Origin of the sequence: Allobosea caraganae, from assembly GCF_003351345.1 — a bacterium.
GTDB classification, from domain to species: domain Bacteria; phylum Pseudomonadota; class Alphaproteobacteria; order Rhizobiales; family Beijerinckiaceae; genus Allobosea; species Allobosea caraganae.
The window spans coordinates 1-55618 of record NZ_QQTO01000040.1 but is presented as its reverse complement, the minus strand read 5'-3'; the positions used below and the strand labels follow the sequence as shown (position 1 = coordinate 55618).

General features: G+C 67.6%; 55 protein-coding genes and 1 pseudogene (1 of these 56 cut by a window edge). 24 read left to right on the top strand and 32 right to left on the bottom strand.

The genetic code is table 11. From position 1 onward, the window contains the following. Positions 1-519: the 3' end of a hypothetical protein gene (locus tag DWF00_RS27850; RefSeq protein WP_147283817.1), read on the top strand. Its footprint begins 1191 nt before the window's first position; the window shows 519 of its 1710 coding nt (coding positions 1192-1710); its start codon lies beyond the left edge, outside the window; it ends in the stop codon at positions 517-519. A 163-nt stretch (positions 520-682) separates the two neighbouring features. On the opposite strand, the gene DWF00_RS27845 is transcribed toward DWF00_RS27850, so the two are convergent. Continuing rightward, complete coding sequence (locus tag DWF00_RS27845) at positions 683-1357, bottom strand: GntR family transcriptional regulator (protein WP_114853094.1); 675 nt, start codon at positions 1355-1357, stop codon at positions 683-685. A gap of 133 nt (positions 1358-1490) precedes the next feature. Between DWF00_RS27845 and DWF00_RS29615 the strand changes: the two genes are divergently transcribed. From DWF00_RS29615 to DWF00_RS27835, 3 genes are read left to right on the top strand one after another with little or no spacing between them, the layout of a single operon-like run. Then, positions 1491-1649, top strand: a complete 159-nt coding sequence (locus DWF00_RS29615) for a hypothetical protein (RefSeq protein ID WP_181832864.1) — start codon at positions 1491-1493, stop codon at positions 1647-1649. Beyond that, positions 1649-2524, top strand: a complete 876-nt coding sequence (locus DWF00_RS27840) for an SMP-30/gluconolactonase/LRE family protein (RefSeq protein WP_114832168.1) — start codon at positions 1649-1651, stop codon at positions 2522-2524. The genes DWF00_RS29615 and DWF00_RS27840 overlap by 1 nt, the downstream gene beginning before the upstream one ends. Positions 2525-2569: 45 nt before the next feature. Then, a complete protein-coding gene (locus DWF00_RS27835) occupies positions 2570-3748 on the top strand; it encodes a Gfo/Idh/MocA family protein (RefSeq protein ID WP_114832169.1) in 1179 nt (392 codons plus the stop codon). A 61-nt stretch (positions 3749-3809) separates the two neighbouring features. Here the strand turns inward: DWF00_RS27835 and DWF00_RS27830 are convergent, their stop codons facing one another. The 12 genes from DWF00_RS27830 to DWF00_RS27775 all read right to left on the bottom strand — a co-directional run bounded on the left by DWF00_RS27830 (position 3810) and on the right by DWF00_RS27775 (position 15864). Further along, a complete protein-coding gene (locus DWF00_RS27830; RefSeq protein WP_114832210.1) occupies positions 3810-4172 on the bottom strand; it encodes an SPW repeat protein in 363 nt (120 codons plus the stop codon). A 230-nt stretch (positions 4173-4402) separates the two neighbouring features. Next, positions 4403-5761, bottom strand: coding sequence for an esterase-like activity of phytase family protein (locus DWF00_RS27825; protein ID WP_114832170.1), 1359 nt, complete (start codon positions 5759-5761; stop codon positions 4403-4405). A gap of 108 nt (positions 5762-5869) precedes the next feature. Beyond that, positions 5870-6814 carry a 2-hydroxyacid dehydrogenase gene (locus DWF00_RS27820; protein WP_114832171.1) on the bottom strand — a complete coding sequence of 315 codons (945 nt, stop codon included), beginning with the start codon at positions 6812-6814 and terminating at the stop codon, positions 5870-5872. Continuing rightward, a complete protein-coding gene (gene deoA, locus DWF00_RS27815) occupies positions 6811-8139 on the bottom strand; it encodes a thymidine phosphorylase (RefSeq protein WP_114832172.1) in 1329 nt (442 codons plus the stop codon). The genes DWF00_RS27820 and deoA overlap by 4 nt, the downstream gene beginning before the upstream one ends. Further along, positions 8139-8900 (bottom strand): deoxyribose-phosphate aldolase, encoded by a 762-nt coding sequence (gene deoC / locus DWF00_RS27810; protein ID WP_114832173.1) that lies wholly within the window; start codon positions 8898-8900, stop codon positions 8139-8141. The genes deoA and deoC overlap by 1 nt, the downstream gene beginning before the upstream one ends. Positions 8901-8904: 4 nt before the next feature. Continuing rightward, positions 8905-9717 carry a purine-nucleoside phosphorylase gene (locus DWF00_RS27805; protein ID WP_114832174.1) on the bottom strand — a complete coding sequence of 271 codons (813 nt, stop codon included), beginning with the start codon at positions 9715-9717 and terminating at the stop codon, positions 8905-8907. Positions 9718-9774: 57 nt separating this feature from the next. Beyond that, a complete protein-coding gene (locus DWF00_RS27800; RefSeq protein ID WP_114832211.1) occupies positions 9775-10173 on the bottom strand; it encodes a cytidine deaminase in 399 nt (132 codons plus the stop codon). A 7-nt stretch (positions 10174-10180) separates the two neighbouring features. Next, on the bottom strand, positions 10181-11152 hold the full coding sequence (locus DWF00_RS27795; protein WP_114832175.1) for an ABC transporter permease: 972 nt from the start codon (positions 11150-11152) through the stop codon (positions 10181-10183). Positions 11153-11154: 2 nt separating this feature from the next. Continuing rightward, complete coding sequence (locus DWF00_RS27790) at positions 11155-12255, bottom strand: ABC transporter permease (RefSeq protein ID WP_114832176.1); 1101 nt, start codon at positions 12253-12255, stop codon at positions 11155-11157. A gap of 319 nt (positions 12256-12574) precedes the next feature. Continuing rightward, complete coding sequence (locus DWF00_RS27785; protein ID WP_114832177.1) at positions 12575-14104, bottom strand: ABC transporter ATP-binding protein; 1530 nt, start codon at positions 14102-14104, stop codon at positions 12575-12577. Next, positions 14101-14838, bottom strand: a complete 738-nt coding sequence (locus tag DWF00_RS27780; protein WP_114832178.1) for an MBL fold metallo-hydrolase — start codon at positions 14836-14838, stop codon at positions 14101-14103. Before DWF00_RS27780 ends, DWF00_RS27785 begins: the two co-directional genes overlap by 4 nt. A gap of 24 nt (positions 14839-14862) precedes the next feature. Beyond that, positions 14863-15864, bottom strand: coding sequence for a BMP family lipoprotein (locus tag DWF00_RS27775; protein WP_114832179.1), 1002 nt, complete (start codon positions 15862-15864; stop codon positions 14863-14865). A 256-nt stretch (positions 15865-16120) separates the two neighbouring features. Between DWF00_RS27775 and DWF00_RS27770 the strand changes: the two genes are divergently transcribed. Continuing rightward, positions 16121-16906, top strand: coding sequence for a HesA/MoeB/ThiF family protein (locus DWF00_RS27770; protein ID WP_114832180.1), 786 nt, complete (start codon positions 16121-16123; stop codon positions 16904-16906). A 163-nt stretch (positions 16907-17069) separates the two neighbouring features. Here DWF00_RS27770 and gshB read toward each other — a convergent pair whose 3' ends face one another. From gshB to rsmI, 3 genes are all read right to left on the bottom strand, one after another. After that, positions 17070-18017 (bottom strand): glutathione synthase, encoded by a 948-nt coding sequence (gene gshB / locus DWF00_RS27765; RefSeq protein WP_114832181.1) that lies wholly within the window; start codon positions 18015-18017, stop codon positions 17070-17072. A gap of 71 nt (positions 18018-18088) precedes the next feature. Beyond that, positions 18089-18406, bottom strand: a complete 318-nt coding sequence (locus DWF00_RS27760; protein ID WP_114832212.1) for a YraN family protein — start codon at positions 18404-18406, stop codon at positions 18089-18091. 59 nt (positions 18407-18465) lie between these two features. Then, positions 18466-19374 (bottom strand): 16S rRNA (cytidine(1402)-2'-O)-methyltransferase, encoded by a 909-nt coding sequence (gene rsmI, locus DWF00_RS27755; protein ID WP_114832182.1) that lies wholly within the window; start codon positions 19372-19374, stop codon positions 18466-18468. A gap of 195 nt (positions 19375-19569) precedes the next feature. Between rsmI and DWF00_RS27750 the strand changes: the two genes are divergently transcribed. Beyond that, positions 19570-20778 carry a penicillin-binding protein activator gene (locus tag DWF00_RS27750; protein WP_245974355.1) on the top strand — a complete coding sequence of 403 codons (1209 nt, stop codon included), beginning with the start codon at positions 19570-19572 and terminating at the stop codon, positions 20776-20778. Positions 20779-20893: 115 nt separating this feature from the next. On the opposite strand, the gene hemW is transcribed toward DWF00_RS27750, so the two are convergent. The 3 genes from hemW to rph form a co-directional block, all read right to left on the bottom strand. Then, positions 20894-22096 carry a radical SAM family heme chaperone HemW gene (hemW, locus tag DWF00_RS27745; RefSeq protein ID WP_245974353.1) on the bottom strand — a complete coding sequence of 401 codons (1203 nt, stop codon included), beginning with the start codon at positions 22094-22096 and terminating at the stop codon, positions 20894-20896. Next, entirely contained in the window at positions 22093-22740 is a 648-nt protein-coding gene (rdgB, locus tag DWF00_RS27740; protein ID WP_425453189.1) for an RdgB/HAM1 family non-canonical purine NTP pyrophosphatase, read from the bottom strand. The genes hemW and rdgB overlap by 4 nt, the downstream gene beginning before the upstream one ends. A gap of 183 nt (positions 22741-22923) precedes the next feature. Further along, a complete protein-coding gene (rph, locus tag DWF00_RS27735; RefSeq protein WP_114832184.1) occupies positions 22924-23640 on the bottom strand; it encodes a ribonuclease PH in 717 nt (238 codons plus the stop codon). Between the two features lie 270 nt (positions 23641-23910). On the opposite strand from rph, the gene hrcA reads away from it, so the two are divergent. The 3 genes from hrcA (at position 23911) to DWF00_RS27725 (ending at position 25809) form a co-directional block, all read left to right on the top strand. Beyond that, positions 23911-25026: a heat-inducible transcriptional repressor HrcA gene (gene hrcA, locus DWF00_RS27730; RefSeq protein WP_425453190.1), complete on the top strand. Its 1116-nt coding sequence runs from the start codon at positions 23911-23913 to the stop codon at positions 25024-25026. A gap of 194 nt (positions 25027-25220) precedes the next feature. Continuing rightward, complete coding sequence (locus DWF00_RS29230; protein WP_147283818.1) at positions 25221-25409, top strand: hypothetical protein; 189 nt, start codon at positions 25221-25223, stop codon at positions 25407-25409. Positions 25410-25554: 145 nt separating this feature from the next. Beyond that, entirely contained in the window at positions 25555-25809 is a 255-nt protein-coding gene (locus tag DWF00_RS27725) for a DUF3297 family protein (protein WP_114832186.1), read from the top strand. Between the two features lie 148 nt (positions 25810-25957). On the opposite strand, the gene DWF00_RS27720 is transcribed toward DWF00_RS27725, so the two are convergent. Further along, the gene (locus DWF00_RS27720; protein WP_114832215.1) at positions 25958-26494 is read right to left on the bottom strand and encodes a GNAT family N-acetyltransferase; all 537 of its coding nucleotides are present in this window, start codon (positions 26492-26494) and stop codon (positions 25958-25960) included. A 200-nt stretch (positions 26495-26694) separates the two neighbouring features. Here DWF00_RS27720 and lepA point away from each other — a divergent pair, with 200 nt between their 5' ends. Beyond that, positions 26695-28500, top strand: coding sequence for a translation elongation factor 4 (gene lepA, locus DWF00_RS27715; protein ID WP_114832187.1), 1806 nt, complete (start codon positions 26695-26697; stop codon positions 28498-28500). Between the two features lie 56 nt (positions 28501-28556). Here lepA and DWF00_RS27710 read toward each other — a convergent pair whose 3' ends face one another. The 3 genes from DWF00_RS27710 to DWF00_RS27700 all read right to left on the bottom strand — a co-directional run bounded on the left by DWF00_RS27710 (position 28557) and on the right by DWF00_RS27700 (position 31903). Further along, entirely contained in the window at positions 28557-29729 is a 1173-nt protein-coding gene (locus tag DWF00_RS27710; RefSeq protein ID WP_147283819.1) for a hypothetical protein, read from the bottom strand. A gap of 209 nt (positions 29730-29938) precedes the next feature. Next, entirely contained in the window at positions 29939-31249 is a 1311-nt protein-coding gene (locus DWF00_RS27705) for an MFS transporter (RefSeq protein ID WP_114832189.1), read from the bottom strand. Positions 31250-31288: 39 nt separating this feature from the next. Then, positions 31289-31903: an HAD family hydrolase gene (locus DWF00_RS27700; protein WP_114832190.1), complete on the bottom strand. Its 615-nt coding sequence runs from the start codon at positions 31901-31903 to the stop codon at positions 31289-31291. Positions 31904-32079: 176 nt separating this feature from the next. Between DWF00_RS27700 and DWF00_RS27695 the strand changes: the two genes are divergently transcribed. The 4 genes from DWF00_RS27695 (at position 32080) to DWF00_RS27680 (ending at position 35534) form a co-directional block, all read left to right on the top strand. Then, positions 32080-32967 carry a protein-methionine-sulfoxide reductase heme-binding subunit MsrQ gene (locus tag DWF00_RS27695; RefSeq protein WP_114832216.1) on the top strand — a complete coding sequence of 296 codons (888 nt, stop codon included), beginning with the start codon at positions 32080-32082 and terminating at the stop codon, positions 32965-32967. A gap of 101 nt (positions 32968-33068) precedes the next feature. Beyond that, positions 33069-33407: a type II toxin-antitoxin system RelE/ParE family toxin gene (locus tag DWF00_RS27690; protein WP_114832191.1), complete on the top strand. Its 339-nt coding sequence runs from the start codon at positions 33069-33071 to the stop codon at positions 33405-33407. Next, positions 33404-33703, top strand: a complete 300-nt coding sequence (locus DWF00_RS27685; protein ID WP_245974351.1) for a helix-turn-helix domain-containing protein — start codon at positions 33404-33406, stop codon at positions 33701-33703. Before DWF00_RS27690 ends, DWF00_RS27685 begins: the two co-directional genes overlap by 4 nt. A gap of 109 nt (positions 33704-33812) precedes the next feature. Continuing rightward, entirely contained in the window at positions 33813-35534 is a 1722-nt protein-coding gene (locus DWF00_RS27680) for an MFS transporter (protein WP_114832192.1), read from the top strand. A 200-nt stretch (positions 35535-35734) separates the two neighbouring features. On the opposite strand, the gene DWF00_RS27675 is transcribed toward DWF00_RS27680, so the two are convergent. The 5 genes from DWF00_RS27675 to DWF00_RS27655 are packed head-to-tail and all read right to left on the bottom strand — an operon-like array spanning position 35735 to position 39790. Next, positions 35735-36070, bottom strand: coding sequence for a hypothetical protein (locus tag DWF00_RS27675; RefSeq protein WP_114832193.1), 336 nt, complete (start codon positions 36068-36070; stop codon positions 35735-35737). Further along, complete coding sequence (locus tag DWF00_RS27670; protein ID WP_342769143.1) at positions 36070-36957, bottom strand: DUF6772 family protein; 888 nt, start codon at positions 36955-36957, stop codon at positions 36070-36072. Before DWF00_RS27670 ends, DWF00_RS27675 begins: the two co-directional genes overlap by 1 nt. A 3-nt stretch (positions 36958-36960) precedes the next feature. Next, on the bottom strand, positions 36961-37794 hold the full coding sequence (locus tag DWF00_RS27665; RefSeq protein WP_114832194.1) for a carbohydrate ABC transporter permease: 834 nt from the start codon (positions 37792-37794) through the stop codon (positions 36961-36963). After that, positions 37787-38662 carry a carbohydrate ABC transporter permease gene (locus DWF00_RS27660; RefSeq protein ID WP_114832195.1) on the bottom strand — a complete coding sequence of 292 codons (876 nt, stop codon included), beginning with the start codon at positions 38660-38662 and terminating at the stop codon, positions 37787-37789. Before DWF00_RS27660 ends, DWF00_RS27665 begins: the two co-directional genes overlap by 8 nt. Before the next feature lie 3 nt (positions 38663-38665). Beyond that, entirely contained in the window at positions 38666-39790 is a 1125-nt protein-coding gene (locus tag DWF00_RS27655; RefSeq protein WP_114832196.1) for a mandelate racemase/muconate lactonizing enzyme family protein, read from the bottom strand. A 248-nt stretch (positions 39791-40038) separates the two neighbouring features. Between DWF00_RS27655 and DWF00_RS27650 the strand changes: the two genes are divergently transcribed. From DWF00_RS27650 to DWF00_RS27625, 6 genes are all read left to right on the top strand, one after another. After that, on the top strand, positions 40039-40830 hold the full coding sequence (locus tag DWF00_RS27650; RefSeq protein ID WP_114832197.1) for a FadR/GntR family transcriptional regulator: 792 nt from the start codon (positions 40039-40041) through the stop codon (positions 40828-40830). Beyond that, complete coding sequence (locus tag DWF00_RS27645) at positions 40802-42100, top strand: ABC transporter substrate-binding protein (RefSeq protein ID WP_114832198.1); 1299 nt, start codon at positions 40802-40804, stop codon at positions 42098-42100. The genes DWF00_RS27650 and DWF00_RS27645 overlap by 29 nt, the downstream gene beginning before the upstream one ends. Positions 42101-42111: 11 nt before the next feature. After that, positions 42112-43407 carry an ABC transporter substrate-binding protein gene (locus DWF00_RS27640; RefSeq protein ID WP_114832199.1) on the top strand — a complete coding sequence of 432 codons (1296 nt, stop codon included), beginning with the start codon at positions 42112-42114 and terminating at the stop codon, positions 43405-43407. Continuing rightward, complete coding sequence (locus DWF00_RS27635) at positions 43407-44336, top strand: NAD(P)-dependent oxidoreductase (protein WP_114832200.1); 930 nt, start codon at positions 43407-43409, stop codon at positions 44334-44336. Before DWF00_RS27640 ends, DWF00_RS27635 begins: the two co-directional genes overlap by 1 nt. Before the next feature lie 25 nt (positions 44337-44361). Then, positions 44362-45639, top strand: coding sequence for an ABC transporter substrate-binding protein (locus tag DWF00_RS27630; protein ID WP_114832201.1), 1278 nt, complete (start codon positions 44362-44364; stop codon positions 45637-45639). 139 nt (positions 45640-45778) lie between these two features. Beyond that, complete coding sequence (locus DWF00_RS27625) at positions 45779-46528, top strand: SDR family NAD(P)-dependent oxidoreductase (RefSeq protein ID WP_114832202.1); 750 nt, start codon at positions 45779-45781, stop codon at positions 46526-46528. 141 nt (positions 46529-46669) lie between these two features. Here DWF00_RS27625 and DWF00_RS27620 read toward each other — a convergent pair whose 3' ends face one another. Further along, positions 46670-47467, bottom strand: coding sequence for an undecaprenyl-diphosphate phosphatase (locus tag DWF00_RS27620; protein WP_114832203.1), 798 nt, complete (start codon positions 47465-47467; stop codon positions 46670-46672). A gap of 352 nt (positions 47468-47819) precedes the next feature. Here DWF00_RS27620 and DWF00_RS27615 point away from each other — a divergent pair, with 352 nt between their 5' ends. From DWF00_RS27615 to DWF00_RS27605, 3 genes are all read left to right on the top strand, one after another. Beyond that, positions 47820-48512, top strand: a complete 693-nt coding sequence (locus DWF00_RS27615) for a glutathione S-transferase family protein (protein WP_114832219.1) — start codon at positions 47820-47822, stop codon at positions 48510-48512. Between the two features lie 101 nt (positions 48513-48613). Continuing rightward, positions 48614-49789: a tRNA epoxyqueuosine(34) reductase QueG gene (queG, locus tag DWF00_RS27610; protein ID WP_281270198.1), complete on the top strand. Its 1176-nt coding sequence runs from the start codon at positions 48614-48616 to the stop codon at positions 49787-49789. Beyond that, complete coding sequence (locus DWF00_RS27605) at positions 49786-50661, top strand: SDR family oxidoreductase (RefSeq protein ID WP_114832205.1); 876 nt, start codon at positions 49786-49788, stop codon at positions 50659-50661. Before queG ends, DWF00_RS27605 begins: the two co-directional genes overlap by 4 nt. Here DWF00_RS27605 and olsB read toward each other — a convergent pair. From olsB to DWF00_RS27590, 3 genes and pseudogenes are all read right to left on the bottom strand, one after another. Then, on the bottom strand, positions 50649-51491 hold the full coding sequence (gene olsB / locus DWF00_RS27600; RefSeq protein WP_245974349.1) for a l-ornithine N(alpha)-acyltransferase: 843 nt from the start codon (positions 51489-51491) through the stop codon (positions 50649-50651). The two genes, DWF00_RS27605 and olsB, sit on opposite strands and share 13 nt — an antisense overlap. A 211-nt stretch (positions 51492-51702) precedes the next feature. Next, positions 51703-53802: an ATP-binding protein gene (locus DWF00_RS27595; RefSeq protein WP_114832207.1), complete on the bottom strand. Its 2100-nt coding sequence runs from the start codon at positions 53800-53802 to the stop codon at positions 51703-51705. Between the two features lie 339 nt (positions 53803-54141). Beyond that, positions 54142-55047: pseudogene (locus tag DWF00_RS27590) on the bottom strand (YifB family Mg chelatase-like AAA ATPase); the annotation flags it as partial. A 407-nt stretch (positions 55048-55454) separates the two neighbouring features. Between DWF00_RS27590 and DWF00_RS30165 the strand changes: the two are divergent. Continuing rightward, positions 55455-55618, top strand: a 164-nt coding sequence (locus DWF00_RS30165) for a helix-turn-helix domain-containing protein (protein ID WP_147283820.1), incomplete at its 3' end; no start/stop codon positions are given.

The following is a 55618-nucleotide window of genomic DNA, read 5'->3' as shown; positions in this document are numbered from 1 at the left end:
AAACTTCCCGATCTCGGCCCGCTCGGCCGCGTCAGCCTGAAACCCGACATCGCCGAACGCGCCGTGGGCATGCTGGAGCACTATGCCGGGCAGCAGGAGAGCTATCGCGACCTCGTCCGCCGCAACCTGCTGCCCTCCTACATCCTCTATTCCGAGATCGACTATCAGGCGACCTGGCTGCTCGAAGTGCAGCAGGGCGTCACGGCGTTGCGCGCCTGGGAGGCGGCAAACAAGCGCCGGCTGGAGAGCCTGTTCACGCTCGATTTCGTCGATCCGTTCAACTACCTGCTCGACCGCAGGCCGACGCCGAACACGCCGATCGGTATCGACCCGCGCCGCAGCACCCCCGATATCGACCAGCCGACGCTGGAGGGGCTCAATCAGGCCGACGCGATCCTCGAGCCCAAATGTCCGCCGACCACGGCGCGTACCGCAATCACCCAGCATTTCGCAGAGGCACTGAAGGGCCGCCGGCTCGTCGCGCTGGCGCCCTGCTGGGACATGTACCTGAAGGAGTGAGTTATCGCTCGAACACCCTCAGCCCTCATCCTGAGGAGCGCCGAAGGCGCGTCTCGAAGGATGTTCCAGAGGGCGCTGACCGAGCGAACTGGAGCATCCTTCGAGGCGCCGCTAGGCGGCTCCTCAGGATGAGGGCTGCGGTTGGGCCGTGCTTTGAATGAAGCTACTCGCCGAAGCGCCGGCGATAGCTCTCCAGGTAGGCGTCCTTGGACGGGATGATGTGCTCGACCGCGAGCCGGACAAGGTTGGCCCTATCCGCGGTTTCGAGATAGCGCACGATCTCCGCATGCTCCTCGACCGCGCGCCGCAGCAGCTTGGGGTCGCCGACCGTCAGCGAGCGCGCGATATGCGCCTTCAGGGCGAAATGCTGGATCGCATCGGCCAGGTGGGGATTGCCGCAGGCCGCGAAGAAGGTCTTGTGGAAGAGCAGGTTGAGCCGGAAGACATTGGTCAGCTCGCCGGCCTCGGCCGCCTTGGCGTGGCGCTCCTGGATGTCCTTCAGCCGCGCGACCACCTCCGGCTTCGCCGGCATCTCGATCAACTCGGCCGCCTTGCCTTCGAGCAGCTCGCGCACCGCGTAGATGTTGATCACGTCCTCGGGCAGCAGGTCGCGCACGGTGGCGCCCTTGTTCTTCTGCCGGATGATCAGGCCGATGGTTTCGAGCTCCATCAGCACCTGGCGGATGACGTGGCGGTTCACGCCGAAGCGCAGCGCCAGCTCTTCCTCGATCAGCCTCTCGCGCGGCAGAATGCGCCCGAGCGCGATGTCCTCTTCGAGCTTGTTCGTGATCACACTCGGATCGGTAGCCGCCGTCACCTTCGCCTTAGCTACAGCCATGCCCCTCTCGCCATGATTCTTGCCCACGTTCCGTAAAGCACGATCGACGATCTCATGCGCCAACAAAGCGCGCACCTGCTCGCATTTACATTGCGCCAAATATGAGTTTAGCACAGGAAACGCGCGAGGCAATATGGTCTACAAGATCATCAACGCCATTGTTGACAATATTCCAATGCAAAGCCACCTTGCCGTCGTGAGCGCGCGACGCAAACCGCGCCGGCATATGCGAGCCGCATGCCAGCCTGCCGAACGGGAAGGCGCACTGCCGGCGCCAGAGGAAACAGCCTGATGGAACTCACGGCCGAACTGCTGCTCGACGCGCGCGACGAGACCGGCGAGGGGCCGGTCTGGGACGGCAAGGCGCAGGCCCTGTGGTGGACGGACATTCCCGGCAAGCGCCTGCACCGGCTCGATCCATCGAGCGGCGCGCACCGCATCTTCGCGATGCCGGGCCGTGTCGGCTGCTTCGCGCTGCGCGAGGCCGGCGGGCTGGTGCTGGCGATGGAGCAGGGTTTTGCGACCTTCGATCCCGAGAGCGGCGCCGTCGAGATTCTCTCTGAGCCCGAGGCCGGGCTCGCCAACCACCGCTTCAACGATGGCCGCTGCGATCCGGCCGGGCGCTTCCTCGCCGGTTCGATGAACATGGCGAAGGCGGCGGTTTCCGGCCAGCTCTGGCGGCTCGATCCGGACAAGGCCGTCACCCGCGTCGCCGGCGGTGTCACCATCGCCAATGGCCTTGCCTTCAGCCCGGACGGCAAGCGGATGTACTGGTCCGACAGCCCGGCCGAGAAGGTCTACGTCTTCGACTACGATCTCGACACCGGTACGCCGAGCAACCAGCGCCTCTTTCTGGAGAAGGGCCCGGCGCCCGGCCGGCCGGACGGCGCCGCCGTCGATGCCGATGGCTGCTACTGGAGCGCCCGCTGGGTCGGCAACGCGGTGGTGCGCTTCACGCCCGAGGGCAAGATCGACCGGACGATCAAGCTGCCGGTCAGCCGGGTGACGATGTGCGCCTTCGGCGGACCCGACCTGCGCACGCTCTACATCACCACGGCGTGCGAGGGCATGACGGCGGAGGAGCTTGCCGCCGAGCCGCTCGCCGGCGGCGTCTTCGTGGCCGAGCCCGGCGTTCAGGGCCTGCCCGAGCCGTCCTTCCAAGGCTGAGCTCTGCTCAAGAAGGCCCTGAGCCCTCACCCGAAAGGTATCGCCATGCATGCCGCCGTCACCGCACTGCTCGGTCGCCGCGTTCGCCTCGGGCTCGTCGGAGGCGGCGGCGCCTCGCTGATCGGCCCGGTCCACCGCGTCGCCGCCCGCTTCGACGATTGCTTCGAGACCGTCGCCGGCGTGCTCTCGTCCAAGCCCGAGCGGGCGCTGGCCGAGGCGCAGGCGCTTGGCCTGCCGCGCGGCTATGCCGACATGGCGACGATGATCGCTGAGGAGGCCAAACGGCCCGACGGCATCGACGCCGTCGCGATCATGACCCCGAACGACAGCCACCAGCTCTATGCCGAGATGGCGCTCGCAGCCGGGCTCGACGTGATCTGCGACAAGCCGCTGACCAACGACCTGGAGAGCGCGCTCGGCCTGGTCGAGACGGCGCGCTCGCGCGGTCTGGTCTTCTGCCTGACGCATAATTACTCCGGCTATCCGATGGTCCGCGAGGCGCGCAGCGCCGTCGCCGAGAACGAGCTTGGGCCGCTCAGGGTCGCGACCGTCTCCTATGTCCAGGGCTCGCTCGGCACCCGCGTCGAGGACAAGCCGGAGGCGATGCTGGAGCGCACACGCTGGCGGCTCGATCCGGCGCGCGGCGGCCTGAGCCATGTCATGGGCGATATCGGCACCCACGCGCATCAGCTGCTCAGCTTCGTCACCGGCCGCAAGGTCGAGGCGGTGCTGGCCGATGTCGGCGCCGCGATGCCGGATCGGGTCACCCATGACACCGCCTCGGTCATCCTTCGGCTGGAGGGCGGGGTGCGCGGCGTGCTGTTCGCGACGAAGGCCGCGACCGGCGCCGAGAACGCGATGTCGCTGGAGGTCTATGGCGAGGCCGGCGGCCTGCACTGGGCGCAGGCTTCGGCGAACGAGCTCAGGGTGATGCGCAATGCCCGCCCGGCCGAGATCCGCACCCGCGGCCTCCCGACCCTGCACGAGTACAGCCGCCGCGCCGCCCGCATCCCGCCCGGCCATCCCGAGGCCTTCTTCGAGGCCTTCGCCAATATCTACTCTGATTTCGCGCTGCTGGTCGCGGCGCGCCGGGCCGGCAAGCCGGCCGATCCCTTCGCCGCCCTGGCCCCGACTGCCGCCGACGGCGCCGACGGCCTCGCCTTCATCGAAGCCTGCCTGGATTCGACCGCAAGCGGCACTTGGGCAAAGGTTCGCCAGTTCTGAGTTGGCTCGAAAGCCCGCCGCCTCGCAGCGGCGGGCAGGCTTGCGTCACGTCGCGGGCTTGCTAGGCCGTGGCGTGTGGCTCGTGGCGATACTCCCAGACTGCCCAGGCCGAGACCAGCGCCGTCAAGGCGCCGAGGACGAAATGGGTCCAGAACGCGTTGAAGTTGCCGGTGAAGCCGAGCACCCAGGGCGCAACCATCAGCCAGATGCCGAGCACCACGTTCACCCATTCCTCCCATTCGGCGAAGGCCGACAGGGCCGCGAGCGCCACGACGGCGAGCACCACGGCGACGATCCAGGCGTTACGCGTCGCCATGGTCTCGTTCATGTAGCCCAGGATCCAGGGAGAGATGAACAGGAGCGCGGCCAGGAGCAGATTGCAGATGTCCTGAGGCCGTCTTCCATCCGTATTCGCGGTCAACATGATCACCTCCATCAGTGACGATCATCCTCAACCACCACGCCTCGCGCCGAGGCGCTTGGTATTCACCATATTACTCCTTGCGGAAGAACCATTCAAGAACGGTGCCATCAAACGCGAATGGCCGGCGCGGGGCCGGCCATCACGATAAGAGTATCACTGAGGGCGAAGAACGACTTGGCCGCGACTTGAGATTTCAGGTCGCGGCCGGTTCGCTTACTTGGCCGGTTCGTTCACTTGGCGTCCAGCAGGTCCTTGACCGAGAGCAGCACCAGCTCGTTGTCATCGGCCTTCTTCGGGTCGCGCGACGAGGAGAAGGGCAGGTTGTTGTCGTTGCCGACGACGATCACGCCATTGGCGCGGTCGACGACGTCGACGTTCTCGATGGTGAAGAACGGGAAGGGCAGCACGCCGTCGATGGCGCCCTGCTTGGCCTTCTTGTCCGGGTCCTGGATCTTGAGCAGGTCGATATAGCCGACCTTGCGCACGGGCTTGCCGACATTGGCGTCGGTCATCTCGATCTTCCAGACGCGCTTGAACTTGGCGATGTCGTGGAAGCAGTCAGGGCCACGCTGGCCGGCGGCGCAGGCCTTGTCGGCGGTGCCTTCGCCATCGTCGCGCTCGATGATCAGGCCGGTCGTGGCGTCGATCATGTTGAAGTCGCCGATGGCGTTGCCCTTGGCTTCCAGCGGGAAGAACCAGGAGCGGCCGGTCCACTTCTCGCCCTTGACGTCGAATTCGAGGACGCGGAGCACGGTCTTGCCCTCGACCTCCTCAAAACCCTTGGTCTCGGCGTTCCAGAGCGGGCCTTCGAGCAGCGGGTAGAGGAAGTTGCCGTCCGGCGACTGGGCCATGCCCTCATAGCCCTTGGAGCGGCGCACGTTGAACTCGACCGGGCCGCCCGGCATGGCCGGCGTGGTCACGGCGTAGTGGTCGGGCGAGCGGGCCGGCTTGCCGTCGACCGTGGTCTCGAACACGGCCTCGACCTTGCCGTTGAGGTCGGTGCGGATCAGGTAGGGGCCGAACTCCTCACCGAACCAGAGCTTGTCGCCGATCGGCTGGATCGACTCGGGGTCGAAATCAGCGCCGGTCAGGTAGCGCTTCTCGGTGCCTTCCTGGACGATGCGGAACGGCACCTTCTTGTCGGGATCGTGCAGGAAGGTGGTCGCGGTGCGCTCGATCTTGCCGCCGGCAAAATCGGCCTTGAGCTTGTGGAAGAACAGCATCGCGTCCGGCGAGTTCGCCTTGGCGCCGAAGCCGTTATCGGTCAGCACGATGAACTCGTTGTTCCCGAGCGAGCGGATGCCGGAGAAGCCCTGCACCGGCTGGCCGGCGAACGGGGTGGAAAGACCGGTCGGGCGACCGCCCGAGAGGCCCATCACGGTGCCGATGGCCTCGACGCGCTTGCCGGGCGTGTTGAACTTGCCGGAGACCTTGAGGTCGGCCGGGGCGTCAGTCGGGGCCGGGACGAGCGTGTTGGCCGGCAGCAGGGCGTGGCCGAGCAGCTTGGCGGGGAATTCCTTGGGCGCGTCCTGAGCGCCGGCAAGGATCGTCGAGGAGAGCAGCAGGGCTGCAGCGAGGGTCAGACGCATGGAGAGACCTCCGGGGGGTTGATGGGAAACCGACCCGGCGGGCTTCGCCTTGCAGCATTTCAATCGCGCGACAGCCTCGTGACGGCGCCGTGACGGCCGGGGAGGCGCTCAGTACCCCTTAGCCGGGTCAACGATGTGTTCGAGCGGCTCGCCGGCCTGGAGCCGCCTGATCTGCGTCGCGATCAGGGTCGCGATCGCCTCGGGCTCCGACATCGCCGCGTTATGCGGGGTCACGGTCACCGCGGGGTGGCTCCAGAGCGGCGACTCCGCCGGCAAGGGCTCGCTCTCGAACACGTCGAGCGTCGCGCCCTTCAGCGTGCCCGCCTCCAGCGCCGCGACGATATCGGCCTCGACCTGCAAGCCGCCGCGCCCGGCATTGATCAGGAACGGCCCGCCGAGCCGGCCATCCCGCGCCAGGCCGGCGAAGAGTTCGGCGTTGAGCACACCGCGCGTCTCCGGCGTCAGCGGCAGCAGGCTGACCAGGATGTCGGTGCGGGCCAGGAACGCGGCCATGCCCTCCGCGCCGGCAAAGCTCGGCAGGCCCTCGACGCTTTTGGGCGAGCGGCTCCAGCCGGCGACGTCGAAGCCCATCACCTGCAGCTTGCGGGCGGCATCGAGACCGAGCTCGCCCAGCCCCATGATGCCGACCCTGACCGAGCGTGCCGCCGGCTGGTTGCGGTCGTCGTCCCAGGACTTGGCCAGCTGCTGCCGGTCGTAGCGGCGCTGCTGACGCAGCAGCATCAGGCAATGCAGCACGACATACTCGCTCATCCGCGTCGTCAGGTCTGGATCGACCACGCGCGCGATCGGTACGTCCGGCAGCCTTTTATCGGCGAAGAGATGGTCGACGCCGGCGCCGAGCGAGAAGATCGCAGCGAGGTTCGGCAGACCGGCGAGGCTGCCCTCTGGATGCTTCCAGCTTGCGACGTAGTGCACCGCGCGCCGGTCGAACGGCTCGCCGAGCACCGCGACCGGCAGCTCTGGCAGCAGCCCCTGGAAGCGTTCGCGCCAATCCTCGACATGCCAGCCGGTCATCGCCACGAGCAAGGTCATCGTCCAGAACTCTCCATGATCCGCTCCGCGATCAGCGGGCCGCGGCTGACTTCGGCTTCGTCGAGCGTGTAGGCCTGCCGCAGGCGCGCCTCGGCCATCTCGAACCCGGCTTCGTCGCGTGCATGAACGATGCCGAGCGGTCGCTCCGGCCCGACATGCTCGCCGAGCCCGGCAAGCTCGACTAAGCCCACGGCATGGTCGATCGGGTCCTGCGGCCGCGTCCGGCCGCCGCCGAGCGCGACGACTGCGAGTCCGACGCCGCGCGTATGGACGGCCTGCACGATGCCGGGCGCCTGCGGATAGACCGCTTTGACGATCGGTGCCGCCGTCAGGTGCTTCGCCGGCTTGTCGAGCAGGTCGGCCGGGCCGCCCAGTGCCGCGACCATGTTGGCGAAGCGCTCGGCTGCCGCGCCGCTGGCGAAGGCACCCTCGATCTTCGCCCGCGCCTCGTCGATCGTATCGGCGAGCTTGCCGAGCAGCAGCATCTCGGCGGCGAGCGCCACCGTCACCTCGTGGAAGCGCGGCTCGCGCCTGCGCCCGGTCAGGTGGTCGAGCGCATAGGCGACTTCCAGCGCATTGCCGGCAGCCGAGGCGAGCGGCTCGCTCATGTCGGTCAGCAGCGCCGTTGTCGGCAGGCCCGCGCCATTGGCGACGCTGACCAGCGCGTCGGCCAGCGCCTGCGCCTTCTTGAAGTCGGGCAGGAAGGCGCCGGAGCCGAACTTCACGTCCATGACGAGCCCATGCAGCCCCGCCGCCAGCTTCTTCGACAGGATCGAGGAGGTCAGCAGCGGAATCGTCTCGACCGTCGCGGTGACGTCGCGGATGGCGTAGAGCCGCTTGTCGGCCGGGGCGAGGTCTTCGGTCTGGCCGATGATGGCGCAGCCGGCCTCGCGCACCACCTTGCGGAACAGGCCGATATCCGGCTGCGTCACATAGCCGGGCACGGCATCGAGCTTGTCGAGCGTGCCGCCGGTATGGCCGAGGCCGCGCCCGGAGATCATCGGCACATAGCCGCCGCAGGCGGCGACCGCCGCCGCCAGCGGCAGGCTCACCGTGTCGCCGACCCCGCCGGTCGAGTGCTTGTCGAGCGCTGGTCCCGGCAGGTCGTCCCAGTTCAGCACCGTGCCGGAATCGCGCATCGCGAGCGTCAGCGCGACGCGTTCGTCGGCGTTCATGTCGCGGAAGAACACCGCCATGGCGAAGGCGGCCGCCTGGCCCTCGCTGGTCGCGCCATTGGTCAGTCCGGCGACGATCTGGCGGATGTCGGCTGCGTCCAGCACCGCGCCGTCGCGCTTGGCGGCGATGATCTCCTGCGGCAGCTTCATCAATAGGCTCCGTCGATCCGCTCGCCTGCGACCTTGCCCGCGATGATGTCGACGAGCACCTGGTGCAGCCCGCTGGCGCCGAAGCGGAACGTCGTCGGTTTGGCCCAGTCCGGCCCCATCGCGATATCGGCCAGCGCGAGGTAGGCGTTGGCGTCGGCCAGCGTCCTGATCCCGCCGGAGGGCTTGAGCCCGACCGGCCGCTTCGCCGTCTTGATCACGCCCAGCATCACCTCGACAGCCTCCAGGCTGGCCGAATGCGCGGTCTTTCCGGTCGAGGTCTTGATGAAGTCGGCCCCGGCCGCCACCGCAAGCTCGGACGCGGCCTTGACCTTGCCGAGGTTGGGATATTCGCCGGTCTCGAGGATGACCTTGAGCAGCTTGTCGCCGCACTGGTCCCTGGCCGCCGCGACCATCTCGCGGGCGATGTCGCTGTCGCCGTCGAGGAAGGCGCGCCAGGGCAGCACGAGGTCGATCTCGTCGGCGCCGTCGGAGAGCGCCTCCGCAATGTCGCCCGCGACCAGCGAGCATTTGCTGCCGCCGGCCGGGAAGTTCACCACGGTCGCGATCTGCACCGGCGACTCGCGCAGGGTCTGGCGCGCGATGCCGACGAAGCGCGGCCAGATGCAGATCGCCGCGACCGGGCCGGGCTCGGCGACGGCCCGCGCGCAAAGCTGCAAGGTGCCGGCCTCGCTGGCCTGGTCGGAGAGGTCGGTCAGGTCGAGCAGGGCAAGCGCGCGCGTGGCGGCCTCGATATCGCTCATGGTTCTAAAGCTCCGAAAGGAAGGCGCGCAGCAGCCGGCGCAGGCCCGTGGTCGCCGCCATCGCGACATCGCGGGTCTCGCCATGGTTCGGCGTGCCGCCGAGCAGCCCCGCACCCATGTTGGTGATGATCGAGATGCCGGCGACGCGGAGGCCGTAGCGCCTGGCAAGGATGACCTCGGGCACCGTGGACATGCCGACGAGGTCGGCGCCGAGCAGCTTCGCCATGCGGATCTCGGCCGGCGTCTCGAAGCTCGGCCCCGAGAACCACATGTAGACGCCCTCGCCGAGATGGGCGCCGGAGGAGGCTGCCGCCCGCGTCAGCCGCCCGCGCAGATGCGGATCGTAGGCGTCGACCATCGGCACGAAGCGCCCGTCGCCGGTATCGCCGATCAGCGGGTTGAGGCCGTTGAGGTTGATATGGTCGGTGATCAGCGCGAGCCCGCCCGGCCGGAGCTCCGGCTTGAGCGAGCCGGCCGCGTTGGTCAGGATCAGCGGCGGCGAGCCGAAGGCGGTCAGCATGCCCAATGGCACGCGCATCACGGCGGGGTCGCCGGTCTCATAGTAATGCGCCCGGCCCTGGAAGATCAGCACCTTCTTGCCGTGCAGCGTGCCGTAGCTGAGCGCGCGGGCATGGCCGGAGACCTCGCCTGTCGGGAAGCCGGGAATGTCCGCGAAGGGTATGGTGACGGGATCGACCATGTCCTCGACGATGCGGCCTAAGCCCGTGCCGAGCACGATGGCGCAATCGATCGACCCGTCGACGCCGCGATCGATCAGCGCCTCCGCCGCCCTGTCGAAATCTGGATCAGCCGCCATTCACCCGCCTCGGTCGCCGGATTCGCAGCCGCAGGCGAAGGCTCGCCGCGGCGCAAATCAGCTGCGCAAGTTGGCTGGTCCGAACGAGGCTGGCAACAGCTCGGCGAGCGAAAACCGGGCGCGGATGCCGTCTAGCCCGGCGATCGCGATCGGCGTCTCGGGTGCGGCAAATTCGCGGATGCGCTGCCGGCAGGCGCCGCAGGGCGTGACCAGCTCCTCGCCTTCGCCGAGCACGAGAATGGCGCGGATGGCGCGCCCGCCGCCCGCGATCATCGCCGAGATCGCGCCGGCCTCGGCGCAGGCGCCGACGGGGTAGGCGGCGTTCTCGACATTGCAGCCGGGGTAGATCGCGCCGTCATCGGCAAGCAGGGCTGCGCCGACCTTGAAGCGGGAATAGGGGGCGTAGGCGCGGGGCTGAGCCGCCTTGGCTGCGTCAAAGAGTGCGTCGAAGTCCACGGCCAAATCAGCGTTCCTTCACATAGGGCAGGCCGGAGGCCTTGGGCGGGATCGCCTTGCCGATGAAGCCGGCGAGCAGGATCACCGTCAGCACATAGGGCAGCGCCTGGATCGCCTGCACCGGCACCTCCCCAATGCCGGGCAGCGATACGCCTTGCAACCTTGTCGCGATCGCGTCGAGCAGGCCGAAGAGCAGGCAGGCGCCGAGCGTCGGCCAGGGCCGCCAATTGGCGAAGATCACGGCGGCGAGCGCGATGAAGCCCTTGCCGGCAGTCATTTGCGGCAGGAACCCGGCCGATTGCGAGACGGCGAGATAGGTCCCGCCCAGCCCGCACAGCGCCCCGCAAATGATCACCGCGCCATAGCGCAGCCTGGCGACGGAGATGCCGGCCGTATCGACCGCCGCCGGGTTCTCGCCGACGGCGCGCAGGCGCAGGCCGAAGCGGGTGCGCCTGAGCACATAGGCCGTGACGAACACGGCGAGGACGGCGATGTAGACCAGCACGGCGTGACCGGAGACGACCTCGTAATAGAGGTAGCCGAGCACCGGCACGTCGCGCAGGGTGGTCGCCAGCGGCAGGGTCAGGTCGGGAAAGCGCGCGGCGCCTTCGAGCGGCGGGGTACGTCCGCCCTGGCCAAACCACGCATTGCCGAGCACGACGGTCAGCCCCGCCGCCAGCATGTTGATGGCGACGCCGGAGACGATCTGGTTGCCGCGCCAGGTGATCGCGGCAAAGCCGTGCACCAGCGCGAACACGATCGAGGCGAGGATGCCGGCGCCGAGGCCCACCCAGGCCGAGCCCGTCGCATAGGCCGCCGCCGCCGAAGCGAAGGCCGCGACCAGCATCTTGCCCTCGAGCCCGATATCGACCACGCCGGAGCGCTCCGACCAGAGCCCGGCCATGGCAGCGCAGAGCAGCGGGATCGACAGCCTGATCGCGGAATCGAGGATGACGGCGACGGTCTGGAGCCACTCCATCGCTAACCCCTCCGTCCCAGGCTGAGGCCCGTCGCGATCAGCCGGCGGAACAGCCCCTCCAGCGCCCCGGCGAAGAGGATGATGACGCCGCCGATGACCATGACCATGTCGCGGCTGATCGTCGGCTTGGAGAAGGAGAGCTCGGCCCCGCCTTGGCTGAGCACGCCGAACAGCACGGCGGCGAGCCCGATGCCGAGCGGGTGGCCACGCCCCATCAGCGCTACCGCGATGCCGACGAAGCCGTAGCCGGCGGTGAAGTCGAGCGTCAGCCGGTGCTGCACGCCCATCACCTCGTTGACCGCGAGCCCGCCGGCGAGCGCGCCCGAGATCGCCATCGCGACCATGGTGATGCGGGCAGGCGAGATGCCGGCATAGGCGCCGGCGCGCGGATTGGCGCCGATGGTGCGGATTTCGTAGCCGAGCCGTGAGCGGTAGATCAGCGCCCAGACCGCGACCAGCGCCGCCAGTGCCAGCAGGAAGGCGCTGTTCAGCGGCGTGTTCGGCAGTCTCACGCCGAGCGGCGCCAGCAGCACGTGCATCGGCGTCAGCACGGCGTGCCTGGCGAAGTCCGGGGTCTCCGGCTGCATCGAGCCCGGTTTACCCATCTGGTAGTTGAGCAGGTAGACGATCAGGTTCGCCGCGATGAAATTGAACATGATCGTGGTGATGACGACATGGCTGCCGCGCGTCGCCTGCAGCCAGCCGGGGATGAAGGCGTAGAGCGCCCCGCCCGCCGCAGCCGCCAGGATCGCCAGCGGCACCAAGAGCACGCCGGGCAGTGGCGCGAGCCAGAGGCAGGCGAGCGCGGCGAAGATGCCGGCAACCGTCGCCTGGCCCTCGCCGCCGATGTTGAACAGCCCGGCATGGAAGGCGACGGCGACGGCGAGGCCGGTGAAGATGAAGTTCGTGGCGTAGTAGAGCGTGAAGCTGATGCCCTCGACGCTGCCGAGCGCGCCTTGCAGCAGCAGCGCGGTTGCCTCCAGCGGGCTCTCGCCGATGCCGATGACGACGAGCCCGGCGACGAGCAGCGCGGCGGTGACGCTGACCAGCGGCACGAGCCCGATATCGGCCCAACGCGGCAGTTCGATCGGGGCTGCGCTCATGAAAGGCGATGCCCTTCGACGACCGGGCGCTGGGAACCCCTCCCCCTTGTGGGGAGGGGCAGGGGTGGGGGGCGAAAAGTCAAAACGGTCGCTTTCATCCCTAGACCGCCGTGCGTCCTATCGGACGCAGGGTGGCGATCTAGGCCTTTGTTATTGCGTCGGATCTTTCCGAAAACCGGATTCCACTTTTCGGTCCGATGCTCCAGGCGCAACAACGATACAAGCGGCCTTGCACCCGGTCGTCCGCCCCCCATCCCTCTCCCTTCCCCACAAGGGGGCAGGGAAGAGCCAGACTCGCGCGACGAGTGCAGCATCCCCATCAAGCCGCCTCGCTCACGCCGGCCATCAGCAGCCCGATATCCTTCTCGTCCGCGCTCTCGGCCACGCGCTCGCCGGTGATCCGACCGCCGCACATCGCCAGGATGCGGTCGGACAGCGCCATCACCTCGTCGAGCTCGACCGAGACCAGCAGGATCGCCACTCCGGCATCGCGCAGCGCGATCAGGCGGCGGTGGATGAACTCGATCGCGCCGATATCGACGCCGCGCGTCGGCTGGCCGACGAGCAGCACCTTCGGCGCCCGCTCGATCTCGCGCGCCAGCACGATCTTCTGCTGGTTGCCGCCGGAGAATTTCGCCGTCTTGAGGTTGGGATCGGCCGGACGCACGTCGTAGGCTTCCATGCCGGAGAGCGCATGGGCCTCGATCCGCGCCGGCGAGAGGAACGGGCCCGGCCCGAAGCTGGGATCGTCGTGGTAGCCCAGCACGCTGTTCTCGGCGGCCGGGAAGGCGGTGACGAGACCCATCTTCTGCCTGTCCTCGGGGATGTGCATCAGCCCGAGCCGGCGCAGCTTCGCCGGGTTGCGGTCGCGCGCGTTCAGGATCGCGCCATCGAGCCGGATCACGCCGCGCGCCGGCTGGATCAGCCCGGCCAGCACCTCCAGCAGCTCGCTCTGGCCGTTGCCGGCGACGCCGGCGATGCCGACGATCTCGCCGGCATGCAGGGTCAGGCTCGCCTCGCTCAGGCGCTCGACGCCGCGCTCGTCGGTGACGCTGAGGCCCGCGACCTCCAGCACCGGCTTGCCGCGCTCGCGCGGCTCCTTGTCGACGCGCAGCAGCACGCGCCGCCCGACCATCGCCTCGGCGAGCGCCGGCGGCGAGGTCTCGGCCGTCCGGTAATGCGCGATCATCTCGCCGCGCCGCATCACCGAGACCGTGTCGGTGACATCCATGATCTCGCGCAGCTTGTGCGTGATCAGGATCACCGTCTTGCCCTGCGCCCTGAGTGCCCGCAGCAGAGCGAAGAGCTGGTCGGCCTCGGGCGGGGTCAGCACGGCGGTCGGCTCGTCCAGGATCAGGATCTCGGCACCGCGATAGAGCGCCTTCAGGATCTCGACGCGCTGCTGCAATCCGACCGAGAGGTCGCCGACGATCGCGTCCGGGTCGATGACGAGCCCGTATTCCTGCGAGAGCCGCGCGAGTTCCGCCCGCGCCTGCGCGATCCCACGCTTGAGCCGCGCGCCGCCCTCGGCCCCGAGCACGACGTTCTCGGCCACGCTGAGCGGCTCGACCAGCATGAAGTGCTGGTGGACCATGCCGATCCCGGCTGCGATCGCGTCGGCCGAGGAGCGGATCGGGAGCGCGCTCCCGCCGATCCTGATCTCGCCGGAATCGGCCTCGTAGAAGCCGTAGAGGATCGACATCAGCGTCGATTTCCCGGCGCCGTTCTCGCCGACGATGCCGTGGATCGAACCTGCCGCGACGCTGAGCGAGACGTCCCGGTTGGCCTTGACCGGGCCAAAACTCTTGCTGATCGCGACGAGTTCGATGGCGGGCGCGGCTTCGCTCATGGCACCAGCACCATGCCGTCATGCGCCCGCTCTTCCGGCAGGGGCCCGCCATGCGCCAGCATGCCCGGACCCATATGGGTCAGCACGATGCGGGCCGCCCCGAGCTCGGCGCGATGCGCCCGCAGTGTCTTGTAGTCGATATGGTTCACCAGCGGCTTGTCGTAGTTGTAGCACTCGACCAGCAGGATGTCGGCGCCCTCGGCCAGCCGGATCAGAGCATCGGTCCAGGCCGTGTCGCCGGAAAAGGCGAAGACCTTGCCATCGCGCCTGAGCTGGTAGCCCTGGCACGGCCCGGCGCGCTCGTCATGCACCATCGCGAAGGCCGCGACCTCGAAGCCGGCGAGGGTTGCAGGGGCCTCCGGCGTCACCTCGACGAAGCTGATCGGGAAGTTCCACGGATTGCTGGAGGCGCCGGGAAAATCCGCTTCGAGCATATGCAGGACGCGATGCTCGATGCCGGCCGGCCCGGCGATGGTCAGCTTCTCCTCCCGGCGCGAGACGAATTGCGCGTCGAGCAGGAAGGCGGGCAGGGCGCCGAAATGGTCGCCGTGGAAATGCGTGAACAGCAGCGTCGAGAGCCCGTTGCGCTGGACGCCGGCCTTGTTGAGCGCGACCATGCTGGACGAGCCGCAATCGAGCAGCATCCGGTCTGCGCCGCCCTCGACATGCAGGCAGGTGTTGAAGCGCCCGCCCGTGCCGAACGCATCGCCGGAACCGAGGATGGTGATCTTCATGATCGGGCGAGGCGCGGCGTCACCTCACATCGTGCATTTCGAGTCGGACATGTAGTCGTGCACCTTCACGGTGCCGGCGATGATGTCGGCCTTGGCCTTGTCGGCGGCGGCCTTCATCTCGGGCGTGATCAGCGCCTTGTTGTTGTCGTCGAGCGCCCAGGCGATGCCGTCCTCCTTGAGGCCGAGCACGGAGACGCCGGGCTTCCAGGTGCCGTCGCGGGCGGCCTTGAAGGAGTTGTAGGCGGCGACGTCGACGCGCTTCAGCATCGAGGTCAGCACCTTGCCGGGCTGGAGCCCGTTCTGGTTGGAATCGACGCCGATGCCGAGCTTGCCGGCATCGGCCGCGGCGCGCAGCACGCCGATGCCGGTGCCGCCGGCGGCGTGGTAGATCACGTCGGCGCCGCGGTCGATCTGCGATTTGGCGAGCTCGCCGCCTTTGACCGGGTCGTTCCAGGCCTGCGGCGTCGATCCCGTCATGTTCTGGAAGATCTCGGCGTCGGGCTTGGCCGCCTTGACGCCCTGGACGTAGCCGCAGGCGAATTTGCGGATCAGCGGGATGTCCATGCCGCCGACGAAGCCGACCTTGCCGGTCTTCGACGCCATCGCGGCGAGCAGGCCGACGATGTAGGAGCCCTCGTGCTCCTTGAACACGATCGACTGCACGTTCGGCAGCTCCACCACCATGTCGATGATGGTGAACTTGAGGTCGGGGAACTCGGCCGCAACTTTCTGCAGGGCCGTGGCCTGGCTGAAGCCGACAGCGATGATCGGCGAATTGCCGTCGCGGGCGAAGCGGCGCAGCGCCTGCTCGATCTGCGCGTCGTTGTTCGGCTCGAAGTCGCGGAACTCGGTGCCGGTCTCCTGCTTGAACTTCTCCGCGCCGATGAAGGCCGCCTCGTTGAAGGATTTGTCGAACTTGCCGCCCTTGTCGTAGACGACGGCCGGCTTGATCGGCGTCTGCGCGACGGCGGCGACGGCCGAGAGGGCGACGCCGGCCAAGGCCAGCGCGAGAGTTTTGAGACGCATGAACTGTTCCCCTGTTGCACGCGCGGGGCGGTTCGCCGCCCCTGCCTGACAATACGATGACATGGCTCGGCGGCATGGCCAAGGTCGCGAGAGCCGGATGATCTTGAATGCCGCCGCATGGCGGCGCCATTCGAGGTCTGAATCCGCCTCTCATCAAAAAGTAGGGGCATGATGTCGTCCGAAAGCCGCTTCGCACTTTTCGGCATCAGGCACCGCGGCAATTGCCGGAAAGGCTTGGGCAGCTTAACTCTAGGCCATGGGCCTGAACGACGACGAGATCGAACGCTATGCGCGCCATCTGGTGCTGCCGGAGATCGGCGGCCCCGGCCAGGCGAAGCTGAAGCGCGCCAGCGTGCTGGTGATCGGCGCCGGCGGCCTCGGCGCGCCGCTGATCCAATATCTCGCGGCGGCCGGCGTCGGCATGATCGGCATCGTCGACGACGACCACGTCTCGCTCTCCAACCTGCAGCGCCAGACGATCTTCTCCAGCGCCGATACCGGCGCCAACAAGGCCGTGGCGGCGGCGGGCTTCGTCAAGCGGCTCAACCCGCATGTCGCGGTCGAGGAGCACGTCACCCGCATCGACGCGCACAACGCCCGCGCCATGATCGCCTTCTACGACGTGGTCGCTGACGGCTCCGACAATTTCGAGACGCGCTATGCCGTCTCCGATGCCTGCTTCCATGAGAAGAAGCCGCTGGTCACCGCCGCGCTCGGCCGCTTCGACGGCTCGCTGACGACGCTTCGCCCGCATGAGAAGGGCGCGGACGGCACGCCGAACCCGACCTATCGCTGCCTCTTCCCCGATCCGCCACCGCCCGGCATGATCCCGACCTGCGCCGAGGTCGGCGTGCTCGGCGCGCTCGCCGGCACGATGGGCTCGCTGATGGCCTTGGAGGTCATCCGCGCCATCACCGGCTTCGGCGAGCCGCTGGTCGGAAAATTCCTGCTGGTCGACGCGCTGACCATGCGCTTCGACATGATGCGCTACGGTTGGGACCCGGCCAACCCGCTGAACGGCACGGCGCTCGCTCGCGGGTGAAGCGAACTGTCCGGTAGGCTCGGCATCGCAGCCTCGCTGCCGTCATTGCGAGCGCAGCGAAGCAATCCAGGGGGCTCGCTCACCCGGTCCCCCCTGGATTGCTTCGTCGCTGCGCTCCTCGCAATGACGGGTGGAGCCACGCTGGCAATGGCGGGAGGGGCGCCTACCGCCCGGCGCGCTTCGCCTCGATCGCGTCCCAGACCTGCGCCGCGATGTCCGGCCCGCCGAGCTTCTTGATCGCGCGGATGCCGGTCGGCGCGGTGACGTTGATCTCGGTCAGGTTGCCGCCGATGACGTCGATGCCGACGAGGATCAGGCCGCGCTCCTTCAGGGTCGGGCCGATCGCCTCGCAGATTTCCAGCTCGCGCTTCGACAGGTCGGTCGGCCTGGCCGCGCCGCCGCGCACCATGTTGGCGCGCAGGTCGCCCTCGGCCGGCACGCGGTTGACGGCGCCTGCCGCCTTGCCGTCGACCAGGATGATGCGCTTGTCGCCGGCGCTGACCTCCTTCATGAAGCGCTGGACGACCCAGGCCTCCTTGAAGATCCCCGAGAACAGGTCGAACAGCGAGCCGAAATTCGGGTCGCCCTTGCCGGTCTTGAACACGGTCGCGCCGCCATGGCCGTAGAGCGGCTTCATCACGATCTCGCCGAACTCGTCGCGGAAGGCCTCGATCTCGGCCTTGTCGCGGGTGATCAGCGTCGGCGGCATCAGCTCGGGGAAATGCGTGACCAGGATCTTCTCGGGCGCGTTGCGCACCGCTGCGGGATCGTTGACCACCAGCGTCTTGGGGTGGATGCGCTCGAGCATATGGGTCGAGGTGATGTAGGCCATGTCGAAGGGCGGGTCTTGCCGCAGCAGGATGACGTCGAGCGTCGAGAGGTCGGTGCGCTCTTCAGCGCCGAGCGTGAAATGGTCGCCCTCGACATCGCGCACCTCGACCAGGCGGATCGGCGCGGTGACCTTGCCGTCGCGCAGCGAGAGCTTGTCCGGGGTGTAGGTGTAGAGCTTGTGGCCGCGTGCCTGGGCTTCCAGCATCAGGGCGAAACCTGAATCACCGGCGATCCGGATGCGCTCGATCGGGTCCATCTGGATGGCGACGGTGAGGGTCATGGGCAAGGTTCCTGTTGCGCGGCCTCATATCGGCTTCCCGCCCCCACCTGCGCAAGAGGGGCCGCCGCGCGTCAGAGGAGAAGCTCGAAAGCGCCGGGCACATGGCGCGGTCGCCGCCAGGGCGCCAGGAAGACGGCATCGGCCCGCAAGTAATGGTCCATCGCCCAGGGGTTCTGCGCCAGCCACTGCCGGACGCGCGCCTCGACCAGCCGGCGCTTCTGCGGCGTGATCGCGGTGAGCGCGTCGTCGAGCGCGCCGCGCGCCTTGACCTCGACGAAGGCGACGGTGCGTCCGCGCTTCACGATCAGGTCGATCTCGCCGCCCTTGCCGCCGAAGCGCTGCGACAGCAGCCGGTAGCCCTTCGCCGTGAGCCAGAGGATCGCCAGCATCTCGCCGCGCCGGCCGGTGATGCCGGAGCGCTTCGCCCTCTGGCTGCGCGCCCCGATGCTCACGGCTCGCGCGTCAGCTCGAGTGCGCGGGCATAGACCTTGCGGCGCGGCTGGCCGGTCTCGGCCGCGACCTGCGCCACCGCCTCCTTCAGCGAGAGCCGCCCGAGCGCGTCGCGCAGCCTGGCGTCGATGACGTCCTCGGCCGGCAGCAGCGAGTCCGCGCCGGGCGGGCCGATGATCACGACGATCTCGCCGCGGGCCTCCTCGTCCTCGCCGTAATGCGCCGCAAGCTCGGCGAGCGTGCCGCGCTGCACCGTCTCGTGATATTTAGTCAGCTCGCGCGCCACTGCGGCGGGCCGCGCGCCCAGCGTGGCCGCGGCATCCTCCAGCATCTCGGCGAGCCGGCGCGGCGATTCGAAGAAGACCAGCGTGCCCGGTATCGCGGCAAGCTCGGTCAACCGCCCGCGCCGCCCCGCCGATTTCGGCGGCAAAAAACCCTCGAAGAAGAAGCGGTCGGTCGGCAATCCCGCCAGCACCAGCGCCGCCAGCACGGCCGAGGCGCCGGGAATGCCGGTCACCGGCAGCCCTTCCGCCACCACATCGGCGACGAGCTTGTAGCCGGGGTCGGAGACCAGCGGCGTGCCGGCATCCGAGATCAGCGCCAGCTTGCCGCCCTCGCGCAGCTTGGCGAGGATCTTTGGGCGCATCTGCGCGGCGTTGTGCTCGTGATAGGGCAGCAGCGGCGTCGAGATGCCGTAATGCGCCAGCAGCGTCTTGCTGGTGCGGGTGTCCTCGGCCAGCACGACATCGGCCGCGGCCAGCGTCGCCAGCGCGCGAAAGGAGATGTCGCGCAGATTGCCGATCGGCGTCGCGACGATATGGAGCCCGGGCGCCAGCGGCTCGGCCTCGGCCCGCAGGCCGAAGGCGGTGTAGCTCGGGGCGCGCGGGGGATTTGAAGGCGTCGACATGGCCGGCACGCTGCCACAACCGTCGGGTCGGCGCCACGGCCGGTCGCGCCTTGCCGGGCTTCACGCTGCTGCAACACAGAGTTAACAACTTGAAAATAGCATGTCGGACTGGCAGGACATCTCCACGGTCGTGGAAAGTCATTGCCGGGCGCGGTCGAACGACCGCTTCCCTTGCCGACGTCTGGAGATCAAACCGTGCGGCTTCAACGGCTCACCCTCCCGCTCCTGCGTTTGCCAGCGCTCGCCGCCGGCCTGGCGCTGGCGCTCTCGGCCTGCACCGGCGGCATGTCCGGCCTGCCCGGCTTCGACAGCGGCACCACCCCGTCCGCGCAGGCGGGCCAGGCGCCGGCAGGCCAGACGCTCGGCACCGGCAAGGTCCGCGTCGGGCTCATCCTGCCGCTTACGGCCGAGGGCGCTGGCGCGACCGTCGGCAATTCGCTGAAGAACGCGGCCGAGATGGCGCTGGCGGAATTCCCCGGCGCCGACCTGACGCTGCTGGTCAAGGACGACCGCGGCTCGCCGGAAGGCGCGCGCGCGGCGGCGCAGGAGGCGATCGGCGAGGGCGCCGAGCTGATCATCGGCCCGCTCTTCGCGCCGTCGGTCCAGGCCGTCGGCCAGGTCGCGCGCTCGGCCAACCGCCCGGTCATGGCTTTCTCCAGCGACACCAATGTCGCAGGGCGCGGCGTCTACCTGCTCTCCTTCCCGCCCGAGAACGACGTCAACCGTGTCATCGCCTATGCTTCGTCGCAGGGGCGGAAATCCTTCGCCGCGCTGGTGCCTGATACCGCCTATGGCAAGGTGGTCGAGGCCGCCTTCCAGCAGGCCGTCGCCAGCCAGGGCGCGCGCGTCGTGGTGATCGAGCGCTTCACGCCCGACCAGAACAACATGCGCGCCGCCGCGCAGCGGCTGGTGCCGGCCCTGCAGCAGGCCGACGCGCTCTTCGTCCCGGCCGCCGCCGATGCGATGCCGACGCTCGGCCTGATCCTGCAGCAGGCCGGCTACGATCCCGCCAAGGTCAAGCCGCTCGGCACCGGCGTCTGGAACGACGCCAATGTCGCGCGCGTGCCGGCGATCCAGGGCGGCTGGTTCGCCTCGCCGGATACGGCGGGCTTCAACGCCTTCGCCGGCCGTTACCAGGCCCGCTTCAACAGTTCTCCGACCCGCACCGCGACGCTCGCCTATGACGCCGTTTCGCTCGCGGCTGCCTTGGCGCGCACGCAGGGCAGCCAGCGCTTCTCGGAGGCGGTGCTGACCAACCCGCAGGGTTTTGCCGGCGCCGACGGCGTCTTCCGCTTCCGGCCCGAAGGTCAGATCGACCGCGGCCTCGCCGTGCTCGAACTGCGCAACGGCCAGATCGTCACGGTCAATCCCGCGCCGCGGGATCTGGGGCCGCGGACGCAGTAAGCCACAGCATTCCCCGTCATGGTCGGGCTTGTCCCGACCATCCACGTCTTCGCTTATCGAGGGCGGTGTTCAAGACGCGGATGCTCGGGACAAGCCCGAGCATGACGGCGGGTGGTCACGCCGCCAGATCGGCTACCACCGCATCCAGCACCAGCGCGCCATTCGGCGTCGCCGCGAGCTTGCCGTCGAGCTTGTAGGTCAGCAGGCCGTCGTCAACGAGGCTGTTGACGCGCGAGGTCTTCAGCTCCCGGCCGGAGAGCGCGGCGAACTTGGCCGGGTCGATGCCCTCGACCAGCCTGAGACCCATCAGCAGGTACTCGTCGCCCTGCGCTTCGGCATTGAGCAACTCGTCCTCGATCAGCGCATAGCCCTCGGCCTCGACGCGGCCGAGCCAGGTCTCCGGTGCCTTCTCGGTCGACTGCGCCATGCGGCCATCCGCCGTGACAAGCCTGCCATGGGCGCCGGGCCCGATCCCGGCATATTCGCCATAGCGCCAGTAGACCAGGTTGTGTCGGCACTCGGCGCCCGGCCGCGCATGGTTCGAGATTTCGTAGACCGGCAGGCCGTGCCTCGCCGTGATCTCCTGCGTGATCTCGTAGAGCACCGCGCCAGCCTCGTGATCCGGGATCGAGAGCTTGCCCGCCCGGTACAGCCGCTCGAACATCGTCTCCGGTTCGATGGTGAGCTGGTAGAGCGAGAGATGCTCGGCCGCATGGCTGATCGCCAGCTCCAGCTCGGCCCGCCACAGAGCCGGCGTCTGCTCGGCCGAGCGGGCATAGATCAGGTCGAACGAGTAGCGCTCGAAATAGCGCCGCGCGATTGCAACCGCATCGAGCGCCTCCTGCGTCGAATGCATCCGCCCGAGCGCCTTGAGGTCGGCGTCGTTCAGCGCCTGCACGCCGAGCGAGACGCGGTTGACGCCGGCGGCGCGAAAGTCCTGGAAGCGTCCGGCCTCGACGCTGGTCGGGTTGGCCTCGAGCGAGACCTCGCATTTCGGATCGATCGCCCAATGCTCGCCGATCGCGTCGAGGATTGCGCCGACCGTGCGGCCCTCCATCAGCGAGGGCGTGCCGCCGCCGAAGAAGATCGAGGACACCGTGCGGCCCGGTGCCAGCGCGGCGCGATGCGCAATCTCGCGCCGGAAGGCCGCGACATAGCGCGCCTGGTCGGGCGGCGCGTGCCGGACATGGCTGTTGAAGTCGCAATAGGGGCATTTGGCCAGGCAGAACGGCCAATGCACATAGACGGCAAAGCCGGCATCGGCCGTCGGGTGCTCGGGCACAAGCGGACGCTCGGCGGTTGCCGCAAGCGCGTTCACGCCGGCTTCCTCAGGCAGGCGGCGGCGAGCAGCTTGAAGGCCCGCGCCCGATGCGACAGCGCGTCGTCGACGCCGCTCTTCACCGTCGAGCCCATCTCGGCGAAGGTCTGGTCGTAGCCATCGGGCTGGAAGATCGGATTGTAGCCGAAGCCGCCGGTGCCACGCGGCGCGTCGACGATTTCGCCGTAGACACGGCCCTCGAACAGCTCCTGGTGCCCGTCCGGCCAGGCGATCACCAGCGCCGAGACGAAATGCGCCCGGCGCTTGTCCGGCGACACCGCGCCGCGCTTGGCGAGCTCGTTGAGCACGCGCGCCATCGCTGGCTTGAAGTCCTTGCCCGGCCCGGCCCAGTTGGCCGAGAACAGGCCCGGCGCGCCATCAAGCGCCTCGACGCAGATGCCGGAATCGTCGGAGAGCGCCGGCAAGCCGCTGGCCTGCGTCGCCGCGACCGCCTTGATCGCCGCATTCTCCGAGAACATGTGCCCGGTCTCGTCCGGCTCGGGCAGGCCGAGCTCGCCGGCCGAGACCAACTCGATGCCATAGGGCGCCATCAGCTCGCGCATCTCGCGCAGCTTGCCCTGGTTATGGGTCGCGAGCACGACTTTGCCGGAGAGGAGGCGGTGAGGCGTTGTCATTAAGTTCATACTGGGTGTCCCCCGCCGTCATCGCGCGGCGGCTCGTAGCCACGGTCGGGTGGATCGGACGACTGCTTGCGAGTGGTCGTGGTTTGGTTCGGGCGAAGGCTAACGGCGATCACGACGAGCAACACCGCCAAGGCGATGCCTACCCCGAGTCCGATCTCCGTCCAACTCATCCCTCGCCCTCTGTTACGCGACCGCCGCCTTCTGCAGCTCGACCAGCTTGCCGACCCCGCCCTTGGCGAGCCTGAGCAGCGCCATCAGCTCGTCCTCCGAAAAGGGCGCGCCCTCGGCCGTGCCCTGCACCTCGACGAGGCCGCCGGAGCCGGTGATGACGAAGTTGGCGTCGGTCTGCGCGCCGGAATCCTCGACATAGTCGAGATCGATCACCGGGTTGCCGGCGACGATGCCGCAGGAGATCGCGGCGACATGGTCTTTCAGCGGGTTCGCGCCCTTGAGCAGGCCGCGCCCCTCCATCCATTTCAGCGCATCGTGCAGCGCGACCCAGGCGCCGGTGATCGAGGCCGTGCGCGTGCCGCCATCGGCTTGCAGCACGTCGCAATCGACTACGATCTGGCGCTCGCCGATCGCGGTCAGGTCGACCACGGCCCGCAGGCTGCGCCCGATCAGGCGCTGGATTTCCTGTGTCCGGCCGGACGGCTTGCCGGAGGTGACCTCGCGGCGGGTGCGCTCATGCGTCGCGCGCGGCAGCATCGAGTATTCGGCGGTGACCCAGCCCTTGCCGGTGCCGCGCAGCCAGGGCGGGCCCTTTTCCTCGACCGTCGCGGCGCAGAGCACCTTGGTCTCGCCGAAGGTCACCATGCAGGAGCCTTCGGCATAGCGGACCACGCCGCGTTCCAGCGTGACCTTGCGCATCTCGTCGGCCGCGCGTTTGGAGGGTCGCATCGTGTTATCCTGATGTCTGAGGTTGGCGGCTTGTAGGCGCTTGAGCGGGAGGCGGCAAGGCAAAGCTCCCCCTTCTCCCTCTTGCGGGAGAAGGTGCCCCGTAGGGGCGGATGAGGGGTCGCGCTACCCTTTCCCAACCCGCCGCATGTGATGAAGCGACATCGGCAATCGTCGCGCGACCCCTCATCCGTCTCGGCTGCGCCGATCGACCTTCTCCCGCAAGAGGGAGAAGGAAGAGATCACTTGATCCCTGGCCTCGCCACAGGGACAATGGGCCATGCGCAACCTGAAAGCCCTATCGCGATGAGCGCGCATTCGAAGCCGGAAAGCCCCGGCGGCCTGGTCGAGACCGATCAGCGCTCGCGCGAGATTTTTCGCCAGATCGTCGACGGCTATCTCGCCACCGGCGAGCCGGTCGGCTCGCGCAACATCGCCCGCCTGCTGCCGATGACGCTGTCGCCCGCGACGGTGCGCAACGTCATGACCGATCTCGAGCTCGCCGGGCTGATCTACGCGCCGCACACCTCGGCCGGGCGCCTGCCGACCGAGCGCGGCCTGCGCTTCTTCGTCGATGCGATGATGGAGGTCGGCAATCTCAGCTCCGACGAGCGCAGCAAGATCGAGGCGCAGATGCGCGCCGCCGCAACCGGCCGCACGATGGACGGCACGTTGACCGAGGCCTCGGCGCTGCTGTCGGGCCTGTCGCGCGGCGCCGGCGTCGTCGTCACCACCAAGGCCAATGCCCGGCTGAAGCATATCGAGTTCGTCCGGCTCGATCCGGCGCGCGCGCTGGTCGTGCTGGTGGCGGAGGACGGCACGGTCGAGAACCGCCTGCTCGCCCTGCCGCCCGGCCTGCCGGCCTCGGCCCTGACGGAGGCCGGAAACTTCCTCAACTCCCGCATCCTCGGCAAGACACTGGCCGACCTGCGCCGCGAGATCGCCGAGCACCGCGCCGTGATGGAGAGCGAGCTCGACGTCCTGACCGCGAAACTGGTGGAGAGCGGCATCGCCACCTCCTCCGGCCCGACGAGCGACCGCCACCTGATCGTGCGCGGCCAGGCGAACCTGCTCGATGACCTCAGGGCCCAGGAGGATCTCGAGCGCATCCGCCTGCTCTTCGGCGACCTCGAGACCCAGACCGACGTCATCGACCTGCTGACCCGGGCCGAGGATGGCGACGGCGTCCGCATCTTCATCGGCTCCGAGAACAAGCTCTTCTCGATGTCCGGCTCCTCGATGATCGCGGCGCCCTTCCGCGACGGCGAGCAGCGCATCGTCGGCGTCGTCGGCATCATCGGCCCGACCCGGCTGAACTATGCCCGCATCGTGCCGATGGTCGACTACACCGCGAAGGTGGTCGGGCGGTTGCTGGAAGGCGGGCGGTAGCGGCATTGCGGCTGGTTGCCGGCGTTTCAACCCTCATCCTGAGGAGCGCGGAGCGCGTCTCGAAGGATGCTCCAGCGCGCACTGAACCATCCTTCGAGACTCGCTCCGCGCTCCTCAGGATGAGGGCTATAGTGTCAAACAAGCCTGATACATGCCTCCGCGATGCGACCGAAGCTGTGATGGGGAGATCGCCCATGCCAAAGACGCCACCCGATGAGGTCGCGACCACGCCAGTCGTCACAGGCTGGGAGTGGCTCGACGCGTTGACGGGCGAGATCGATCCAGACTTTGAAGCGGCCCTTGAAGAAGAGGTTCCGCCTCAAGAAAGGCCGGAGTTGGAGCAGTATTTCTTGCTCGCTCCGCCTACTCCAGCCAGTCGGTGATGAAGTGTTCGCCGGCGTGGACGGCGAAGCTCGCATCGCTCTCCTGACGGCTCAAGCCAGCCGGGATTTGGCATCCGCGCATTCTGGCGCTACCTGTGCCGCCAAAGCGGCTCACGCGCGCTCCCCGACCACAAGGCCACAGACAATGACCGACACGCTTCCCGACCGTCTCTCCGTCAACCCGGACAGCCCCTTTTACGACGCCGACGTGCTGACGAAGGATGTCGGCATCCGCTTCAAGGGCGTCGATAAGACCAATGTCGAGGAATATTGCGTCAGCGAGGGCTGGATCAAGGTCGCGGCCGGCGCCGCCAAGGACCGCTTCGGCCGGCCGATGACGATCACGCTGAAGGGCCCGGTCGAGCCCTATTTCCGCAAGGCGGAAGCGCCGGAAGCCTGAGGCCGCGATCCGGCAAGACTGGCCTCCGCCGTCATGGTCGGGCTTGTCCCGACCATCCACGTCTTTAGCCTACGATGAGCGTTCAAGACGTGGATGCTCGCCACAAGGGCGAGCATGACGGGGAGGGCCGAACTCTCCCATCCGCACCTCAAATCAGGCTCTTGTAGAAGAACGTCGAGCCGCAATCGCTGCCATCAGGCATCAGCGCATAGCGCGGGATCGTGCCGATCTCGGTCCAGCCCAGGCGGTTGTAGAGCCGCCTTGCCGCGCCGAACTCGTCGGTGTCGAGGCAGAGCAGGTTGCGTCCTGCCTTCCGCGCCATGTCCTCCGCCGCCAGCATCAGCGCTTCGCCGAGGCCGCGCCGCTGCGCCGAGGAATGCACCAGCACCTTGGCGACATCGGCCCGGTGCGGCTGATTCGGCTTGCCCGCCGGATGCACCTGCGCCGTGCCGACGATCCTTCCGTCGAGCCATGCTGCCAGCAGCAGGATCTGCCCGGCTGCGACGCCCTCCGCGATGTCGGCCCAGAAGCGCTCGTAGTCGGCCCGCGCATTCCAGGCCATGAAGCCGACCGAGGCGCCATTCGCGACGACGTCCTGCAGGATGTCGCAGAGTGCGGGAATGGCCTCGCGCGCGCCATCGGCGTCGAGCAGGTCGATCGAAACGGCCTCGGTAAGCTGCGTCATCGCATCCATCTCAGAATTCGGCTGCCGGGCCATTGTCGGCATGACGGCCGGCAGGCCGCCATATCCTCCTTGCGAAGGATTCCATCTTGATAGAAAAAAATCCGATATAGTGGAATGTCAAGTCATGGAATGCGTTGCCTATAGCAAGAGCCCTGCCGCAAACGCTTGGCCCGGCCCGGCATCGCTGCTATTGCGCGGCCATGAGCACGCGCAGTTTCGACAACATCCGCAATTTCTCGATCGTGGCCCATATCGACCACGGCAAATCGACCCTCGCCGACCGGCTGATCCAGCAGACCGGCACGGTCGCCGCGCGCGACATGAGCGAGCAGATCCTCGACTCGATGGATATCGAGAAGGAGCGCGGCATCACCATCAAGGCCCAGACCGTCCGGCTCGACTACCGCGCCGAGGACGGCAAGGACTACGTCCTGAACCTGATGGACACGCCGGGCCATGTCGACTTCGCCTATGAGGTCTCGCGCTCGCTGGCGGCCTGCGAGGGTTCGCTGCTCGTCGTCGACGCCTCGCAGGGCGTCGAGGCGCAGACGCTCGCCAACGTCTACCAGGCGCTCGATGCCGGCCACGAGATCGTCACCGTCCTCAACAAAATCGACCTCCCCGCCGCCGAGCCCGAGCGCATCAAGCAGCAGATCGAGGACGTGATCGGCCTCGACGCCTCCGAGGCGGTGCCGATCTCGGCCAAGACCGGCCTGAACATCGAGGGCGTGCTCGAGGCCATCGTCAAGCGGCTGCCGGCGCCGAAGGGCGATCTTGAGGCGCCGCTCAAGGCGCTGCTGGTCGACAGCTGGTACGACGCCTATCTCGGCGTCGTCGTACTGGTGCGCATCATCGACGGCGTGCTGAAGAAGAACATGACCATCCGGATGATGCGGGCCAACGCCGTCTATGGCGTCGACCGCGTCGGCGTGTTCAAGCCGAAGATGCTGGAGGTCAAGGAACTCGGGCCAGGCGAGGTCGGCTTCTTCACCGCCTCGATCAAGGAAGTCGCCGACACCGCCGTTGGCGACACCATCACCGACGACAAGAAGCCGATCGCCGAGCCGCTGCCGGGCTTCAAGCCGGTGCAGCCGGTGGTGTTCTGCGGCATCTTCCCGGTCGACGCCGCCGATTTCGAGGTGCTGCGCAGCGCCATGTCGCGGCTGCGCTTGAACGACGCGAGCTTCTCCTATGAAATGGAGACCTCGGCCGCGCTCGGCTTCGGCTTCCGCTGCGGCTTCCTCGGGCTGCTGCATCTGGAGATCATCCAGGAGCGGCTGGAGCGCGAGTTCAACCTCAACCTGATCTCGACCGCGCCCTCGGTGGTCTACCACCTCAAGCTGCGCGACGGCGAGACGCTCGAACTGCACAACCCGGCCGACATGCCGGACGTGATGAAGATCGAGACGATCGAGGAGCCCTGGATCCGGGCGACGATCTTCACGCCGGACGAGTATCTCGGCTCGGTGCTGAAGCTCTGCCAGGACCGGCGCGGCCTGCAGATCGACCTCAACTATGTCGGCTCGCGCGCCAAGGTCGTCTACGACCTGCCGCTGAACGAGGTCGTGTTCGACTTCTACGATCGGCTCAAGTCGATCTCGAAGGGCTATGCCTCCTTCGACTACGCCATCACCGACTACCGCGAGGGCGACCTCGTGCGCATGTCGATCCTGGTCAATGCCGAGCCGGTCGACGCGCTCTCGATGCTGGTTCACCGCACCCGCGCCGACGCGCGCGGCCGGGCGATGTGCGAGAAGCTCAAGGAGTTGATCCCGCCGCACATGTTCCAGATTCCGGTCCAGGCGGCCATCGGCGGCAAGATCATCGCCCGCGAGACCATCCGGGCGCTGCGCAAGGACGTGACCGCCAAGTGCTATGGCGGCGACGCCTCGCGCAAGCGCAAGCTTCTGGACAAGCAGAAGGAAGGCAAGAAGAAGATGCGGCAGTTCGGCAAGGTCGAAATCCCGCAGGAGGCGTTCATTGCGGCGCTCAAAATGGATTCGTGAGAGGCAAGCCGCTTGGCAGGCTCGTGAGGCAGGTATCAGTTCAATCCAGCGGAAGCCTACATTCCCGCGGGAGGCGTCCAAGCAGACCAATCGGTGCCGGGAATATACTGGTTGAGGAGCTGATCAATATCGGTCACGCCTAAGCGGACACCAGCATTTCGAAGGTCACCAATAACGGATTCACGCGCGAGCGGTACCTGCGTGGCATTCCTTCCGCAGGTCTTGATCCAACCGACGAGGAAGCCCTTTTCGTAGGCTTTCTGCAAGGCGTCTTGGTCAATGTCCGGTAAGGCGCCGATGGCCAAGGGAACTCCGTTGACCGTAAGCCGTAGATCGTCTTGGGCCTCTTTGACGGGATCGAAATCCGGGAGGATCTCGTCGTCGTCGCCGTAGATGGGTTCGTCGCTGTAGACAGCCGCTTCCCAAGCATTGACAATTCCCTTTATCAGCCCGAACTCGGCCAATACCACTCGCCGGACGTTTTCCTTCCATAGAAATGGATCTGTCGGCATTTTTGCATTTGATTTTGCACGAAATACATCGGCGCCGGTTCCTCTCACCGAGAATTTCGCCAGGTCCTTGATGCCGTCGATCATGAAGCCCTGCCCCAGCGCATCCTTCATGACCTCCTTGACCGTGCTTCCAACCAAGGCTCCGACGACGCTGCCCGCACCGCCGCCGACAAACGCGAGAGCGAAGCCCAGCAGCAAGTCATGGCCAAGCTTCTCCGTGGCGGAAATTCCGTCTAGAAGTGAGCGATGCGCGCCGTAAGCTTGGCCATAGGCTATCGCAACAGTGCTGAGCCACACTTCCAACAGGGTCTGTGCGTGGTCGATATGCCCGCGCGCCTGCTTGCACCTCTCCAGGAAGCGCGCCTTGGTTTCGGGCGTGCGCGAGAAAATGACGACCGTGCCGGTCTCAACGTAATTTCTGCATTTGGCGCTCAAAATATAGGTATCTGGATCTCCATCCATCTTGCAGGTTCCCGACCAATTCTCGGTGTCGATCTGCCATTTCCACCATTCGACGGTCTTGGACGGAAGCCACGTCGTTATAAGCTGGCCATTCTTGATGACCCAACGCCCGCTTCCCGATCGGCCGTTATGTTCATCCGTCCATTTGACGGTGTTGTTTGATGACTTGAAATCATAGCGCCACCAGAAGGTTCGCTTTGGACCCTTGCAGATTACGCTCCAGCTCAGATCCTGCATGTCCGATAACAGAGCCATTGTGGAACCCCTTCGCCGTAAGCGCAGCTGGTTGCTGGGACGCATACAACGCGGCGCTGCAAGGTCGGGATTCTAGGCTGGGGGCCCCGGCCCCCGCGTCGTTCAAATGGGGGAGGGGGTAGGCTCGGCGACGGCAAATCCCTGCCTGGGCCGGAGCCCTCAAGCCTGCGGCAAGCCCCAAGACGAAGGTCGCGGAAATGGGCCCTTGGCTACGCCAGCGCCGCCCGCTTCGTCTCGGCATCGATCAGGAATGCCGCCAGCGCCCCGAGCAGCAGCAGCACCGCGAACAGCCCGATCGCCGCCGTAAAGCTCTGCGCGATCACCAGCGCTACGGCCGAAGGCGCCAGCAGCCCGCCGAGCCGCGCCATCGCGCCGGCTGCGCCCATGCCGGTGCCGCGCAGCTCGGTCGGGTAGAGTTCCGGTGTGAAGGCGTAGAGCGCGCCCCAGGTGCCGAGCAGGGCGAAGCTCATCAGCAGGATCGAGGCGCCGATCACGGTCGCGCTGCTCGCCACGACGAACAGCATGCAGCTGGCCGCGCTGAGCAGCAGGAAGCCGATCAGCGTCGGCCGCCGGCCCCATTGCTCGACGCCATAGGCCGCCAGCACATAGCCGGGGATCTGCGCCAGCGCGACGACGACGAGGAAGCCGTAGCCGCGCACGAAGCCGAAGCCCTCGCCGGCGAGCTTGGCCGGCATCCAGGTGAAGACGCCGTAATAGGAGACCGAGACCAGGAACCAGATGGCGAGGATCGACAAGGTCCGGCGCAGCAGGTCCGGCGAGAACAGGCTGGCGCCCGGCCTGGCCTGCGGCACGGTGATCGCCGTGCCGGCCGGCAGCTCGGCCTGCCCGTTCGCCCGCAGGACCTGGTTGAGGACGTTCCGCGCCTCCTCGCGCCGGCCTTCCTTGATCAGGTACATCGGCGATTCCGGCACCCAGAAGCGCAGCCAGATGCCAATCAGCGCCGGAAAGGCGGTTACCGCGAAGATCCAGCGCCAGGCATCGGCGAGGCCGGCCACGCTCGCCGCCCATGCCGCGAGCGCGACGATGATCGTGCCGACCGCCCAGAAGCCTTCCAGCATCACCAGCCAGCGCCCGCGGTTCTTCGGCGGCAGGAACTCCGCCATCATCGCGTAGTCGACCGGCAAGGTGCCGCCGACCGCTATGCCGGTCAGGAAGCGCAAGCCGAGCAGGATGGCGAAGGAGGGCGCGAAGACCGAGAGCAGCCCGAACACCGCATCGCAGGCGACCGTGATCAGCAGCACCCGACGTCGGCCATAGCGATCGGCGAGGCGGCCGAACAAGGCCGCGCCGATCAGCATGCCCAGGAAGAACAGCGTCCCGGTCTGCAGGGCCTCCGGCACGGTCAGGCCGAATGTCGCGGCGATCGAGGCCGCGGTGAAGCCGACTGCCAGCACCTGCATCGCGTCCGCGGCCCAGACCAGCCCGAAAATGCCGAGCAGCCTGCGCTGGAACGGGCCGGTGCCGGCCATGGTGAGGGCGCTCTCGACGGGGATGCTCATGGTGCTGAACGCCTTCTCCACATGGCCCGGCAAACCGCGCTAGAGCGCGACGCCCAGGCCCCTGAGCTCTGCCCGCAAATCGATCGGCTCGACGAAATGCACCGCCTGCATGCCGACGGCCCGGGCGCCCCTGATGTTCTTCTCGCTGTCGTCGACGAAGATGCATTCGGCGGCCGTGAGCCCGTAACGCTCGAACAGCGTCTGGTAGATCGCCGGGTCCGGCTTCACCAACTGCTCATGCGCCGAGACGATGACGCCGTCGAACGTGCCGAGGAAGGGGTAGCGGATCAGGCTTTCCGCCCATTTCTCGCGCGAGAAATTGGTGATGCCGTAGACCTTGTCGCCCCGCGCCTTCAGCTCGGCCAGCACGGCGACGCTGTCCTCGATCACGCCGGCGACCGTCTCGTGCCAGCGCTCGTCATAGGCCCGGATCTCCCGCTCCCATTCCGGATGCTGCGCGACGAGCAGCGCCACGGCATCGGCCCAGGGTCGGCCGCGATCCTGCTCCAGGTTCCAGGCGGAGGTGCAGACGTTCTGCATGAACCAGTGCATCCGCTCCTGGTCCGGGATCAGCTGGCGGTAGAGATGGCGCGGGTCCCAGCGCAGCAGGACGTTGCCGACATCGAAGACGACGATGGGGGAGATCGTAACCATGGCGTATCCGTCAACGAACTCGAGTGTGGTCGCATAGGGCTCACGCCCTTGTGTGCAGAGCAGCGAGACAGAGGCAAGATGCTTCGCGTATCACCAGCACAGCATTTTCGAGCGGGCTATGCATCGGCTCGCGCATGGAAAATGCATCGGAGTCGCGTCCGAATATGGAGACGGGCATGAACGACTGGCTGCCATGGCTTGACCGGAAAGGGCGCTTCTCGTCCCTGCGCGCCGCGACTTTCGCGCTGATGCTGGTGCCGGCCCTCTGGCTCGCCTTCGATGCCTGGACCAACCAGCTCGGCTCCAAGCCCTGGACCCAGGCCGTGCACGACACAGGCACCTGGGCAGTGCGCATCCTCGTGCTGACGCTGGCGATCACGCCGTTCCGGCGCATCTTCGACTGGCCGAAGCTGGTCGGCGTGCGCCGTATGGTCGGCCTGTTCGTGATGTTCTACGCGCTGGCGCACCTGACGCTCTATTGCATCGACCTCGCCTTCGACTGGGGCCTGATCGTCTCCGAGATCGTCAAGCGCTTCTACCTGATCGTCGGCTTCACCGCGCTGCTCGGGCTCATCGCGCTCGGCGTCACCTCGACCGACGCGATGATTCGCCGGCTCGGCTCGGCCAACTGGCAGCGGCTGCACAACCTCGTCTACGTCATCACCGGGCTCGGCCTGCTGCATTTCGCCCTGCAGTCGAAGCTCGACGTCACCCAGCCCGCCCTGATGACCGGGCTCTACGCGCTGCTGCTGGTCTACCGGCTGATGAACCGCCTGAAGATACCGCTCGACACGCCCCGGCTCGTCCTGGCCGCGCTGGTGACTGGGCTTCTCACGGCGCTCTGCGAGACGGCCTGGTACGCGCTCACCACCGGCGTCTCGGCCTGGCTGGTCTTCCAGGCCAATTTCGACGCCTTCACCTATGGCGACATCACCTTCCTGCGCCCGGGCCACTGGGTCCTGCTCGCCGGGCTCGCCGTGGCGCTGGTTCGTGCCGTGCGGGCGCCGGCCCAGCGCCGGCCGCGGCGTGAGCGGGCGAGGGTGCCGGCCGAGGCGGGGTCGTGACCTTCCCGCGTTCATTGCGTGATGCGCGAATCCACCTGCCGTCGCCTGCTGACGAGCCTTGCCAGGCTCGACAAATTATGCAGATTTTCGTATAAGCCGGCATGCGGCGCGAGCGTAAGGCACTCCGGTTCTGGGGCGATTCCCTCGCTCAACTTCAGAAGGTGCGACCTGCCGTCAGGCAGGAGGCTGGCTACCAGCTGGATCAGGTTCAGCTTGGCCGCTCGCCAAGGAGCTTCAAGCCAATGCCGACGGTGGGCGCGGGAGCATTCGAAATCCGCGTGAGCGACGAAGCCGGCATGTTCCGGGTCTTCTATGTCGCGAAGCTGGCCGATGCAGTTTACGTGCTGCATTGCTTCGAAAAGAAGACGCAGAAGACCGACAAGCGCGATATCGACATCGGTCGGGCTCGTTATGTCGAGCTGAAGGAGGTGGGGCGGTGAGCTATGTCGAGGTTGCCAATATCTGGGACGCCGCCACTGATACGCCCGAGGAGGCGGCGAACATGCGCATGCGCTCCGAGCTGATGATGTCGCTCGACGACCTCATCAAGAAGAAGGCCTGGACCCAGGCCGAGGCCGCCAGACATCTCGGCATCACCCAGCCACGCGTCTCCGAACTGGTGAACGGCAAGATCCAACTGTTCAGCCTCGACCAGTTGATGACGCTGCTCGCGCGCGCCGGCTACCGCGTCGAGATGAAGGTCAAGAAGATTCGGGCGCAGAAGCGGGCGGCGTGACTGCGCGCCAAGCGAAACTCGATACGAGCATTTCAACCAGCAAAGCTTTCGAAGAAGAATAGTCTCAAGCTGGTTGGCAGCCCGGCATTGAGGCTCTAACCCTTGTCACATGCCTGACGATCAACGAGCCCAGCCCACCGCCGATGTTGCAGCCGCCGAGGTGGCTGCCGAGGGGTTGGGCAACGGCTCGGCCTCGCCTTTCCTGCCGTTGCGCCAGCCGATCTTCCGCGCCGTCTGGTTCGCCAGCCTGGCCTCCTATTTCGGCGGCATGATCCAGTCGGTCGGCGCCGCCTGGCTGATGACCTCGATCGCCACCTCCGCCGACATCGTCGCGCTGGTGCAGGCCTCGACGACCCTGCCGGTCATGATGTTCTCGCTCGCCGCCGGCGCGGTCTCCGACAATTACGACCGGCGCAAGGTGATGCTGGTCGCGCAGTGCTTCATGTTCGCGGTCTCCATCGCGCTGGCGCTGACCGCCTGGCTCGGCGTGATGACGCCATGGCTCCTGCTGAGCTTCACCTTCCTGATCGGCTGCGGCACCGCGCTGAACGGCCCGGCCTGGCAATCCTCGGTCGGCGAGATGGTGCCGCGCCCGGACCTGCCGGCCGCGATCACGCTGAACAGCGTCGGCTTCAACATCGCCCGCAGCGTCGGCCCGGCTCTGGGCGGCATCGTCGTGGCGGCGGCGGGCGTGGTCGTCGCGTTTGCGGTCAACGCGGTCAGCTATATCGGCCTCATCGTCGTGCTGGCGCGTTGGCGCCCGCCGGTCGTCGAGCGGTTGCTGCCGCGCGAGACGCTGGGCATCGCGATGAGCGCTGGCCTGCGCTATGTCGCGATGTCGCCGAACATCCGCTCCGTGCTCGTGCGCGGCGCCGCCTTCGGCTTCGGCGCCATCTCGGCGCAGGCGCTGCTGCCGCTGGTGGCGCGCGATCTGGTCAAGGGCGGCCCGCTCACCTTCGGCCTGCTGCTCGGCGCCTTCGGCATTGGCGCCATCGCCGGCGCCTTCCTCAGCGCGCGCCTGCGCGCCGCCTTCTCCACCGAAACGCTGGTGCGCGGCTCCTTCATCGCCTTCGGGCTGGCGGTGGCGGTGACCGGCTACAGCACGATGACCGGGCTCAGCATGGCGGCGCTGGTCATTGCCGGGGCGAGCTGGGTGCTGGCGCTCTCGACCTTCAATGCCACGGTGCAGCTCTCCGCCCCGCGCTGGGTCGTGGGGCGGGCGCTGGCGCTCTACCAGATGGCGACCTTCGGCGGCATGGCGGCGGGCAGCTGGGTCTGGGGCGCGGCCTCGGCCGCCTACGGCACGGAGAAGGCGCTCGTCCTTGCCGCCATCGCGCTTGTCATCGGCGCCGCGCTCGGCCTGCGCTATGCGCTGCCGCCGCTGGAGCAGCTCAACCTCGACCCGCTCAGCCGTTGGCAGGAGCCCAAGGTCGCGGTCGATATCGAGCCGCGCAGCGGGCCGATCATCGTCACGATCGAGTACATCATCCGCGAGGAGGACGTGGTTCCGTTCCTGAATGTGATGGCCGAGCGCCGCCGCATCCGCCGCCGCGATGGCGCTCGCCACTGGGCGCTGCTGCGCGATTTGACCGATCCGCAGCTCTGGATCGAGCGCTATGACAGCCCGACCTGGGTCGAGTACGTCCGCCAGAACCAGCGCGTCACCCAGGCCGACGCCGCGATCGGCGACCGCGTCCGCGCCCTGCACCAGGGCGCGGAGCCGCCGCGCGTCCACCGCGTCATCGAGCGCCAGACCGACTCGCTGCCCTTCGCCCCGGCGCGGCCGACGCAGGACATGGCGAGCCCGATGACGGACCCGCGCTCGGCCTGAGCGGCGAGGGGCTCATCGACGAAACGCCTCCCTTCCCCCTAGTGGGGAAGGGTATGGGGATGGGGGGGCGAACGACCGGGTGCTGCGCTGCTGGTTATTGGCGAAGCAGCGGAATGCAGGAGCGAGAGCTTTGACTTTTCGCCCCCCACCCCGACCCCTCCCCGCAAGGGGGAGGGGCTCCCGCGCCCTTTCAAGCAACCTCAAGCCTTCAGGTGCAGCGTCACCAGCACGGTGATCTCAGCTCCATCAGGCACATCAGCCGCAACGCGCAGGAAGCTGCCGAAATGCGCGACGCGCTGGAAGGTCACGGCGTCGAGTGCCGCCGGCAGCTCGAAGCTCGAACCCTCCGGCGCCCAGTGCATGCCGTCGGCGGAGATCTCGATGCGCGCCTTGGGCAGCTTGCCCTTCGGGGCCTTGAGCGCCCGCACGAAGGCGATAGCTTCCTTGGCCCAGCCGCACTCGTAGGGCTCGGTCGCGGAATGGCCCGTCCAGGTCTCGTTGCGGGCGACGACGGCGGTGAGGTTTTCAGGCAGCATCAGAAATCCCCCGAAAGGCAGACCGAGTCGAGATAGGCGAAGGTGCGCTTGTCGGTGTCGGTCTCGGCGAAGAAGCACAGGTTCAGCATGCACCAGAGATTCTTCATCGCCGGGATGCGGATGCAGTCGAAGGTGGCGAGGTCGAAGGTGCGGTCGTTCACCTGGAAGCCGGTCGCCTGCATCGTCGAAAGGTCGAAGTCGAAGCGCAGGTAGTGCCAGTTAATCTTGGTCGGAATCTCGTTGTAGCAGAGCTTCTGCTCGCCGCCGGGCAGGTCCTCCCAATCCGAATCCGCGAGGTGGTAGTGCGAGATCGTCTTGCCGACGTTGCCGATCGGCTTGATCTCAGTGGTCTTGCGCTTGAACTGCCACTTCTGCAGGTGCTTGCCGTCCTGCGCGTTCAGGAAGCGCAGGTGCGGCATCACGCGCTCGCCGCCCGCGCCGGCCCGGTCGCCGACCTGCAGGTCGTAGAGGAAGCCGAAGGAGCGCACGTCGGTCTCCATCAGCTGCAGCTCGGTCGCCTCCGGCTTGAAGGTGAAGTAGCACTCCATCCGGATCGGCCCCGGCTTGCGGAAGGTCAGTCGCTTCAGCGTGACGTTCTGCGCGCCGCGCCTGGCCCGCGTCGCCAGCTTCAGCGCATAGGAGCCGTCGACGCCGCCATGCGAGCCGAAATCCCAGTTCGGCAGGGTCGAGAGCTGGGCGTGGGTGTGCTGGGCGTAGCCCGGCAGCATCTGGTCGAGCGAGATCTCGTAGTTGCCGACGAGCTGGGTCCAGCCGCACATGCCGCGGTCGAAATCGTCGAAGCTGATGATTCGGGGCAGGGGGTCGTAGCGGCTGAGCTTTGGATCGGCTTCGCGGATGGCGCGGCGCATGTCGTCGAGTTGGGTCATGACCTATCCTTTCACCGCGCCGGCGGTGAGCCCGGCGACGAGATGCTTCTGCATGAGGATGACGAAGGCGAGCACGGGCAGGAGCTGGATGGCGGAGGCGGCGAATAGCACCCCCCATTCCACGCCCTCGACCGCGCCGATCATCTCCGCCACGACCAAGGGCGCGGTCTTGGCCTTGGTGGTGGTGAAGATGAAAGCGAAGAGGAATTCGTTCCACGCGTAGACGATGACGAAGACCGAGACCGCGAGCATGCCCTGCGCTGCCAGCGGGAAGATCACGCGCCGGATGATCTGGAACTGCGAGGCGCCGTCGATCATCGCGGATTCGTCGAGCTCGCGCGGGATCTGGTCGATGAAGGTCCGCATCACGATCGTGCCGAGCGAGACGAAGAAGGTCGCGTAGAGCAGGATCAGGATGAAATGCGTGTCGTTGAGCTTCAGCCAGTTCACCACCGGGAAGAGCGGCAGCGTGATCACGATCGGCGGGATCAGCCGGATGAAGATCAGGAAGAAGGCGCTGGCCTGCAGCGCCCTGCTGGCATGGCGCGAATAGGCGTAGCCGGCGAGCAGCGAGACCGCGACGGCGAGCACGGTCGCCCCCGTCGTCACGATGAGGCTGTTCCAGAGCCCGGTGAAGAAGTCGCCCCAGCGGTTCCAGAGCATGGCGTAGTTCGCCAGCGTCGGCTCGAACTTGAAGCGCGAGGCGACCGAGAAGATGTCGCGGTCGGCCTTGAAGGACGACATCACGATCAGCCCGATCGGCACCAGCGACCAGGCCGCGATGACGAGGACGCCGGCAAGCTTCAGCAGGGCGATGAGGGGGGAGCGCTTACGCATGCTTGCCGAACATCTCCCTGTAGAGCCCGCGCAGGTAGACCAGCGCGAGCAGGAGCGAGGCGAGCACGAGCAGCCAGCCGGTGGCGGCTGCGGCGCCGAACGAGTTGTACCGGAAGGCTTCGAGATAGAGGTAGACGGCCATCACCTCGGTGGTGCGGGCAGGGCCACCGCCGGTCATCAGCCAGACCTCGGAGAACAGCCGGAAGGCGAAGATGTAGCGGAACAGGGCCGCGATCAGCAGTGCCGGCATCAGCAGCGGCAAGGTGATGCGCTGGAAGGCGCGCCAGCCCGAGGCGCCGTCGATCTGGCCGGCCTCGTAGAGCTCGCCGGGAATGGCGAGGCGCGCCGCATAGAGGATGACGAAGCTGAACGGCAGGTGCAGCCAGATCGAGAGCAGGCAGACCATGAGAAGCCCGTGCGACGGGTTCACCGACCATTCGATCGGCGGCAGGCCGATGGCGCCGAGAAGCTGGCTCATCATCCCGACATCGGGCTCGAACAGGTAGCGCCACATCACCACCGCCGAGACCTCGGAGACCGCATAGGGCGCCAGCACGATCGCGAGCATCAGGGCTCGGAAGGGGATGCCGGAGGCGAAGAACAGCGCCATCAGCAGGCCGAGCAAGAGCTCGACATGCACGACGATGGCGACGACGATGACGGTGTTGAGGAGCGCCCGCCAGAAATACGGGTCGCTCAGCACCTTGGCGTAGTTGGCGAGGCCGACGAAGGTCGCCGCCTGCCCGAACGAGGACTGGTTCAGGCTGAGCCAGAACACGTAGATCGCCGGCAGGAAGATGACGCCGCCGACCATCATCTGGACCGGCGAGACCAGGGCGAAGGCGGGAAGGACCGAGCGCTGCTGCATCGCTCAGGCGATCCGGTAGCGCGCGAGCATGTCGCGGTCGATCTCGATGCCCAGGCCCGGCCCCTGCGGCACGATCAGCTGCCCATCGACGAGCTGACTGCCCTCGCCGACGACCGGATGCGTGAACGAGTCGCGCAGGGGGTTGGCGTAGACCATGCACTCGAAGGTGCGCAGCGTTTCGGCCGCCGCCGCCAATTGAAGGCTGGCGGCAACGCAGATCGCGCCGGACCAGCCGACATGCGGCGCATAAGCAGTGTTGAAGCTCGCTGCCAGCTCGGCGATGCGCCAGGTCTCGGTGATGCCGCCGGAGCGGGTCACGTCGGGCTGGATCAGCCCGAGCGAGCGCTCCTGCAGCATCGCCAGCGCCTCGGAGGCGACATAGTCGCTCTCGCCGGCGGCGAGCCGGATCGGCAGGTGCTGGGCGAGGCGGCGATAGCCGGCGCGGTCATGCGGCGCGATCGGCTCCTCGAAGAAGCCGTAGCCGAGATCGGACAACGCCCGCCCGACGATCAGCGCGTCGTCGACGTCATAGGCCCAGTTGGCGTCGACATAGAGCGCGATCTCGTCGCCGGCGAGCTTGCGCACGAACTTGGCCCGCGCGATCGCGTCCTTGAGCGGGTGGCCGAGCTTGACCTTGATCTCGCGGAAGCCGGCCTTCAGCGCGGCCGCGACCTCGCCCTCGACCGTGGCGTCGTCGAGCCAGTTGATCGAGGAGGCGTAGGCGGGAACCTGCGTCCGCCCCATGCCGCCGAGCAGCTTGTGGATCGGCACGCCCGCGGCTTTGCCGGCGATGTCCCAGAGCGCGATGTCGATGGCCGAGATTGCCTCGACGATCTGCCCGCCTGGCTGGCCGGAGAGTGCGCCGCGCATCAGCTTCCACAGCGCCCGCCGGTCGGCGGGGTCCTTGCCGATCAGGCGCGGCGAGAGCGCCTCGTCGATCAGCCGCGCATAGCCGGCCGCGCCGCGCCGGCACAGCCCCTCGCCGAAGCCGGTGATGCCGTCGCTGGTCGTGACCTCGACCACTACGATCTCGATCGCGGGATAATCGCCCTGCGAGGTGCGCTGGACCTTGGCCAGCACGGCGCGCAGCGGATAGGCAACGATCTGCGAGATGCTGCGAGCCGGCATGGCGATGGCGTCCTCCCCAGGACGGTAACTTATCTGATAGGTTGAACAGTTGCCAACTTGGCTGGCATCTGTCAATCATGTCGTTGCAGGCTGTTTGGAAACACAGCCCTCACCCTGAGGAGCCGCGAAGCGGCGTCTCGAAGGGTGTTCCAGAGCGCGCTGGAAGCATCCTTCGAGACGCCATTCCAAGGGGAATGGCTCCTCAGGATGAGGGCTGAGGGTTCTCGATGGCCTTTTGGAGCTTGTGAATGACCGATGCTGCTGCCGCCCTGATCGAGGACGACCCGTTCGCCGATGCGGACGTGGTGCCGACGCGGCTCGGCGACGCCCTGATCCAGCGCATCACCCAGGCGATCCATGACGGCCGGCTGAAGCCCGGCGACCTGCTGCCCTCGGAGGCGCGCATGGCCGCCTCCTTCGGCGTCAGCAAGCCGATCGCGCGCGAGGCCATCCGCCAGCTCGCGGCGATGGGCGTCGTCCATATCCAGCAGGGCAAGCCGACGCGGGTGCAGGCGCTCGACGCCGCTCCGCTCGACCGCTTCTTCCGCTTCGCCGTGCGCGGCAGCAAGACCGGCCTGACCGAGGCCGTCGAGCTGCGCCGCGTGCTCGAGCCGCCGATCGCGCGCTACAGCGCCGAGCGCCGCTCGGAGGCCGATGTCATCAGGCTGACCGAGATCCTGAAGCGGCTCGAAACCTCCTGGGCCGACGTGCCGCGCTGGATCGAGGCCGATCTCGACTTCCACGAGGCCATCGCCGCCTCGGCCGGCAACACCTTGCTCGACCTCCAGATCCGGGCGCTGCGCCCGTTGAATCGGGAGATCATGGAGCTGTTCAACTCGCGGAGCACCCGCAACACCGGCGACTGGCGCAAGACCTACGAGCGCCATGTCGAGGTGGTTCAAGCCATTCGCGCCGGTGACGCCGAATGGGCCGAGCGAGCCATGAGCAAGCATTTCGAAGCGGCTGAAGCCGCCATCGCGGAAATCGCGACAATCCGGGAGGAAGACAACAATGACAGCAGGGACAGGGCTGGACCGTAGGCAGGTCCTCGGAGGCTTCGTCGGACTGAGCTTCGTCGGGCTCGACAGCGCAGCCGCGCTGGCGCAGACCGCGCCGCTCAACCTCTTTGCGCATCGCGTCATGCAGACGGTCGCGACCGGCGCGCAGGGCGGCGACATCACCAAGGCATGGTGCGAGAAGAACGGCACCACGGTGCAATGGACCACCTTCGACACCGGCCCGTTGCAGGAGCGCCTGTTCCGCGAGGCGAGCCTGGGCGAGACCTCGGTCGATGTCGGCTTCCTGCTCAACACGCAGGCCGTGCCGCGCGCCGCCAGCCTGTTCGAGCCGCTCGACGACTTCATGAAGCGCGATCCGCTCGATGACGCCGCCGACATCTTCCCCGGTCTGATGGAGGGTATGAAGGTCGGCGGCAAGCAGGTCGCGGTGCCCTTCCGCCACGCCTCCTCCGGCCTGCACTACAATGAGGAATTGCTGGCCGAGAAGGGCTTCAGCAAGCCCCCGGCCACGATCGAGGAAATGGTCGAGATGGCCCGCGCCTGCACCTATCGCAGGGCCGACGGCACCGCCGTGGTCGGCCTGTGCATGCCGGGCGTCACCTATCCCAACGTCATCGACATCGCCCGCGCCTGGGATGGCGACTTCATCACGCCGGATTACAAATGCGTCGCCGACCAGCCGCCGATGCTGAACGCGATCAGGCTGCTGCGCGAGCTCTTCCAGGCCGGCGCCTTCCCGCGCAATTTCGCGACGCTCTCCACGGAGGACGTCAACGTCTGGATGCAGACCGGCCGCGCCGCGATGAGCCTGCAGAGCATGGGCCGCAACCGCATCTACAACGACCCGCAGAAGTCGAAATTCCCCGGCAAGATCAAGACGATCGCCGTTCCAGCCTCGAAGACGCTGGCCGGCAAGTACGATGCCGCCCCGGCCAAGGTCGAGTTCTGGGGCCTCTGCATTCCCAAGAACTCCAAGCGCAAGGACCTCGCCTGGAGCTTCATCAAGGCGATGTCCTCGAAGCAGGCGACGCTGGGCGCCGCCCTCAACGGCAACGGCCCGGTCCGCGCCTCGACCTATGCCGATGCCGGCTTCGCCGCGACCGTGCCCTATGCGGCCGAGGAGCTGAAGGTGCTGAAGGTGGCGCGCGTGCCGCTGCCGGCCTTCGACGAGGCGGCGCGCGCCGGCGACCTGTTCAAGGAGGAGGCCGAGGCCGCCGTGCTCGGCATGAAGACGCCGGAGGAGGCGATGGCCTCGCTGGTCAAGCGCGTCCAGCCGCTGCTCCCGGCCTAGGGGAGGGTGTCATGACGAAGCTTCACCAGCCGTCGCGCCGCGCGCTTCTGGCCGGGACCGCGCTCGCGCTCCCGGTGCTGGCCATGCCCGCCTTGGTGCGGGCGCAGGCCAAGTCGCTCAACATCATCAGCCACCGCGTCCACCGCAACGTCCTGACGGGCGAGGGCGGCAAGGGCGGCGACATCATCGGCGAATGGTCGAAGGCGACCGGCGCCGGCGTCAACTGGGCGACCTTCGACGTCGCGCCGCTGCACGAGCGCCTGCTGCGCGAGGCCAGCCTCTCCGAGACGAGCTTCGACCTCGGCTTCGTCGTCAACACCCTCGCCGTGCCCCGCGTGCTCCGGCTGATGGAGCCGCTCGACGCGCTCCAGAAGAGCGACCCGATCGAGGACTTCGCCGGGGTCGCGCCGGGCATGGTCAAGGCCCTGAGCGTCGACAGCTCGATCAGGGGCATCCCGTTCCGCCATGCCACGACCGGGCTGCACGTCAACGAGGCCATCCTCGCCGAGCGCAAGGTCGCGACGCCGAAGACGATCGAGGAGATGATCGAGGTCGCGAAGGCGACGACCTTCACCAATGCCGCGGGCGTGCCGGTCAGCGGCTTCGCGATGGAGGGCGTCAGCTACGTCAACATGGTGACGCTGTCGCTCGCCTGGGGCGCGCCCTTCATCAGCGAGGACCTCAAGGTCCTGCCCAACGAGGCCGGCATGCTGAAGACCTTCGAGGTCTTCCGCGACCTCTACGCCGCGCGCGCCCTGCCGCGCAATTTCGCGACGCTCAAGCAGGACGAGGTCATCACCCAGATGCAGGCCGGGCGGGCGGCGATGTGCCATTTCGCCTTTGGCCGGTACTTCGCCTTCAACGACCCGCAGAAGAGCCAGTTTCCCGGCAAGATCAGCGCGATCGCGCCGCCGGCCTCGCGCGATCTCGGCACTGGGGCCATCGTCGGCACGACCGAGTTCTGGTCCTTCGTCATCCCGAAGAACTCGCGCAACAAGGAGCTCGCCTGGTCGCTGGTCAAGGCGATGACCGCCAAGGAGGCGGTGATCCGCGGGGCCCTCAACGGCAACGGCCCGATCCGCGCCTCGGCCTACGAGGACCAGCGCGTCAAGGACGCCGTGCCCTATGCCGCGGCCGAGGCCCAGGTGCTGGCCGTCGCCCGCCCGCCGCTGCCCGCCTTCGACCGTGCCGTCGAGGCCGGCGATGCCCTCGCTCAGGCCGTCCAGGCCGTCGCCCTTGGCCAGGTCACGCCCGAGCAGGGCCTCGCCGATCTCAAGCGCCGCGTCGAACCCATGGTGAAATCCTGATGGCTGCCACTTTGTCTCCCACCGCCCGGATCGGCTTCATCGGCATCGGCACGATGGGCCTGCCGATGGCGCTCAACGTGTTGCGCGCCGGCTACCCGCTGACGGTCTTCGATCTCAGCGAAGCCGCGCTCGCCGAGGCGCAGACAGCCGGCGCCAAACGCGCCGCGACCATCGCCGAGCTCGTGCGCCAGAGCGACGTGGTCATCACCATGCTGCCCGATGCGCCGGACGTCGAGGCGACGGCGCTGGGCCCTGACGGCATCGAGGCGAATGCGCCCTCCGGCTTGATCTATGTCGACATGAGCACGATCGACCCGGTCACCAGCCGCCGCGTCGGCGCTCGCCTCGCGGCGCGCGGCATCCGGATGATCGACAGCCCGGTCGCGCGCGGCGTCGAGAACGCCCGGGCCGGCACGCTCGCGCTGATGATCGGCGGCGACCTCGCGGTCTTCCAGGAGGTCGAGCCGCTGCTGCGCCGGATGGCCGATACGATCACGCATTGCGGCGAGCTCGGCAACGGCACCGCGATGAAGCTCGTCAACAACTTCCTCTCGGCCGGCATCGTCAGCGCCATTGCCGAGGCCATGACGATCGGCCTGAAGGCGGGCCTGCCGCTCGACCTGATGGTCAAGATCAGCGGCGGCACCGGCACCAACAATGCCTGGCTGCACAAGCTGATGCCGGGCAAGGCCTTCCTCGGCGATTTCTCGCCGGGCTTCATGTCGCGCCTCGCCCGCAAGGACCAGCGCCTCGCCACCAAGCTCGCCGAGCAGATCGGCGTTCCGCTCACGCTCGGCACGGCCGTGCTGGCGCTGCTCGACGAGACCACCGAGCAATTCCCGCGCGACGACTTCACCAGCATCCTGCGCCTGGTCAGCGAGCGCGCCGGGGTCGAAATCCGCTTGAGCGAACAGACCGCCGCGGCCTGAAACCGAACGTTGCGAGGTAGGCACCATGCACGCCATTTCCCGACGCACCCTGCTCACCGGAACCGCCGGTACCGCTGCGCTCGCGGCCTTTCCGTCCCTGGCGCAGGCCAAGACGCTGACCGCGCTCGGCCACCGCGTCCACCAGACCTGCGCCACCACCGGCCCGGGCGGCGACGCCACCGAGGCCTGGCGCCAGCAATCCGGTGCCGGCATCAACTGGGTCACCTTCGGCGACAACAACGCCATCCACGAGCGGCTGCTGCGCGAGGTCACGCTGGGCGAGACCTCGATCGATGTCGGCTACCTGCTCAACGGCCGCGCCGTGCCGCGCAACCTCCGGCTGTTCGAGCCGCTGGACGGCCTGATGAAGGAGGCGGCGCTGGAATCGCCGGAGGATTTCGCGCCCGGCCTGATCGCGCCGCTCAAGCTGGACGGCGCCCTGCACGGCATCCCCGTCCGCCACGCCACCAACGCGCTGATCTATAACGAGGCGCTGCTCGAGGAGCGCGGCGTCAAGCTGCCGGCGACGTTCGAGGAGCTGATCGAGGCGGCGCGCAAGCTCACCTTCAAGCGCGACGACGGCACGCAGGTCTACGGCCTCGCCTTCACCGCCGTCTTCGCCTCGAACTTCCTGACGCTGGCCCGCTGCCTCGGCGGCGACTACATGACGCCGGACGGCAAGCTCGTCGCGGCCGAGCCCGGCATGGTCAAGGCGCTGACCACGCTGGCCGAGCTCTACAAGGCCGGCGTGCTGCCGCGGAGCTTCGCCACAGTGAACAACGAGGAGATCACCAGCTGGATGCAGCAGGGCAGGGCGGCCATGACCATCAACCCCTTCGCTAGACTGGTGACCTATAACGACGCCAGCAAGGGCAAGTATGGCGGGCGCTTCAAGTCGCTGCTGCCGCCGATGGCCTCGGACCTCATCGGCAAGGTCAGTTTCGCGCCGACCGTCGAATACTGGTCGCTGGCCATCCCGAAGAACGCCAAGCAGAAACCGCTGAGCTGGGACCTGATCCGCGCGCTCTCCTCCAAGGCCGGCACCAAGGCGATGGCCCTGAACGGCAATGGCCCGACCCGCGTCTCGACCTATGCCGACCCGGCGCTGATCGCGGCCATGCCCTATGCCGCCGACGAGGCCGCGGCACTGAAGGCGAGCCGCATCCACCTGCCCGCCTTCGACGAGCAGGCCCGCGCCCACGACATCTTCATCGAGGAGACTCAAGCAGCGGTGCTTGGTATCAAGCCGGCACAACAGGCGATGGACGACGCCGTCAAGCGCGTGAAGCCTCTGCTGGGCTGAGGCAAGCCGTCATTGCGAGGAGCGTAGCGACGAAGCAATCCAGGGGGACTGCGCGAGACCCCCTGGATTGCTTCGCTTACGCTCGCAATGACGGTTTTGGTCGAGGCGATCCTGTCTGATCAGAGAGCATTGTAGAGATATGGCTGCACTTCACGGGCGCACCGCGCTGGTCACCGGCGCTGCGCGCGGCATCGGACTCGCCATCGGCGAAAGGCTGGCGCAGGCCGGCGCGCATCTCGTCGTCCACGATCGCGATGCGGCGGCGGCAGAGCAGGCGCTGGCGCAATTGCATGGCGCGGGCTTGTCCGCGAGCCCGCTGATCGCCGATCTGGCCGAGCCGGCGGCGCCGGCCCGCATGCGCGAGGTGCTGGAGGCCGAAGGGCACCTGCCCGACATCCTGGTGCTCTGCGCCTCCGTCGAGACCCGCGAGACCTGGGACAAGCTCTCGGAGGACGCCATGGCGGCGCAGACCGAGATCAACCTCCATGCCACCGTAAGGCTGATCCAGGCCTTCCTGCCTGGCATGGTGGCACGCGGCTTCGGGCGGATCATCGCGATCGGCAGCGTCCAGGAAGCCAGGCCCAACCCGACGCATTTCTATTACGCCGCGACCAAGGCGGCGCAGACCAACATGATCCTCAACCTCGCCCGCACGCTGCGCGCGCCGGACGTGACCTGCAACATCATCCAGCCCGGCGCGATCCTGACCGACCGCAACCGCGCGGTGCTGACCGACCCGGCCTATGAATCGATCGTTCTCGGCCGCATCCCGCTGGCGCGACTAGGCTCAGCCCGCGACTGCGCCGGCGTGGCCTTGCTGCTTTGCTCGGAGGAGGGCGCCTATATCAACGGCGCCGAGATCGCGGTCGATGGCGGCTTACGGCTGTAGCCGAGAATTCGGCCGCAACGCTTTCCCCGTCATGGTCGGGCTTGTCCCGACCATCCATGTCTTCGCTGATGAAGGACCGTGGCTAAGACGTGGATGCTCGCCACAAGGGCGAGCATGACGGTGGAGAGTGAAAGCCGGCGTTCAGCCGAACACCCACAGCCCGGCCAACCCCGCCGCGCCCACGATGATCCGCCACCAGGCGAACAGCGTGAAGCCGCGGCGCGAGACGTAGTCGAGGAAGGTCTTGACCACCAACAGCGCCGCGAAGAACGCCGCGATGAAGCCGACCACGATCAGCGTCATGTCGTCGGAGGTCAGGTTCTTGTAGTTCTTCAGCAGGTCGTAGGTGAAGGCGCCGGCCATGGTCGGCATCGCCAGGAAGAACGAGAACTCGGCCGCGGCGCGCTTGTCGGCCCCGAGCAGCATCGCGCCGACGATGGTCGAGCCCGAGCGCGAGACGCCGGGGATCATCGCCAGGCACTGGATCGCGCCGATCTTCAGGTACATCGGCAGCGGGAACTTGGTCGCGTCGGTGTGCTTCACCTCGAGCTCGAGCTCGTCGACCACCAGCAGCACGAGACCACCGGCGATCAGCGCGCAGCAGACCAGTACGGGGTTGAACAGCACGCTCTTGATGAAGCCGCCGAGAAGCGCGCCGATCACCGCCGCGGGCAGGAAGGCGATCAGCGCGCCGATGACGAAGCGCCGCGCGCCGGGATCGGTGGGCAGCCGCATGGCGATGTCGAGCAGGCGCCGGAAATAGACCAGCAGGATGGCGAGGATCGCGCCGAGCTGGATCAGGATCTCGAAGGTCTTGCCGTTCGACTCGAAGCCGAGGAAATGCCCCAGCAGCAGCAGGTGCCCCGTCGAGGAGACCGGCAGGAATTCCGTAAGCCCCTCGACGATGCCGAGAACGATGGCTTCGATCAGGTTTTGCATGGCCGGTTTCCTAGAGCATGATGCCGAAAAGTGCGTAGCGGTTTTCGGGCGACATCATGCTCCAACTGCTGGATCGAGACCGATTCACACGTCAGGCGTATGCCTGACGTGATCGGGCTCGTGACGACTCAGCGCCGCGCGGGGGCACTGGTAAACCCCATGGGGGTATGGAACCAAGCTCTTTGCAAATTGGTTACCACTCTCCCAACGCAACCCTGCCCAATTGCCGCAATGGCGCCCCGGCGGGTTGTGAGCCCCCTTAGCCGGGACTATAGGAGGCCCCGGCGTCTCGCCCTGCCTTTCAGTTTGTCCCGGCCCTGTTTCGGCCGCACCTGTCCCTTCCAAGAGTGCAATGGCGATTCTTCACCACTACCCGCTATGCCCGCATTCGCGCTTCATCCGGCTCGTGCTGTCCGAGCTCGGCTTCGAGGCCGAGCTGATCGAGGAGCGCGTCTGGGAACGCCGTCGCGAGTTCCTCGAGCTCAATCCGGCCGGCACCACGCCCGTCTTCCGCGAGGATAACGGCTTCACCGTGCCGGGCGCCGGGCCGATCGCCGAATATCTCGACGAGACCCGTGGCCTCGGCCTGGGCGAGCGCCGGCTGCTGCCGGAGGGCCCGGCCGAGCGCGTCGAGGTCCGCCGCCTGCTCGACTGGTTCAACCTCAAATTCGATGGCGAGATCACCAGCCCGCTCGTGCTGGAGAAGGTGATGAAGCGCTTCATGGGCCGGGACGAGGGCGGCGGCCCGCCGGAGATGAGCGCGATCCGCGCCGCGCGCAGCAATGTGCGCTATCATCTGCGCTATATCGCCTGGCTCACCGCCAAGCGGAACTGGCTTGCGGGCAGCGAGCTGAGCTATGCCGATCTCGCCGCGGCGGCGCATCTCTCTTGCGTCGACTATCTCGGCGACGTGCCCTGGGAAGAGGACGAGGCCGCGCGCGCATGGTACGCGAGGATCAAATCCCGGCCGAGCTTCCGGCCGCTGCTGAGCGACCGGGTGCCGGGCATGGCGCCGAGCGCGCATTACGACAACCTGGACTTCTGAAGGACCGGGCGGCCACCCTGAGCCCTCATCCTGAGGAGCCGCGCAGCGGCGTCTCGAAGGATGCTCCAGCGCGCGCTGGAGCATCCTTCGAGACGCAGGCTTTGCCTGCTCCTCAGGATGAGGGCTGGAGGAAGGCCAGTCCAAGCCGTGGCGAAAAGCTCAAGCAGGCCGTCGTCGAGCGCGCTCGCTCCGAGGGCTTCGTCGTCGCGCGCGTCGCTTCGGCCGATGCCATCCCCGACGCGCCGCAGCGCCTCCAGGCCTGGCTCGATGCCGGCTATCAGGGCGATATGAGCTGGCTTGAGGAACGCGTCGCCGAACGCGCCGACCCGCGCGCGCTCTGGGGCGAGGTCAGGAGCATCGTCATGCTCGGCATGAACTATGCCGCAGAGGGCGATCCGCTCGCCATCCTCAATGAGCCCGACAAGGCGTCGATCTCGCTCTATGCCCGCAGGCGCGACTATCACGACGTCATCAAGGGCAAGCTGAAGAGCGTCGCCGGCCTGCTCGCCGCGCGCGCCGGGGCCGACGTGAAGGTCTTCGTCGACACCGCCCCGGTGATGGAGAAGCCGCTGGCCGAGGCCGCCGGCCTGGGCTGGCAGGGCAAGCACACCGTGCTGGTCTCGCGCGAGCACGGCTCCTGGCTCTTCCTCGGCGCGATCTATACGTCAGCCGAGCTGCCGCCCGACGTGCCGGAAACAGACCATTGCGGTTCCTGCCGGCGCTGCCTCGACATCTGCCCGACCGACGCCTTTCCCGCGCCCTACCAGCTCGATGCCCGCCGCTGCATCGCCTACCTCACGATCGAGCACCAGGGCCATATCGATGCGGCGCTCAGGCCCGGCATCGGCAACCGCGTCTTCGGCTGCGACGATTGCCTCGCCGTCTGCCCCTGGAACAAGTTCGCCGAGGCCGCGCAGGAGACGCGCCTCGCGCTCAGGGGCGAACTCGACGCACTGCCGCTGGCGGAGCTCGCAAAGCTCGACGACCCGGCCTTCCGCGCGCTCTTCGCCGGCACGCCGGTCAAGCGCACCGGTCGCGACCGCTTCATCCGCAACGTCCTGATCGCGATCGGCAATAGCGGCCGGCCGGAATTGGCCGAAAGCGCTGCGGCGCTGGTCGGCGATGCCTCGCCGCTGGTGCGCGCCATGGCCGCCTGGGCGCTGATCAGGCTTGAGCCCGATGAAGCGCGTCGCCGTGCCGCTGCTGCGGTTGCCACCGAATCCGACGATGACGTGCGCCGCGAATGGCTCGCGCTCGAACCGGACATTGCCGCATGAAGCTCGTCATCTTCGGCCTCGGCTACACCGCCGGCTTCTTCGCGCGCGCCGCGATCGCCGAGGGTTGGGAGGTCACCGGCACGGTGCGTTCGGCCGAGAAGGCCGGGGATCTCAGCCGCGAGGGTATCCGCACGCTGGTCTTCGGCGGCTTCGCCGTCTCCCGCCCGCTCTCGCTTGCCCTGGCGGAGGCCGACGCCGTGCTGGTCTCGGTCCAGCCGGACGAGGAGGGCGATCCCGTCCTGCGCACGCTCAGTGCTGAACTCGCTGCGGCCCCGAACCTGCGCTGGATCGGCTACCTCTCGACCATCGGGGTCTATGGCGACCATGGTGGCGCCTGGATCGATGAAGCAGCGGAGTGCCGGCCGACCAGCGCCCGCTCGAAGCTCAGGCTCGCCACGGACGAGGCCTGGCTCGAACTGGGCGAGCGCAGCGGCAAGCCGGTGCAGGTCTTCCGGCTCTCCGGCATCTACGGTCCCGGCCGCAACGCCATCCTCAACCTGCGGGCCGGCACGGCGCGTCGGCTGATCAAGCCCGGCCAGGTCTTCAACCGCATCCATGTCGAGGATATCGCCGGCCTGCTGCTGGCTTCGCTGGCCAGGCCGCGCAATGGCGCGATCTACAACACCACCGATGATGAGCCGGCGCCGCCGCAGGATGTCGTGAGCTATGCCGCCGAGCTGATCGGCGTCGCGCCGCCGCCGGAGGTCGCGTTCGATGCCAAGCTGCTCTCGCCGATGGCGGCAAGCTTCTATGGCGAGAACAAGCGGGTCTCGAATGCGCTGATCAAGCGCGAGCTGAGCTATCAGCTGCGCTATCCGACCTATCGCGAGGCGCTGCAGGCGCTGGCGAAGACGGAAGGTCAGGCCGCGTAGCGCTGGCCTTCATCACCGAGATAGGTGAGGTAGCGCTGGTCGATCGCGGCCACAGGCAGGATCACCAGCACGTCGGTGGTGCCGAACTGCCTGTCGACAACCGCGCCGGTGCCGAAGCGGGCGCCGAGGCGCAGATAGCCCTTGATCAATGGCGGCAGCTGCTTCAGCGCCACCTTGGCGTCGATCATCTCGATCGGCAGCCGGTCCATCGCGACGCAGCGCTCGGGCCGGGCCTGGGCCAGCCAGTCGCCCTGCGAGCGGGCATGGTGGTGCAGGAAGCTCAGCGGCAGCGCCAGCGCGTCCGGGTCGGTGCCGTCGAAGCTGGCGCAGCCGAACATCGCGTCGATGCGGTGGTGCCGGACATAGGCCCAGATGCCGTGCCAGAGCAGCTCGACCGTCTTCTTGGTGCGGTAGGGCTTGAGCACGCAGGAGCGGCCGAGCTCGAGGAAGCGCAGCTCGGGATGGCGCGAGGTCAGCGCCGACAGCTCGAATTCCGACTGGGTGTAGAAGCCACCGAGCCTGGCCGCCGCGCCTTCGCGCATCAGCCGGTAGGTGCCGACGACCTTCGGCTTGATGCCGCCGAAGCGGCCGCGCGCCGCATGGTCGATGACGAGGAGGTGGTCGCAGGCGCCGTCATAGCGGTCGGCGTCGCGGCGGAACATCCGCGAGATCACGTCGGGCTTTGCCGACATCTCCTGGTAGAACACCCGGTAGCGCAGGCGCTGGGCCCGCCAGATCTCGCGCGGGCCCCGCGCAAGCCGCACTTCGAGCGAGCCCGAGCGGCCGAGCGTGCCGTCGAGGCCCTCCTGATTGCGCCCGAAGCGGCGCACCGTATCGCTCGTTATTTGGGCAAGGGGGGAGAAGCGCGAGAACAAGGGATGCCCGGCCGGCAGTTGCTTTGCCGGCTGCCGCAGACCGCGGAACACATCGAACGCCATTGCCCGTTTCGTCCCCGTGCCGTCGATTCTTGCCATTAGGAACGCTAGCGCCGTCGATCTTACAAGATCGCGACAGAACTACGTCAGACTTATGACGTTTCGGTCAGGCGCTCAAGGCCCGGGCAGGGCTGCTCACAATTTGCTCGATCCAGCCGCGAAGAGCCTCGCGTTCCAATGGCTTAGCCAGGCAATCATCCATGCCCGCAGCGAGCGCGGCGCGCCGGTCGGCCTCGGCGACATTGGCCGTCACAGCGAGAATCGGCACTTTGCGGGAGCCGAAGCACCTGGCCTCGGCAGCGCGAATCGCGCGCGCCGCCGCGTGCCCGTCGAGCTCGGGCATGCGGATATCGAGCAGGATCAGGCCGAAGCCCTGCCCCTTGCCGGCCAGCGCCGCCTCGGCCAGCGCCACCGCCTCGCGCCCGTTGCGCGCCCAGGTCGCGGCGCAGCCGAGCCGCTCCAGTGTCCTAGTCGCGAGCAGGGCGTTGATCTCGTTATCCTCCGCCACCAGCACGGAGAGGCGCGGCGCTGCCGCCTCCTTGGGCTGCGTCGCGGGGGCTGCCGACGCCAGGCTTTCGGCTGCCACGGCGGGGGGTGCAGGCGACAGGCGCTCGTAGAGCGAGCGAGCGCGCACCGGCTTGACCAGGAAGCCGGTGAAGCCGGCGGCGAGCGGCGAGCCGAACTGCCGGCGCTCGAAGGGCGAGAGCACGATCAGGCTGTCGGTGACGCCGGCCGTACGCGCTGCCGCTGACAGCGAGCGGGCATCCTCGTTGCCGAGCTCCTGGTCGATCAGCGCCGCATCGTAGCGCGGCTGATCCGCCAACGCCGCGCGTGCCGCTGCTGCGTCCGGCGCGAGCGTGATCGTGGCTCCCGCATTCCGGACGGTCTCGGCGAGGAAGCGGGCGCCAAACGGCGTTCCGCAGGCGAGCAGCACGCGCTTGCCGCGCCAATCCGGCGGCGTCGGGGCGGGCTCGCTATCCTTTGCCGCAGGCAAGGGCAGGGCGACGGTAAAGGTCGCGCCCTCGCCGGGTGGGCTGGTGACCGCGACCTCGCCGCCCATCAGCGCCACCAGCCGGCGCACGATGGCAAGGCCCAGGCCCGTGCCGTCATGCCGGCGCGCGGCCGTCTGGTCGGCCTGCTCGAACTCCTCGAAGATCGCCTGCAGCCGGTCGGCCGGAATGCCCGGCCCGGTATCGGCGACGCTGATCTCGATGGCTTCGCCCACGCGCCCGACGCGGATGCCGACACCGCCTGTTTCCGTGAACTTGACGGCGTTGCCGACGAGGTTGAGCAGGATCTGCCTGACGCGGTCGCCGTCGCCGATCAGGTGCGAGGGCAGGTCGGGTGCCAGGAAGCTGGCGATCTCGATGCCTTTGGCCTGCGCGCGCGGCGCCATCAATTCGCTGACGGTCTCGATCAGCAGGCCGAGATCGAAGCGCTCCTCGTTGAGTTCGAGCTTGCCGGCCTCGACCTTGGCGAAGTCGAGGATGTCGTCGACGAGCGAGAGCAGCGCCTCGCCTGAGGTTCTGAGCGCCCGCACGTAGGTGGTCTGCTCCGGGTCGAGCCTGGTGTCGTTGAGGAGGTCGGCCATGCCGAGGATGCCGTTGAGCGGCGTGCGGAACTCGTGGCTGACCGTGGCCAGGAAGCGCGACTTCGCCTCGCTCGCGCCCTCGGCCCGGCTGCGCGCCTCCATCAATGCCTGCTCGCCGGCGATCCTGGCGGTGATGTCGCGCCCGACCCGCTGCAGCACGGTCTTGCCGAGCGCGACCGGCACGACGGTCTCGACCCAGGAGATCCAGCGCTCCCCGCCATCGGGCGCGGCGATGCATTCGTCGAAGACGCGCGCGCCATCCTCGAGTGCCTGCGCCGGGCGCGAGGCGACGAGGCGCGGCTCGCGCCGGCTGCCGATGATCTCGGCCTCGCCCGCGCCGAGCAGTGCCGCATAGGCGGCGTTGGCATAGACGATCCGGCCTTCGTTGCGCCGCACGATCAGGTCGCCCTGCGCCTCGATCAGGCTGCGATAGCGCTCCTCGCTATCGGCCAGCGCCCAGAGCCGGTCGTTGAGCTTGTCGAGGTCCTCGCTCAGCTCCGCAGCCTGCCTCAGCACGCGGTTGCGCGCCCGCAGCAGCATGAACGCGGCGACGCCGGCCAGCACGGCGGCGGTGCTGGCGAGGGCGGCCCAGAGCAGCGGCAGGATGGCTTCCATGGCCTATGGTCTTACCAGCCGCGGGTTGAGGAACCCTTGGAAACAACGCCAAAGTTTTCGTTTACTTGTAATGAGTTGGTAACCAAGCCGCGTCGTGGTCTGGCGGAAGCCTCGCCGCGTTATCCCCGGAGCAGACGGGCCTCGGTCGTCATGGTCGCCCTTGTGGCGACCATCCACGTCTTCACACGGGAGCGGCCGGGTGCCACCTTTCATTGAGTGCGCCCGCCGCCAGCGTCGCAAGGCGTGGATGCTCGCCACAAGGGCGAGCATGACGGGGTGGGGCCGTCCCCGAAGGCAATGCTAGGTTCTGCTCCGGCCGAGGCCCGCCGAACGCAACCCTCACGCCGCCTGCGCGACCTGATCGATCCGCGAGCGATAGGACAAAGCCTCTGCCAGATGGATGCGGCCGACCTTCGCTTCCCCGTCGAGATCGGCCAGCGTGCGCGCCACTTTGAGCACGCGGTGATAGCCGCGCGCCGTCAGCCGCATCGCGTCGGCCGCGTCGCGCAGCAAGCTCATGCCGGCGCTATCGGGCCGGGCGATCTGGTCGAGCACCGGCGCCGGGCAGGCGGCATTGGTCGTGACATGGCCGAGCCCAAGCGCCTCGAAGCGCCGCGTCTGCGCCCGCCGTGCGTCTGCGACGCGCGCTGCGACCTCGGCCGAGCCCTCGCTTGCCGCCGGCAGCAGCAGGTCCGACGCCGTGACGGCGGGGACGTCGATGACGATGTCGATCCGGTCGAGCATCGGGCCGGAGATGCGGGTCTGGTACTGCGCCATGCAACGTTCGTTCGGCTGGCGCCGGCAGGCATAGCCCGGCTCGGTCGCCTTGCCGCAGCGGCACGGGTTCATCGCCGCGACGAGCTGGAAGCGGGCCGGATAGACTGCGCGATGGTTGGCGCGCGAGATCAGCACGTCGCCGGTCTCCATCGGCTGGCGCAGCGCATCGAGCGCCTGCGCCTGGAACTCCGGCAATTCGTCGAGGAAGAGCACGCCGTGATGCGCCAGCGAGACCTCGCCCGGCTTGGCCTGCAAGCCGCCGCCGACCAGCGCCGCCATCGAGGCGGAATGGTGCGGAGCGCGAAAGGGCCGCCGGTCGGTCAGGGCGCCGTCGGCGAGACGCCCGGCGACGGAATGCACCATCGAGACCTCGAGCAGCTCGCGCGGCGAGAGCGGCGGCAGGATCGAGGGCAGGCGGCTCGCCAGCATCGACTTGCCGGCGCCGGGCGGCCCGTTCATCAGCATGTCAAAGTTACTATTGTCGCAGTCGACCAGGGCCAACGACGTTCCGACGATAGCCATAAGCGTCGACCCAAGGACGACTACGCGAACCCTTTAGTTGACCTCAGCAAGCGAGTGAAATCATCTGAACGGCCTCATTAAGAGAGCCAATCTGTCGGCTAATGTCGTGACCATACCGCCTCCAGAAAACGCCCGCGAACACGGGAATTTCATTTCGAATGCCCTGAAAGTCGGCGCTTCTACGTCGATGAACTCTTGCATGACGGTGCTCAATTCCCCGAGCAGCCTCCATCATCTCGAGCCAGTGTTGAGCTTATCGATCATCCCAACGAGAGACATTGTGAATCGTCAGATAACAGCTTGACTCAAAAACTGAACGGTGTTCCAAAAAGAATATTGTTCAGGAAAACTTTATGGCAGCTTCGCTTCTTGACCGCGCGTTGGGCACGATGGAAATGATGTCGACCCGGATGGGCGGCGTCAGCGTCACCGTGGTGGCCGATGAGATCGGCCTGCCCAAGAGCGGCGCGCATCGCCTTCTCGCCGACCTGATCCGCCTCGGCTATGTCCGCCAGGA

Bases quoted from the DNA above. Each gene is read 5' to 3' on its own strand.
- rph (WP_114832184.1), bottom strand. From the start codon at position 23,640: ATGCGACCCTCCAAACGCGCGGCCGACGAGATGCGCAAGGTCACGCTG.
- DWF00_RS27645 (WP_114832198.1), top strand. From the start codon at position 40,802: ATGACAGCAGGGACAGGGCTGGACCGTAGGCAGGTCCTCGGAGGCTTC.
- DWF00_RS27640 (WP_114832199.1), top strand. From the start codon at position 42,112: ATGACGAAGCTTCACCAGCCGTCGCGCCGCGCGCTTCTGGCCGGGACC.
- DWF00_RS27775 (WP_114832179.1), bottom strand. From the start codon at position 15,864: ATGCGTCTCAAAACTCTCGCGCTGGCCTTGGCCGGCGTCGCCCTCTCG.
- DWF00_RS27835 (WP_114832169.1), top strand. From the start codon at position 2,570: ATGCATGCCGCCGTCACCGCACTGCTCGGTCGCCGCGTTCGCCTCGGG.
- DWF00_RS27670 (WP_342769143.1), bottom strand. From the start codon at position 36,957: ATGACCCAACTCGACGACATGCGCCGCGCCATCCGCGAAGCCGATCCA.
- DWF00_RS27770 (WP_114832180.1), top strand. From the start codon at position 16,121: ATGGGCCTGAACGACGACGAGATCGAACGCTATGCGCGCCATCTGGTG.
- DWF00_RS27820 (WP_114832171.1), bottom strand. From the start codon at position 6,814: ATGACCTTGCTCGTGGCGATGACCGGCTGGCATGTCGAGGATTGGCGC.
- DWF00_RS27720 (WP_114832215.1), bottom strand. From the start codon at position 26,494: ATGACGCAGCTTACCGAGGCCGTTTCGATCGACCTGCTCGACGCCGAT.
- DWF00_RS27830 (WP_114832210.1), bottom strand. From the start codon at position 4,172: ATGTTGACCGCGAATACGGATGGAAGACGGCCTCAGGACATCTGCAAT.
- deoC (WP_114832173.1), bottom strand. From the start codon at position 8,900: ATGAGCGATATCGAGGCCGCCACGCGCGCGCTTGCCCTGCTCGACCTG.
- rsmI (WP_114832182.1), bottom strand. From the start codon at position 19,374: ATGTCGACGCCTTCAAATCCCCCGCGCGCCCCGAGCTACACCGCCTTC.
- deoA (WP_114832172.1), bottom strand. From the start codon at position 8,139: ATGAAGCTGCCGCAGGAGATCATCGCCGCCAAGCGCGACGGCGCGGTG.
- DWF00_RS27650 (WP_114832197.1), top strand. From the start codon at position 40,039: ATGACCGATGCTGCTGCCGCCCTGATCGAGGACGACCCGTTCGCCGAT.
- DWF00_RS29230 (WP_147283818.1), top strand. From the start codon at position 25,221: ATGCCAAAGACGCCACCCGATGAGGTCGCGACCACGCCAGTCGTCACA.
- DWF00_RS27725 (WP_114832186.1), top strand. From the start codon at position 25,555: ATGACCGACACGCTTCCCGACCGTCTCTCCGTCAACCCGGACAGCCCC.
- DWF00_RS27615 (WP_114832219.1), top strand. From the start codon at position 47,820: ATGGCGATTCTTCACCACTACCCGCTATGCCCGCATTCGCGCTTCATC.
- DWF00_RS27635 (WP_114832200.1), top strand. From the start codon at position 43,407: ATGGCTGCCACTTTGTCTCCCACCGCCCGGATCGGCTTCATCGGCATC.
- DWF00_RS27665 (WP_114832194.1), bottom strand. From the start codon at position 37,794: ATGCGTAAGCGCTCCCCCCTCATCGCCCTGCTGAAGCTTGCCGGCGTC.
- DWF00_RS27680 (WP_114832192.1), top strand. From the start codon at position 33,813: ATGCCTGACGATCAACGAGCCCAGCCCACCGCCGATGTTGCAGCCGCC.
- rdgB (WP_425453189.1), bottom strand. From the start codon at position 22,740: ATGAACTTAATGACAACGCCTCACCGCCTCCTCTCCGGCAAAGTCGTG.
- DWF00_RS27805 (WP_114832174.1), bottom strand. From the start codon at position 9,717: ATGGCGGCTGATCCAGATTTCGACAGGGCGGCGGAGGCGCTGATCGAT.
- DWF00_RS27825 (WP_114832170.1), bottom strand. From the start codon at position 5,761: ATGCGTCTGACCCTCGCTGCAGCCCTGCTGCTCTCCTCGACGATCCTT.
- DWF00_RS27700 (WP_114832190.1), bottom strand. From the start codon at position 31,903: ATGGTTACGATCTCCCCCATCGTCGTCTTCGATGTCGGCAACGTCCTG.
- DWF00_RS27795 (WP_114832175.1), bottom strand. From the start codon at position 11,152: ATGGAGTGGCTCCAGACCGTCGCCGTCATCCTCGATTCCGCGATCAGG.
- DWF00_RS27710 (WP_147283819.1), bottom strand. From the start codon at position 29,729: ATGGCTCTGTTATCGGACATGCAGGATCTGAGCTGGAGCGTAATCTGC.
- lepA (WP_114832187.1), top strand. From the start codon at position 26,695: ATGAGCACGCGCAGTTTCGACAACATCCGCAATTTCTCGATCGTGGCC.
- DWF00_RS27705 (WP_114832189.1), bottom strand. From the start codon at position 31,249: ATGAGCATCCCCGTCGAGAGCGCCCTCACCATGGCCGGCACCGGCCCG.
- DWF00_RS27845 (WP_114853094.1), bottom strand. From the start codon at position 1,357: ATGGCTGTAGCTAAGGCGAAGGTGACGGCGGCTACCGATCCGAGTGTG.
- DWF00_RS27695 (WP_114832216.1), top strand. From the start codon at position 32,080: ATGAACGACTGGCTGCCATGGCTTGACCGGAAAGGGCGCTTCTCGTCC.
- DWF00_RS27595 (WP_114832207.1), bottom strand. From the start codon at position 53,802: ATGGAAGCCATCCTGCCGCTGCTCTGGGCCGCCCTCGCCAGCACCGCC.
- DWF00_RS27655 (WP_114832196.1), bottom strand. From the start codon at position 39,790: ATGCCGGCTCGCAGCATCTCGCAGATCGTTGCCTATCCGCTGCGCGCC.
- DWF00_RS27620 (WP_114832203.1), bottom strand. From the start codon at position 47,467: ATGCAAAACCTGATCGAAGCCATCGTTCTCGGCATCGTCGAGGGGCTT.
- DWF00_RS27625 (WP_114832202.1), top strand. From the start codon at position 45,779: ATGGCTGCACTTCACGGGCGCACCGCGCTGGTCACCGGCGCTGCGCGC.
- DWF00_RS27660 (WP_114832195.1), bottom strand. From the start codon at position 38,662: ATGCAGCAGCGCTCGGTCCTTCCCGCCTTCGCCCTGGTCTCGCCGGTC.
- DWF00_RS27675 (WP_114832193.1), bottom strand. From the start codon at position 36,070: ATGCTGCCTGAAAACCTCACCGCCGTCGTCGCCCGCAACGAGACCTGG.
- DWF00_RS27605 (WP_114832205.1), top strand. From the start codon at position 49,786: ATGAAGCTCGTCATCTTCGGCCTCGGCTACACCGCCGGCTTCTTCGCG.
- DWF00_RS27690 (WP_114832191.1), top strand. From the start codon at position 33,069: ATGCGGCGCGAGCGTAAGGCACTCCGGTTCTGGGGCGATTCCCTCGCT.
- DWF00_RS27760 (WP_114832212.1), bottom strand. From the start codon at position 18,406: ATGCTGGCGATCCTCTGGCTCACGGCGAAGGGCTACCGGCTGCTGTCG.
- hrcA (WP_425453190.1), top strand. From the start codon at position 23,911: ATGGGCCATGCGCAACCTGAAAGCCCTATCGCGATGAGCGCGCATTCG.
- DWF00_RS27630 (WP_114832201.1), top strand. From the start codon at position 44,362: ATGCACGCCATTTCCCGACGCACCCTGCTCACCGGAACCGCCGGTACC.
- DWF00_RS27785 (WP_114832177.1), bottom strand. From the start codon at position 14,104: ATGAGCGAAGCCGCGCCCGCCATCGAACTCGTCGCGATCAGCAAGAGT.
- gshB (WP_114832181.1), bottom strand. From the start codon at position 18,017: ATGACCCTCACCGTCGCCATCCAGATGGACCCGATCGAGCGCATCCGG.
- DWF00_RS27780 (WP_114832178.1), bottom strand. From the start codon at position 14,838: ATGAAGATCACCATCCTCGGTTCCGGCGATGCGTTCGGCACGGGCGGG.
- DWF00_RS27840 (WP_114832168.1), top strand. From the start codon at position 1,649: ATGGAACTCACGGCCGAACTGCTGCTCGACGCGCGCGACGAGACCGGC.
- DWF00_RS27790 (WP_114832176.1), bottom strand. From the start codon at position 12,255: ATGAGCGCAGCCCCGATCGAACTGCCGCGTTGGGCCGATATCGGGCTC.
- DWF00_RS29615 (WP_181832864.1), top strand. From the start codon at position 1,491: ATGGTCTACAAGATCATCAACGCCATTGTTGACAATATTCCAATGCAA.